Genomic DNA, 57,671 nt, shown 5'->3' with positions numbered 1-57,671 from the left:
TGCCTTATCGTACATTATTTTTTTGGTGCTGTTGGTTTACCATCTCCTATTTTATCTATTCTTATTTCTTGCAAATACACCGCTTCTGACGTTTCGAAAGAAATAACTACTTTATCATTTATGCCAATAGGATGTTTTTCATTATCATAAAATATTACTTTGCCGCCTGTTTTAATAAATACATTATTTGCATAATTCTCTCCCCAAGGCATGTCTAGGGTAGCAATTTCAGTTGAATGATCATTGGGATCTGCATACACATATACTGTTTGTGGACGATTAGTGTAAATGGTAGGAGGCGGAGAATAGTACAAATAACCGGTTATTGAGTATCTTTTGCCAATATTATCTTTATTGGCCATGATTGAATCTACAGCCGCCGCCGTTGATGAAATAGGAGTTCCTTTTTCCAGAGCGATGTTACCGCAAGAACTCATTAAAAGTAAAAGGAAGAAAGCCGAAGCCAATTTTAGATTATTCATAATAGTTAAATTTATTGTTATAGTTTCATTACTCTTTTGTCCCGTTATTTATTTCTGACATTCTGTAAACAGACATAATTTTAAAGTTTCAAAAGGAACAATTGTTTTACTGTTTGCTCAGTCAAAGCACTTTTTATATATTCGATTTAGGTTAACCCTTTAAATAAAAATCATCCTTTTTTTTATCGTATACGACTTTATATTTCTTACCAGGTTCTGTCACAAACACCTTACACACTTTGCCCTCAAAAGTGAAGGTCGTTCTCTTTAACAAAGGGTTATAACTCATCGTAATGTGTTCTAACTCCATTTCTACATTGCCTGCATTTACAGAGAAAGTACCTGCATGAGGATATTTTCGGGAAAATTCATTAGTCATACTTTGACTTAGCACCTGATGTACATGAACGCCGGCAGCCCCTTCCCCGCCTGAATACGAAATCATTGCTTTATTTGGATGTTGCTTTAAAAATTCTGTTACTTTTTGAGTGTGCAAAAAATAATATGCCAAAGGGACAACTATAGACACAATTCCTATTAGGATTAAAATGTTTGTATTCTCCATATTCAAATGCAGATTAAAAGGATGTTCTTATTTCAAATTTTACTTTTTTACCATATTCAGTCAGAGAGTCGGCAAGATTAGCATAGTCATCAGAATACAATTTTATGTATCTATCATCATTTGTTATAAATGTGATAATAAAATCACCAGAGATGCTTCTTGCTTTGGTTACAGTATTATACGATTTAATTTCGGCTAGCAAAAGCTTGGTTGTTGTACCTCCATCTTTTATAATCAACCCTTTTTCATAAAAAGAAAGTTTATTGTTTTTTGCAGCAGAAATTCTATCAAACGAATACCATACGCAAAGCAGTGTTATAATAACCAATGTTACAGCCAACCAAGTTACCAGTGTATTCCAACAACTTATACAATAAAACCCGAAAGCAACTCCCACGACAATGCCTATAATAGCGTTCATTACTGCCCGCCATTTATTACATCTTATTTCAAATAATAAATCTCCCACATAATTATAATTTAGTGATAACAACATCTTTTATTAAATAAGAATAATCGTTTTTGCCTTCAGCTTCTTTAGCCGCTTTTCTTTGCCTTTCTTTCATTATTTCGGGCATCCTCTCATTTATTGTTACTTTAATTGGCCCTTTTGCTGTATAAACAAGTGTACCCGAAATTTTGACTTTATCCAGACAACTCAATTTTTTTCCATTTTTGTCATAGAGCTCTACGTTTTCCATTTTGAATTTGTCTGGAAAAAACATACTATTCGCAGACTTGCCAAAAAGAAGCTGCACATTATCTACCATTTTATCCCTGCTAAAAGAATAATCAGCTGTAGCACATAAATCTACCGTCACATAGTCACCAATCATATTAAACGAACCCGGTAACAAATAGCCCTCCATATCAATTTGTTTTCCATCCCACAAATAATTTTGGCTAAATTCAGATGCCATCTTTTTGTATTTATTCTCTTCATTTTTTTTATTTTCACAAGAGGCGGACATTAATAGAAGTGTCGCAGATAAGACACCCAAAAACAACTCTTTCATTCGATATTTATTTAAAAATTTAGTTATACTACTTTGCATATATTTTTGAAACTGTCATTACTACATTTTATAAGAGAATATTTCCTTTCCCGATTTATCGAGCAGCAATACATCATCACTTTGCACCAACAAAAAACCTTTTTTATAAGCACATACATTATCAAAAGAAATATTTTCTTTAAGCGGATAAGTCCAGTTGATGGCTCCCGTAGTACTGTTAAGGCTTTGAATGCTTGGCAAAGCATTAGGAGCTGCATTGGGATTAATTTCAACCAGTAAGGCCCCAGTATCATCATGATACAATACACTCGGTTTAAAATAAGAACGTTGGAATGTAAGATCTCTGAAAGAGACAATACGGGCATCTTTTAATTGCTTATCAAAAAAACGTTTCTCCCAATAATCTCCTGACCCTTCACCAAACGACCAAGAATAGGACGTAACCATATTTTTAGGTCCACCAATATTATCCTTAAAGAGGATTTTTAAAAGCTGTATTTTCTTATTGGGCTGATCGTCTTTTTTTGATGTAAATATATAAGTGTAACGCTCTTTAGCCCCAGACAATAAGGTCATGTTCCCTCCTACTGCATGTTCAAAATTTTCTTTTGTATATAACTTATGTATCACCGGATAATAGTAATAATTCGTTCCATCATTTGCCATTATGTTTAACCCATCTCCATAATTATCATAAACAAACTCCATTGTAGCAACTCCTGACGATAATGCCGACTGTCCCTTGAATAAATCTACTGACACATCTTTTATTTCCTGCGAATTAGGATCAATCTGAAAAATTTTGGTTTGATTTACTGTGCAATAAACTTTTCCGTCAGAAAATTTACGCAGTTGTATACCTACAGAAGAGGTTGAGCCTTCACTATTTAAGATTTTCTCCGCTTTGATTTCCTCTTTCGTTTCAGGATTGTAAAACAGAATATAAATGCCGTTTCGCGCATCTTCACTTGCAAATCCCCACTCCTTTTTCCCAACTTTTATTATGATAGGAGATTCCTTTTGCGTAACACAGCAGGTTATTTGCTCATTACTCCATCTGATGTCTTCATCTTGTTTAGAAATAGATTTATCTACTTCGCCAACAGTGTAAGCATTCGTAGTTGCATGCCCTATTAAAGAACTGATGATATTGCTTATAATAACAAAACCAAACACTACTCCAAAGAAAATTAAGGTCTTCCTTTTCATCTTTGCATAATCCTGCCGAGGCTGTTGCGGAAAAGAACGTTGATTAATATTGACATTAATGTCATCATTATCAAGAAAATATTCCGTCTGACAACTATCGCATCGATAGAAATCTGTTCGCATTTCTGTTTTTTGAGTACTTCCGCATTTTGGGCACTGAATTACCTTAATTTCTTTTGCCATATTAAATTACCACCCTTGATATTTTTTGTTTAGAAAGGTTATAAAAACGACCAATGCCTCCACCCCTGATTTCTTTGATTGAATTAGAAGAAATGCTTTTCGGAGACAGTTATCCGAAAAGTAGTTGCGTTATTCGTATTACAGTAAAATCTTCTTTTGTTTTAATTAAACCCCTGTTATTGATACTGAGATGAACCTATATTTTGATTGTTATTATATAAATGAATGATGTTTTTAGTTTCATCCAATAATTGGTCTATTTTGGTTGTTTTTTTGACACTACATAGGTATAAATCTTTAAAATTTTCATTAATTAAAAATTTGATTCGGATGTCTGTGCCGTTATACATACCATTGTATGTTTTTCTAACAATTGAAAATTGATAAAAATCTTTTAATTGGTACTGCTGCTTGAAAAGACCTCCATAAGAAAAAATGTATGTCCCTTTTTTTACATCAAAGATTTTCTTTTGGATTATTTGCCCAACAGCTATAGTAATTGGTATAAAACCTAAAAAAAGGAAATAACGATTGGCATTGCTTTGCACACCTATAGACGCTGTATACAAACCAACTAACATAAGGAGTATTGAGAAAGGTATGTTGTTTTGCTTTAAATGAAACTCATTTCCTTGTTTGCTATAAAATTGATAAGTAGATAATACTTTGGGGATAGTTTCTGATGCCTGTTTTGCAATGATGGCTTTTTTCTCATTTAAACCTGTCATTTCATAAAGAAGCGGTAAAATTTCCTGATTAAAAGTTTGATATTGGGAAGTGGTAACGCCCATAAGTAAAATACCTTTTCCAAATTTATTTGCATCAGAATACAGTCTAAAAGCTCTACCAGTACCTGTTACATAATTTATGGAAGAAATAGATGAAAAAGGCATTAAACATTTTTTTATAAAAAGACCGTCACGAATTACACTTTTGCTTTCTTTGTCAAAAACGATTTCTATCTCCCCAAACAGATAAAAAGGCAGGCAGAATATACACACAACTAAAACATAAACAACTTGACTTACAATAGAAACACTGCCTGTTTCATTAACCGCAAATGACAATAGTAAAACCATGTCAAAAACTAGAAAAATTGCCATCATAACAATAGCCACTACCTTAAATACGCCATAAGGATAGAAAGTAATTTTACAAGGATCTACTTGATATTTTTTCAACTTCATATATTTTATAAATTATCAGCTTTAAGATTTGGTACCGGAAAGAGCTACTCAAATTATTTGCTGAGTACTGCTGTTTATAGTCACTAATCTTGTTTAAAACAATTATCTTTTATCTTTTCTAACTTCTATCAATAATTGCACTAAATTGACATTGAGGGCAATTATTGAAGAAGCACACATTTAGTTATCCACCACTCAAAATTGTTGTTCCTGAAAAAATTCGCAATACAACTAAAGTTGAAAAATATTTTATACTATAAATCTTGCTTAACAGGTAAAGTATTATCCATAAGTCTTAAAAAGATCTGTCATAATAGACATTACTTTTCAAACCTATTGGCATTGCGAAAAAAGCAAGCAAAAAATATTGAGAAAGACATGCTATTCTACTTTATTATATAACAATACTAATAAGCAAGCAATAGAGTCTAGATAACTACTGAAGTTTGTTTTTTTAACACGTTTAAACCATCCATTTCATAAACAAAAAACAATATTTTTTTAACTGAATGGGGTTGAAAAGCAATAATATCTTTGAGTAATGTTTATTTCCAAATTTGTCAACATTCTTTCTTGTATTTCAAACAATACCTCTTCATATTTCTAAAATGAATGTCCCTTATTCTCAATTGCAATATTTTTTTCAAACTTATAGGAAAAAAACACCCCCTAAAGTCAGCTAAAGCCTAATTTATAACACAATAAGACTTTTTTTAAAAATCTACTTTATAGCATAAAAACGAACTTTTTAATAGTTTTTTAGAGAAGAATTCAATAGCTAATTTATTTTTAAATTTTATGCTTACACTTTATACAATTAAAAATAAAACTCATAATTGCTTTGCAAAAAAACATCTTGCATATAGTCTTTTTTTGTCTCTGCATTTGATCTTTCAAAAATCTATTTTTCTTTTTGAATGAAAACAAAACCACAATCGAAAGAACTGATATTATTCATATTTGAAAAATTTAATCATTCTAAAGAAAGTTTTTTAATATAGATCGACTATTCACCTCTTGTCATTACTTAAACTTTAAATTTAGTAGATTGAGATATTTTACTAATTTTTGGAAAACAAAAAAGGACAAATCAGAAAATTTCTAATTTATCCTAAGTGACTTTGGCAGCACAATGTAAACAGTATATTAGAAGATCTTAGGATTCTAAATAATGTTTAATCTAATCTCTATATCATATTTCAATATAATACCTTAGTTTAAATATTTATTCTAAAATTAAATCGCAGAGCAATCCCTGTAACGGAAAATGAGACATTAAATGACAATTTCATAATCATCACAATAATTTTATTGGTACGTAGATATCAATAATGTGATGATTTTCAGGATGCAATTTAGGATCATTTAAATGACTTAAAAAGAAATTTCTATTATCTGGCTGATAGCCATTTTCTTCAAACCATACCTCGTAAATGTAATTCCATGTTTTAAAGCATTCAGACATTGGCGCTTCTTTATGGAAAATAGCATACAATCCGCCACTTATAGTAGTATTGCCAATTATTCCTTCTCCTACTATTTTTTCAGGAACAGACAAACAAACATCTGCCTGAAGCATTCCTGATAAGTTGGCATTACTTCTATAGACGGTTAATGCTTTTGTTTCAGGAAAATTTACCAAATTTCTTGGAAAAGCCCAGCTAAAAAGCTGTTTAAACATATCTTCAAATGTTTCACTATCATGTTTGTGAATATTCAGATTTCGAACATAAATAACATTAAATGCCTCCAGCTTTTTGACTTCAAAATCAAGTTTTATAGTTTCACTCATTTCATTATTTTTTAAATTATTTAATTTGAGTGCAAGGTAGTTTTCGATTTCGGACTGCATTTTTCCAATATTGCTATCTATTATACCAATATTGCTATTTCTATATAACTTTCGCCATTCAGAAGGTGTTTGCTCTTTAACTTCACGAAAAGCTCTTGAGAAAGACGAAATACTTAAAAAACCACATTCCATAGCTATTTCACTAATCGTTTTGGAAGGATTGTTCATTAAGAAGAATAAGGCTCTTTCAATTTTTGCATTTTTAATAAAATCATTAATTGTTGTTCCTGTAACTGATTTGAAAATTCTATGAAAATGAAATTTTGAAAAATTTGAAAGGACAGCCAATTTCTCTAAAGAAAGTTCTTCATGAAGGTTTTCTTTAATATAATCTATACTCTTATTAATTCTAAAATAATACTCTTTAATAGACTCTTCTTTTGTCATGCTTTTGGATCTATGATATTGTTTCAACTAAAGATTCCTTGATTTGTAAAATAATATTGAAACCAAAGTTAAGAATGTATTTTTGAACCATAAAAAAAGCCTGAGAATATACATTCTTAGGCTTTCAAATTTTATGGTGACCTTGACGGTACATAATTCGAACCAGCTAATGCAAGATTTGAAGATTTTAAATGACATGTAATTGCGGATTTGATTGCTTATACAATAAAAATCCTATTTTTGATAACAAAAGAATAATATTGTACATAGCACAATCCTATTTTATCTTATTTGTACATCTGACAACGTCAGACTATATACAGGTTAAAGACAATCTTAAAAGAAACTGAAATTGACTGAAAATTATCTTATCACTAAAAAGAAAAAATACTATTGGAAAGACCATTTTTTTGGTTTGCTATTATTTATATTAATTGCAATCCTAACTTTTGTTAATTATACTCCTAAAAACAATGCAAAAAACCTTTGTTTGATTTTGTTCATATTGTCTCTCATAGTCATAGTTTTAATTTTACTCAATCTATTTTCAATTAAAAATTATTGCCTTACAAAAAATGAAATAATTGAATCATCATCCTTCATGAAAAATAAAGTATATAATCTGGATGAAATTGATGGATGGACAGAAAAACAGTATAAAGGAAAATTTGAAAATTGGGAAGAAATAATAGTATATTTTAAGAATGGAGAAAAAATAAAAATATCAAGCGACTATTTTGAAAATTATTTTGAAATAAAACACAAAATTGCGCTAATCAAAAATAGAGATACGCAAAAAGAGGAGTTAATTGAAAAAAGAATAAATAAAAAACTAGCAATTGCTTTTTTTATTCTTTCCCTTTTATTGTTTTATTGGGCTTACAATGCATTGCACGTTGAAGATATAAAAAGTAATGATATTTTTGTCTTAAAAGATAGAACATCAGAGAGAATAAAATTAACTAGGGGTAAGCATAAATCTATTGAAATAAAATTAGAAATGTATCCTGATTTAATTTTTAGAATAAGTGGAAATGATGCTATGAAAGCAACTTATGTCAAAAAATTAATAGAAGAAATAAAAATAGGAGATTCAATTTTTGTGGGAATAAATAAATCAGACTACAGACAAAAGTTAATTAAAGTTGATTCTTTGACATTTGGCGACAAGTATTTTTTTAATGAAAATATTAGCGTAGAAAGTGTGAGATCTGTAAATTCTGATTATCTAAGTTTATCCGATAATAATTTGAATAAATCCGAAAATAAATCTTGGAATTTTGGATGGTTTTTTGCGTTTGGTATATTTTTTCTTTTGATGTCTATATTTGGTTGGAACAAGGAATAGAAAAAACACTATCTTCAACAGCTACTACAACGAATTCATGCAACAGCTTAAAGAATGATGACTTTGTATTGAATGATTTAGATCCAAAGAATGGGACTGATTTAAGAATGATATCAACCATAAAACTGATGTGAAAAAGCCTGAAGGGATTCGAACCAAAATTACTTGCAAAAAGTGAGAATCTGTAAAAACACAAAATATAAAAAGGATTCCAAACCATAAAAAAAGCCTACAAAATATACACTTTGTAGGCTTTGATTTTTTAGTGACCCCGGAGGGGTTCGAACCCCCAACCCTCAGAGCCGAAATCTGATATTCTATCCAGTTGAACTACGAGGTCAGTTTTATTTATGATTTTAGATTATAGATTTTAGAATTCAGATTCAATCTATAATCTAAAATCTACAGTCTAAAATTATTATTTACGAAAGTAATTTTTTCACAATTGTAGAAATGGTTTTTCCTTCAGCAGTTCCTCCTAATTGAGCAGATGCTAATCCCATTACTTTACCCATTGAAGCAATTCCAGAAGCTCCTGTTTCAGCAATGATTTTTGCTACTACAGCTTCTACTTCTTCTTCGCTCAATTGAGCAGGCAAAAACTTCTCGATCACTGCTACTTGAGCCAATTCTGGTTCTGCTAAATCTGGACGGTTTTGCTCTGTAAAAATTCTTGCGCTTTCTTTACGAGTTTTTACCAATCTCTGAAGCAATTTAATTTCTTCGTCTTCAGATAAATCTTCTTTAGATCCTGAAGCTGTTGAAGCTAATAACAATTCAGATTTTACAGCTCTTAAAGCTTCTAAAGCTACTGTGTCTTTTGCTTTCATGGCCGTTTTGATTTCGTCCATGATTTGTGTTTGTAAACTCATGTTTATATTTTATTTGAATAAGCTAGTGCTTATTAATTGATATATTAATTTGGCCCTTCGACTTCGCTCAGGGTGATAATAAGATTCACTTTAAAAACCTATTTAGGAAGTCAAATTTTGAAATTCTGTGCGAAGATAAAAAAAATAACCCGAAAATTAAATCCAATTTTCGGGTTACCCAATATTATGATTCTAAAAATTAATCTACATTATCGTGCAAAAATGAATTGTTTGAACGTAATTGTAAATCATTATTACTGTCTGTTCCAACAGATATTCTAGAATTTGTATTATTAGACTGAGAGTTAGACAAATCTATTCCTAATCTTTTGTAAGCTGGTTCTTTCTCCAACTCATCGATTCTAGAAACATTGTTATGGAATTTATAGTTAAACTCTTTTAGTTTCTTTCTTCTTTCTTCTGCTCTTAAACGCAATGTTTCTTCAATAGTTAATTCTAAAGGAGAAACTTCAGAAGTTGTTGAAATATCAGGCTGACTTGCAAAATCAACTCTTGGTTTCAATGTAATATTTAATTCCTCTGGAATTGTAGGCTCAACTACTTTTTCAACTGGTTTAGAAGCCAATAAATCGTTTTCAACTTCCATATATTCTTCTAGAGAATATTTAATAATTCCGTTGTCTGAAACTTCAGTTACAGGAACAAATTGCACTGGATCGTTTACTTTAATTTCACGAGTTTCATTTGTCAATTCAAACAGAACTCTGTTATCCTCAATAACTGGCTCTCTTCTTACAGGCTCTTGCTTAAACAAAGGAAGATCAAAAGAAAAAGCAGTTTGTTCTTCTTTTTCAAAAACTCTTTGTTGCTGCACTGGTTGAATCGGCTGTTGTTGCTGTACTTGCTGAACAGCTGGCACCTCAGGAGATGAAATTGTAAAATCGATATCTGTAATTGGCGAAACAATTTCGAAAGTTACATCTAGATTTTTGATAAACTCAGACATCACCACTAACTCTTCCTGATTAATTGCTGGAGCAACAGCTTGTGCAGTTGGAGTAAATGTTTCATCATCGTCAACTAAATCAAAAACAACTTTATCTTCTGCTTTTGCTGTCGGTGTATCAACAGTTAGGTCAAAAGAAGCAAGCGGTTTATTGGTTAGATTATGAACGCTTCTTTGCTCATCTTCTAACGTATGAATGATTTTCTTTGGTTCTGTATTTACAATTTCATTTTGTTGTTCCACATCAAAACCTGTAGCAATAATAGTTACTGCAATAGCTTCACCAAGAGTTTCGTCTTCACCAACCCCCATAATGATATTTGCATTGTAACCAGCTTCATCTTGAATGTGATCGTTGATTTCTCCAATTTCGTCAAGAGTAATCTCATTAGTTCCAGAAACGATAAGCAACAATACGTTTTTGGCACCTGTAATTTTATTATCGTTCAACAATGGAGAATCCAAAGCAGAAACAATAGCATCTTTAGCTCTGTTGTCGCCTTCAGCCACAGAAGATCCCATGATCGCAGTTCCACTGTTAGCCAAAACAGTTTTCGCGTCACGTAAATCGATATTCTGAGTATAGTGGTGCGTAATTACTTCGGCAATACCTCTAGAGGCTGTTGCCAAAACTTCATCCGCTTTAGAAAATCCTGCTTTAAATCCAAGATTTCCATATACTTCTCTTAATTTATTGTTGTTGATTACAATTAAAGAATCGACCTGCTTACGCAATTTCTCGATTCCAATAATCGCCTGCTCTTGACGTACTTTCCCTTCAAATTGAAACGGAATTGTCACGATACCAACAGTTAATATTTCTCTTTCTTTTGCTAATTGAGCAATTACTGGAGCTGCACCAGTTCCTGTTCCTCCACCCATACCAGCAGTAATAAATACCATCTTAGTATTTTTATCAAGCATTTTCTCAATATCCGAAATACTTTCGATTGCCGACTGCTGTCCAACGTCTGGATTTGCTCCTGCTCCTAATCCTTCAGTTAAATTAACTCCTAACTGAATCTTATTGGGTACTGAACTATTTTGAAGCGCTTGCGAATCGGTATTACAAACGATAAAATCTACGCCTTTAATACCTTGTTTGAACATGTGGTTAATTGCGTTACTTCCGCCTCCACCTACACCTATTACTTTGATTACATTTGATTGATTTTTTGGTAAATCAAATGAAATACTTCCAAATTCTGAGTTGCTCATCATCTTTTTGGTTTTTTGAAATTCTTATTAAGTACATTTTTTACTTCTTGACTTGGGGCAAGAAATAATCCTTCTCTTTTTATTATTCTGCGTTGTCTAAAAATTCTTTGATTTTGTCGACATATCGATCAAAAAATGATCTTCTTATTTTGGTCTCAGTAGATTCATTTTTAGGAATCCTTTGACTTACGGTTTCTCTAGATTCTTCAATGGTTTCTACTTTCTCAACGTAGTTTTCTTCAACTTCGTATCGCTGCACTGGCGGAGCAGTTCTGTAAACAACTTTTGGCTGTTCTTGAACCATTTCCAATCTAACAGCGCTTTGCGAACTGTTTTCGATACTATTCATTACTAATCCTACTGCGGTTGCATATAGCGGGCTAGAGATTTCTTCACTAGAGTTTCCAGCCAAATGCTCGTTCGGATAACCAATTCTAGTATCCATTCCTGTAATGTATTCTACCAGTTGCTTAATGTGCTTTAATTGTGCACCTCCACCTGTTAAAACAATTCCAGCGATTAACTTTTTACGAGGATCTTCGTGCCCATAAGCTTTAATTTCTGCAAAAACCTGCTCTACAATTTCCACAACTCTCGCATGGATAATTTTTGATAGGTTTTTAAGCGAAATCTCTTTTGGCTCTCTTCCTCTTAAACCTGGAATTGAAACAATCTCGTTGTCTTTGTTTTCTCCTGGCCAAGCAGATCCGAATTTAATTTTTAAAAGTTCAGCTTGTTTTTCAATAATAGAACATCCTTCTTTGATATCATCTGTAATGACATTTCCTCCAAAAGGAATTACAGCTGTATGACGAATGATACCATCTTTGAAAATAGCCAAATCTGTTGTTCCGCCTCCAATATCGATAAGCGCAACACCAGCTTCTTTTTCTTCCTGACTTAAAACAGCATCTGCCGAAGCTAATGGTTCTAATGTTAAACCAGATAATTCTATTCCTGAACTCTGAATACATCTTCCAACGTTTCTGATTGAAGATGCCTGTCCAACTACAACGTGAAAACTAGATTCTAATCTTCCGCCGTACATTCCGATTGGCTCTTTAATTTCAGATTGCCCGTCGATTTTAAATTCTTGTGGTAAAACGTGAATAATTTCCTCTCCCGGTAACATCGCCAGTTTGTTTACCTGATCGATTAGAAGTTGAATATCTTTTTCGCCAATTACTTCTTCTGGATTATTTCTGCTGATATAATCTGTATGCTGAATACTTCTGATGTGCTGTCCGGCAATACCCACAACTACATCTTTAATTTTATAACCTGAATTATTTTCTGCTTCGAGTATCGCTTGTTGTATCGATTGTATCGTCTGCGTAATGTTGTTTACTACTCCTCTGGCAACACCCAAACTTTTGGATTTACCAATGCCCAAAATCTCCAACTTACCATATTCATTTTTTTTGCCAATCATGGCAACGATTTTGGTTGTTCCAATATCTAGACCTACTGCAATGTTATCTTTTTCCATTTTCTATTATTTAGTGCAAACTACTTGTTCCGTAAACCTAAGGTCAATTTTTTTGTATTTGTATAACGAACTATCTAAAACCGCTTTTTGAAAAAACGCTTTATAGTTTCTAAATTTCTTATCAACATTCATCGTTCTGCCAAAATCTATGAAGTAATCATAGTTGCGATTAAACATTTTTAAGCTTCCATTCGGCATAATCTCTATAGCAATGATGTTTTTTTTCAAAAACGCATCGTCATAAATTGTGCGAAATAAAGCTGCTAAATCTTCGTTATTTTTTTCATTTATTGCCCCTGAAACAAGAGGAACTCGCGCAGTGAAATTGTCTGATAAGGGCATTTTATTTCCCTCATAGTCAATATAAAAAGAAGCAGCGCCATCATAAACTCTTGCTATGGGCGTCTTCTGTTTTACTACTGCTTTTAGAACTCCATCGATACTTACAAAAACGTTTGACTTCTCAATCATCTCTTGCGTATCGAGGGTTTTCTCTATCTTATTCAAATCTAGTTCATCTTTTCTAATACTGGAAGCGTCTCTTTTATTTTCTATCAACAATTTATTAACCGTTTCTGGCTTCACAAAAAGCGTATTTTCTCCTACAAAAACAACCATAGATTTTTTCAATTTTCGATCGCCATTTCGATGCTGTGCGAAAGAATATAGAAAAAGAACTAGTCCGAAAATAAGTACTAATCTAATATTTGCCCAATTAAATATTTTCATTTAAAACCTTTTTAATTGACGGAACCATTTCTCCCAGATCACCAGCTCCAATTGTTACAATAATAGGTGCATCACTGGCTTTGATTTCACCTAATAAATCTTCTTTTGCAACAATTTTTTTGTTCGAATTTGTCATTTTACCCAAAAGCCACTCAGAAGTCACTCCTTCCATCGGAAGCTCTCTTGCAGGGTAAATATCCATCAAAAACACTTCATCAAACTGCGATAAGCTTGCTGCAAATCCGTCAACGAAATCTCTTGTTCTACTAAATAAATGTGGTTGGAAAATTGCCAGCACTTTACGCCCTGGATACAATTCTCTAACTGCTTGATGAACAGCATTTATTTCTGTTGGATGATGTGCATAATCATCGATATAAACTAAATTTTCACTCTTAATCTGGTACGAAAAACGTCTTCTTATCCCGTTGAATGAAGCAATGGCTTTTGCAATAGAATCGGTCGGGGTGCCGAAAGTCTTAGCCATCGCAATAGCCATTAATCCATTCATTAAATTATGTTTTCCAGGCAATCCGAAACGTAAATCTTTCATAATTTCTGAAGGCGTCTGCACATCAAAAACGTAAGCTCCATCTTCTATTCGAACATTATAAGCCTTATATACAGCATCTTCATTTATAGCACATTGAACGCCGTCTAAAGGCAATTCTTTGGTTATAAAAAGATTGTTTTTATCTTCAACTTTTGAAGCAAATTCTCTAAAAGAAGCCTCAATTGCATCACTTGTACCATAAATATCCAAATGATCTGCATCCATAGAAGTTACACAAGCAATATCTGGACGCAAATGCAAAAATGATCTGTCAAATTCGTCTGCTTCTACAACTGTTACTGTTTTTCCGCTTCCTATTAAATTAGAATTATAATTCTCAACAATTCCTCCAATAAAAGCCGTTACATCGGCACCGCTTTGAAACAAAATATGCCCCAAAATACTAGACGTAGTAGTTTTTCCGTGTGTTCCTGCAACTGCAAAACAAAAAGTATCTCTACTTATAATTCCAAGAACTTCGGCACGTTTTTTAACCTCAAAATGTCTTTCAACAAAATAATTCCATTCTGAATGTGTTTTTGGAACCGCTGGCGTATAAATTACTAGCGTATTTTCAACATAATAATCTGTTGGAATCAAATTTATATTGTCTTCAAAATGAATATCTATACCACTTTCAATCAACTCATTAGTTAGCATGGAAGGAGTTTTGTCGTAACCTGAAACTTGTTTTCCAATAAACTTGAAATAACGAGCCAGGGCACTCATTCCGATGCCTCCGATACCAATAAAATAAACGTTTTGTATTTGATTTAAATTCATTTCTTTTTTTGCTTTAAGCATTAAGCCTTAAGCTTTAAGCTTCCGACTTTTGTCTATACATTATTTGATTCTCTTATATTCTTTTAATCAGCATAAAGCTTACTGCCTATAGCCTAAAGCTTATAGCTTAATAAGCTTCACAATCTCTGCTACAATATCTTGAGTAGCTTTTGGTTTTGCCAGTTTTTTAATATTATCACTTAGTTGTTTCTGTTTTCCTGAATCTTTCAGCAGCGCTTCAAAAACAATGCTAAACTGACTGTCAAGCTCAGATTCTTTCAACAAAATCGCACCTTTTTCGTCTACAATTGCTTGCGCATTTTTAGTTTGGTGATCCTCAGCTACATTCGGCGATGGAATAAAAATGACTGGTTTTCCCACAATACACAATTCTGACACCGACGAAGCTCCAGCACGTGAAATTATGACATCTGATGCCGCGTAGACAAAATCCATTCTTTCAATAAAATCAACCACTTTTACATTTTGCTGATTGTATTTTTTATATTCTTCAAAATATAATTTTCCGCATTGCCAGATTACCTGTACATCTTGAGAAAGAAAATTTTGCAATTCTTTTTCAATTAACTGATTGATTCTTCTTGCTCCTAAACTTCCTCCTAAAACCAGCAACGTTTTCTTGTTCGGATCTAAATCATAAAAAGCAATTGCTTCATCACGTTTGCTTTCAATATCGATTAAATCCTGACGAACTGGATTTCCAGTTAAAACAATTTTCTCTTTTGGAAAAAAACGTTCTAAATTTTGATACGCCACACAAATTGCATTTGCTTTTTTACTTAACAATTTGTTTGTTATTCCTGGATAAGAATTCTGCTCTTGAACCACTGTTGGAATTCCAGCCGAACCTGCCGCTTGCAATAAGGGTCCGCTAGCAAAACCGCCTGTTCCAATTACCACATTTGGCTTGAACTTTTTAATTATTCTTTTTGATTCCAATAAACTGCTTGCTAGTTTAAGTGGAAACATGAAATTTTGTAATGTCAATTTTCGCTGCAGACCAGCAATCCAAAGACCTTTTATTTCGTAACCTGCCTGAGGCACTTTCTGCATTTCCATTTTATCTTTGGCACCTACAAAAAGAAATTCTGCATCAGGAAATTGTAATTTTAATTCGTTTGCAATTGCAATTGCAGGATAGATATGCCCTCCTGTTCCTCCTCCGCTAAGTATGAATTTATACTTTGTCATCGTTCTAAAAATTACAACTTTTTAAAAAATTTTTATATTCTAATCCTATTTGTTTAAAACCGCATTCATAGGGTTTCTTGAACTATCTTCGATGGAATACATTGGCTCTTCTTCGTATATTTCATCTGCAGGCAAATCCTCTTCTGCCATTTCTTTATCTATTAATCGCTGTAAGGCTTCTTTTCGTTTTTCTCTCTCAAGCTTATCCTCAGCAATTTCTTCTTCTTTTCTTGTCACACTAATGATAATTCCGAGTCCAAGACAAGTCATCCAAATCGAACTTCCCCCACTACTTATCAACGGAAGCGTTTGTCCTGTAACTGGCAATAACTCAACAGCAACCGCCATATTGATCATAGCCTGAAATATCATAGGAAAACCGACACCAACGACGACTAATTTTCCAAATATAGTTGGTGCTTTATGGGAAGCTATTACAAAACGGAACAATAACAATAAGTATAAAATTACTATCGAAACTCCACCAACTAAACCGTATTCCTCTACAATAATAGCGTAGATAAAATCGGAAGAAGATTGTGGCAAAAAGTTTTTCTGAACACTTTTTCCAGGACCTAATCCTCCTAATTTCCCAGATGCAATTGCAATTTTTGCTTTCTCAATCTGATAATCATCTTCATCAGGTTTGTCTGTTGTAAAATTCGTAATACGGCTTTCCCAAGTTGAAACCCTGCTAAAGAACCTTGAATCTGGAAAAGCTTTTGCAACTAATAAGAAGAATGCCAACATTGCAACTCCTGAACCAATGATAAAAGCAATATATTTTAATGGATACTTTCCAATAAATGTCAACATTAAAACCATTGAAAAGATTAACGCTGTAGTTGAAAAGTTCGCTGGTAAAATCAATATTAACGTAATGAACACTGGAATCCAAAGCTGAATCAATGAGGTCTGAAAAGGCTCATTTTCTTCTTTGGTTTTAGATAAATAACGTGCCACATAAATAAACAAAACGATTGCTGCTAATGTTGAAGTCTGAAATGTGATTCCGATAAAAGGAACCTGAATCCAACGACTTGCATTTGCTCCTGCAATTACAGTTCCTTTTAAAAGCGTATAGATCAATAAAATCCAAACGACTGGAAGCGCAATTTTTGATATCGCTCTAAAATAATGATATGGAACTCTATGCACCCAGTAAATGATTAAAAAACCAATACAGATATGCGCCAGATGTTTTACCAAATATCCTAATGTATTTCCTGTTCCATGCCCAATATAGGCCAAATTACTACTAGCGCTAAAAACAGGCATAAACGAAAACAACGCCAATAAGGCCACGAATGACCATATTACCCTATCTCCTTTTAGTTTGTTTACCAGCTCCTTCATAATCTTTTTGTTTCAGGTTTTCTTTTTTTTCATGTTTCAAGTTTCAGGTGTCTAACTTGAAACCTGAAACTTGAAACTATTTTCTACAAGTTGTGCACAGCTTGTTTAAATTGTTTTCCACGGTCTTCGTAGTTTTCGAATAAATCGAAACTTGCGCAGGCTGGAGACAATAAAACCACATCGCCTTTTTCTGTTAATCTTTGAGCAGTTTTTACTGCATCATTCATATTATTTACTTCAACCATAATATCAACAACGTTTCCAAAAGCATCGATAATTTTACGGTTATCGATTCCAAGACAGATAATTGCTTTCACTTTTTCGCGTACCAACGACATTAATTCGTTGTAATCGTTTCCTTTGTCAACACCTCCAACAATCCATACTGTTGGAGCATTCATACTATCCAAAGCAAAGAAAGTAGCATTTACATTTGTTGCTTTTGAATCGTTGATATATTGAACGTTTTGTATTTTTAGTACTTTTTCTAAACGGTGCTCAACACCTTGGAAATTAGATAGACTTTCACGAATCGTTGCATTTCTAATTTGCATCAATTTAGCTACAGAGCTTGCTGCCATGGCGTTTTTCATATTATGTTTTCCTTCTAACGCAATGTGTTCTGTATCCATTGTAAACTCTTCTTGGTTGATCTTTATTTCCATTTTGTTGTTATTTATAGAAGCCCCTTCATCAAATTTTTTCGTCAATGAAAAAGGAATTAGTTTTGCTTTTGTTTTGTTCTTCTTTAACCATTCTGTACTTGCCTCATCGTCTGCATCGTAAATGAGATAATCGTTCTCAGTCTGGTTCATCGTTATTCGGAACTTCGAATTGATATAATTTTCATATTTATATTCGTATCGATCTAAATGGTCCGGACTTATATTGGTTATTATGGCAATATCTGGTCTGTAATTTATTATTCCATCTAACTGAAAACTGCTTAATTCAAGAACGTAGGCATCAAATTTATTTTCCGCCACCTGCCAGGCGAAGCTTTTTCCAATATTTCCACCCAATCCAACATTTAATCCTGCATATTTCAACAAGTGATGTGTCAACATTGTGGTAGTAGTTTTACCATTGCTTCCGGTAATCCCAATGGTCATTGCATCTGTGTAAGGAATCGCAAATTCAATTTCCGAAATCACCTTTACTCCTGCTGCGATGAGTTTTTTAACTATCGGGGATTTATCAGGAATTCCAGGGCTTTTCATCACCACATCAGCATTTAGAATTAAATCTTCCGTATGCCGCTCTTCTTCCCAAGCAATTTTATTAATGATAAGAACTTCTTTATAGCTTTCCTTTATTTTTCCAAAGTCCGATACAAAAACATCGTAACCCTGTTTCTTACCGAGGATCGCGGTTCCTACTCCGCTTTCTCCTCCACCTAAAACTACTAATCTCATTTATCTTAATTTTAGGGTAATGATTGATAAAATGGCCAGCATCACAGCTACAATCCAGAAACGGGTTACAATTTTACTTTCGTGATATCCCTTTTTCTGATAATGATGATGAAGCGGTGACATCAAGAAAATTCTTCGTCCTTCTCCGAAACGCTTTTTCGTATATTTAAAATAACTTACCTGAATAATTACTGAAGCACTTTCTGCTAAGAAAATTCCGCAGAACAAAACAATCAATATTTCTTTACGAACTGCAATTGCTAAAACCGCGATGATTCCACCAATTGTCAAACTTCCCGTATCTCCCATAAACACCGATGCCGGAAATGAGTTATACCAAAGAAATCCGATAAGTGCACCCACAAAGGCAGAAATAAAAACCGTCATTTCTCCCGAATTGGGGATATACATAATGTTTAGATAATTCGAAAAAATAATATTACCTGAAACGAATGTAAAAATCCCGAGCGCGAGGACAGATATTGCGGAAGTTCCTGCTGCGAGTCCGTCAATTCCATCCGTTAAATTAGCACCATTTGAAACTGCTGTTATAATAAAAATTACTACTGGAATAAATACAAGCCAAGCCCATTTCTCATATCCATCTCCCATAAAAGACAATACTTCAGCATAGTCAAATTCGTTGTTTTTTACAAAAGGAATTGTAGTAGCTGTAGATTTTTCTTCAACTCCTGCTGGTACAATAACAGTCGAATTTGCTGCTGTCTTAAAAATATCTGCACGCCCTGTGTCTGTTCTTACTGTAACTGCAGCATTAAAATAAAGAACTGCACCAACGATGATTCCAAGACCAACTTGACCAATTACTTTAAAAATACCTTTTAAACCTTGTTTATCTTTTTTGAATATTTTGATATAATCATCAACAAAACCAATTGTTCCCATCCATAATGTAGTTACAATTAGCAAAACAATATAAATGTTATGCAATCTTGCAAACAATAGAACAGGAATAAGAGTGGCAAAAATGATAATTAATCCACCCATTGTAGGTGTACCAGCTTTTTCATTCTGACCTGCAAGACCAAGTTCTCGCACAGTTTCTCCTACTTGCTGACGACGCAAAAAGTTAATCACTCTTTTACCATAAATAGTCGATAGAAGCAACGAAAGCATAAATGCCAAAGCTGACCTAAATGTGATGTACTGGAAAACTCCTGTTCCTGGAAGATCCAACGTTTTATCAAAATATTCAAATAAATAGTACAGCATATTTTTTTATTTTTTAAATTCCAATTGTGAAATCCCAAATTCCAATTGTGTGATGGTATTTGAACTTAATTTTTTTTATTTATTCAGTTGTTCTAAAATTTCTCTTACCGTTTCCATATCATCAAAATGATGGCGAACACCATTTATTTCTTGATACGTTTCGTGCCCTTTTCCTGCGATTAGAATGATATCTTTAGGCTGAGCAAATTGACAAGCTGTTTTAATTGCTTGTTTTCTATCTGTAATTCGAAGCATTTTTTTATAATTGTGTGGCTCAACTCCTTGCTCCATTTCATCCAAAATAACTTCTGGATCTTCATTTCTCGGATTATCCGAAGTCAAAATCGCTTTATCGCTTAAATCTGAAGCAATCTTTGCCATAATCGGGCGTTTTGTTTTGTCTCGATTTCCTCCACATCCAACAACAGTAATCAACTGCTCATTTTTAGTACGGATATCATTTATTGTTTTCAAAACATTTTCCAATGCATCTGGCGTATGTGCATAATCTACAACAGCTGTAATACCTCCATCTGATACGATATATTGAAAACGACCCGAAACACTTTCTAAATCAGACAGTAAACGCAACGCTTCAAGACTATCAATTCCTAGCTCTACTGCAGTTCCATAAATTGCTAAAACGTTGTATGCGTTGAATGTACCAATCAGTTTTACCCAAACTTCATTGTCGTTAACTTTCAACAATAATCCTGATAATTGGCTTTCTAAAATCTGCGCTCTATAATCAGCATATGACTTTAAAGCGTAGGTTAGTTTTTTAGCAACAGTATTCTGCAACATTACAGAACCATTTTTATCATCAATATTAGATAAAACAAAAGCTGATTTTGGAAGTGAGTCAAAAAATGATTTTTTAACATCTCTATATTCAGCAAATGTTGGATGATAATCTAAATGATCGTGAGAAAGGTTCGTAAAAATTCCGCCTACAAAATGTAGAGCTTCCGTACGTTTTTGATGAATTCCATGCGAGCTTACTTCCATAAAACAATGCGTAACTCCAGCCTCAACCATTTCATTCAAATAATGATTTATAGTCAAAGAATCTGGCGTTGTATGCGTTGCAGGATATTCCGTTTTGTCTACTACGATTTTTACAGTTGACAGTAATCCCACTTTAAAACCAGCTTTTTCAAACAACTGAAACAATAATGACGCAATTGTCGTTTTTCCATTTGTTCCTGTTACTCCAACTAATTTTAATTTTGCAGATGGATCTTCAAAATAATTAGCTGCCATAAAAGCTAAAGCGGTATTGGTATCTTTTACTTGAATATAGGTAACATCGTTTACAACAGTTGCAGGAAGTGTATCGCAAATAATTGCTTTTGCTCCAAGTTCAATTGCTTTCTCTATGTAATCATGCCCATCTGAAAGTGAACCGCGAATTGCCACAAAAATGTCATTTGCTTCTACTTTGCGCGAATCAAATTCAATTTTATGAATAGCAATATCTGTTGAACCTTTTACAGATTCAATAGCCACTTTATATAATATGTCTTTTAATACTTTCACGATAATTCTAATACAATTGTTGTGTTTTTGCTAATACTGGTTCCCGCTTGAATTGATTGATTCTTCACTTTCCCCATTCCATTTACTTTTACTTTCAAACCTAAATTTTCCAATAAAGCAATCGCATCCATTCCTGGCATTCCTTTTAAATTCGGAATCTCGTTCAGCTTTTTATTAGCTTCAGCCGTATATCTATCATAACTAGCATCCTGTTTTGGAATTCTAGAATCTAATTTTTTAATCTTATTTGTTGAAGGCGCATCTGTAAAAATCTTTTGGGCAATTCTTTTAAAAACTGGCCCAGCAACATCTGCTCCGTAATAGTTATTTCTAGATGTATTTGGCTTATGAACCACTACAATACAAGAATATTTAGGATGATCGGCTGGGAAATAACCTGCGAAAGAAGATGCATAATACATTCCTTCTCTTCCTGCATTACCATAATTCACCATAGCTGTTCCTGTTTTTCCTGCCATTGAGAAATCTTTTGAATACAACTTAGAACCCGTTCCTTTTTTTACCACATTCGCCAAAACTGCTTTTACTTTTTTTAGCGTTTCAGGCGAACAAACCTTTGGATTCATTACTTCTGTATCAAACTTTTTAATGGTTTTGTTCCACTCTTTAATTTCTGATACAAATTGCGGTTTTACCATTACCCCATTATTCGCAACCGCATTATATAAAGTTAAAGTCTGCATTGGCGTAACCGAAACGTTATATCCAAAAGCCATCCACGGAAGCGTAGTTCCAGACCAATGTTTATCACCAGGTTGCGGAATATAAGGTCTTCCTTCTCCTTTAAAATGCAATCCTAATGGTTTATTTAAACCTAATTCATTAATATGATTTACAAACTTAGACGGGTTACTTTTGTAATTGTCATAAACTGCCTGAACCATTACTGTATTAGACGAAAGTTCAAATCCGCGTGCTAAAGTAACTTTTCCGTAACCACCTCTATGCGAATCACGAACGGCTCTTCCATAATATCTGATTTCCCCACCATGGCTATCGTAAACCGTACTTGTGTCAGCTACTTTATCTTCTAAAATCGCCATTAGATCAACCAATTTAAAAGTCGATCCTGGCTCGTGAGATTCAGCAACCGCATAATTTGTTGTTTCGTAATAAGAACCATCTTCTGCTCTTCCTAAATTTGAAATCGCTTTTATGTATCCTGTTTCCGTTTCCATAACAACCACACAACCGTGATCTGCTTCGTAATCTTCCAATTGTTTCAACAAAGCGTGGTGCGCAATATCTTGTATAAAAACATCTATAGTCGAAATCACATCGTAACCATCAATTGGATCCACCTCGTTTACATCTCGAATTGGTTTCCATTGCCCTTTTGCAATTTTTTGCTTTAAAATTTTACCATCTTTTCCGTTCAGATAATTTTTAAAAGCCCATTCAATTCCTTTTCCTACCTCTATTCCAGTTGCAGGATCAATGCGGTCATAACCAATTGTTCTTTCTGCAATTTTTCCGATCGGATGTTTTCTAACCGTTTCTTGTTCCACGATGATTCCGCCTTTGAAAGCTCCTAGACTGAACAACGGAAAACCTTTAATTTTCACATACTCAGTGTAACTCAAATTGCGAGCAATCAAGTAATAACGGTTTTTATTTTCACGTGCTTTTCGCAATTCTTTCTGAAAATAACTACTTGGTTTATCTAAAACTGTTGCCAATGAATCTGATAATGGTTTCACATATTTTTCGAAAGTTTCTGTTTTTGGCGCTTTAGCATCAAAACGAATTTCATAATTTGGGATCGATGTTGCCAATAAACTTCCGTCAGCAGAATAAATATTCCCTTTGTTTGCCGGAATCACAAAGTTTCTCACAGTACGCTGTTTAGCCAGTTTTCTATAATAATCTCCTTCAACCCACTGAATATTGGTTAATTTAACGACAATAGCAATTGCCATCAAAAAGATGAAAACTGCTACGAGGTAAATTCTGTAGGATATATGTTTATCGTCTACTGCCATATTCTTTTAAAGAAACTTTTTTCTTCTTCTTTTGTAACTTCTATTTTAACTGGAGGAACTGTCGACGGAAAAATTTGTTTTTCTAACATTTTATCCGAAATAGTTGACTCCATTTTTAATTTCATCAATTCTGAACGTCGATCCACAAATTCAGATCTCAATTCTTTTACTTCATTATTTAATTTCGCGATTTCAAAAACCTTTTGTTCGTATCGCTGTGTATTGGCAATCATCAAAATGGCCAGCAGAATTATAAAAACAATAAATCGCCAATTTTTTACAGCATCTTCATGAATCAGGAATCTTGCTTTTAATATGCTAAATACGCCACTTTTCATTATTTCCTACCTTAATATATATTATAGCTTTTCTGCAACTCTTAATTTGGCACTTCTTGCTCTATTATTAATCTTGATCTCCTCATCATCTGGAACAATCAATTTCCCTATTGTTTTGTATGGAACTGAAAAATTTCCGTAAAAATCTCTTTCTGGCTCACCTTCAAACATTCCGTTTTTAATGAATCTTTTCACCAAACGATCTTCTAAAGAATGGTATGAGATTACAGAAAATCTTCCTCCTGGTTTTAAAATCTCCAATGACTGCTCAATAAATTCTTTTAAAACATCCATTTCCTGATTCACCTCGATTCTGATTGCCTGATAAATCTGAGCCAAGACTTTGTTTCGAACTTTCTCTGGCAAAAACTTTTTCAAAACTTCTTTCAATTCTTCACTCGTTTTGATTGGGTAATCTTTTCTAGCCTCAACAATTGTTCTTGCCAAAACGGGTGCGTTTTTCAACTCCCCATAATCAAAAAAAACACGACGTAAATCCTGTTCTTCATATTCGTTAACCACTCGATAAGCATTTAAATCATTTCTTTGACTCATCCGCATATCTAACTCGGCATCAAATCTTGTTGAGAAACCTCTTTCAGGAACATCAAACTGATGTGATGAAACTCCTAAATCTGCCAGGATTCCATCAACCGACTTTACTCCATGAAAGCGTAAAAATCTTTTTATGAACCTAAAATTCTCATTTATCAGAGTAAACCTTTCGTCTGGCAATGCATTAGCAAGCGCATCTTCATCTTGATCAAATGCAAACAGCCTTCCGTTTGGCCCTAATCTTTTTAAAATCTCTTTTGAATGACCACCGCCTCCAAACGTAACATCTACATACACACCATCAGGCTTAATATTTAAACCATCTACTGTTGGATGAAGCAAAACCGGATTATGATATTCCATCTTCGTCGTCATTAATATTTCCCATTACTTCTTCGGCTAAATCTGCAAAATCCATATCTTCGCCGCTAATTGATTTCTCGTATAAATCTTTGTCCCAAATCTCAACAATATTAACCGCAGATGAAAAAACGACATCTTTAGAAATACTTGCAAACATTACCAAATCTTTTGGAACAAGCAATCGCCCTAATGCATCAACCTCAACCACTTTAACACCAGCAGTAAACCTTCTAATGAAATCGTTGTTCTTTTTTACAAAGCGATTAAGCTTGTTGATTTTTTTCATCATCGCATCCCATTCTACCATAGGATACAACTCTAAACACGGCTGAAAAACAGAACGCTTCAAAACAAATCCGTCTTGAAGAGAAGCCGTCAACTGCTTTTTTAAAGGTGCAGGCATCATTAGCCTTCCTTTAGCATCGACTTTACATTCATATGTTCCAACAATTGTGTTCAAAAAAACTAGTTAACATGTTATACAGCAAAAATATAAAAAAAATTACCACATTTTACCACTTTATACCACTTTGTTAATAAGTTTAACCACTTTACTCCCACACTCCATAATCTACAATCAATCAATACTTTAACTATTAATTAACAGATTCTTAAATACGTTATTCATTCAAAAAAATAATGCGCTAATTTTCTTAAAAAATTGATTATAATGCACATTTCTTAACATTTGCATATTTTAACAAATAGTGGTTTAATCACTGATTTTTAATCATTTATAAATTCTACTCAAATTATCTAGTTAAAAAATGACATCAAAAATTCATTTTTGTTGAATTAACCCTATATTTGTCGAAATTGAAATTGGCATTAGATTAGATGGACAAACACTATAAAAAAGAAGGCAAATACAGCTATTTTGAAGCTGGAGAAGGAACTCCGATCGTTATTCTGCATGGATTAATGGGAGGTCTAAGTAACTTTGATGGTGTAGCACAATATTTCCCAAACAAAGGATATAAAGTTGTTATCCCAGATTTGCCAATATACACCCAAAGCATTTTAAAAACGAACGTAAAAAGTTTTGCGAAATACGTAAAAGACTTTATCACTTTTAAAGGTTTTGACAAAGTAATTCTTTTAGGAAATTCTCTTGGAGGACATATCGCTTTGTACCATACAAAACTTTATCCTGAAAAAGTTGCTGGACTTGTAATCACAGGAAGCTCTGGACTTTACGAAAGCGCAATGGGAGACAGTTACCCAAGAAGAGGCGATTACGAATACATTAAAAAGAAAGCCGAAGATGTATTTTACGACCCGAAAATAGCAACTCCCGAATTGATTGATGAAGTATACGCTACGGCTAATGACCGAATCAAATTAATCAAAACCTTAACTATTGCAAAGAGCGCGATACGTCACAATATGGCTAAAGATTTGCCTAAAATGACTGTTGAAACTTGCATTATTTGGGGTAAAAATGACTCTGTAACACCTCCAAATGTAGCAGAAGAATTCCATAAATTACTACCAAATTCTGATTTGTACTGGATAGACAAATGTGGACACGCAGCAATGATGGAACACCCTCAAGAATTTAACGAAGTTCTTGAAAAATGGCTTACTGAAAAGAATTTATAGCCGTTAAAATTTATTTTTTAGGAGGTTTTAAAACGAAGGAATATGAAAATTAACACCGCCGAATTTATTGTCAGCAATTCTGACGCATCAAAATGTCCAAAGGACTTTTTACCAGAATATGCCTTTATAGGAAGATCAAACGTAGGTAAGTCGTCTTTGATTAATATGCTTACCAACAATAAAAATTTAGCAAAAACATCTGGAAAACCAGGAAAAACACAATTAATAAACCACTTTAAAATCAACAACAATTGGTTTTTGGTCGATTTACCTGGTTACGGTTACGCTAAAGTTTCAAAGAAAACAAAGTCAACTTTTCAGAAGTTCATCACCGATTATTTCGAAACTAGAGAGCAGCTTGTTTGCGCTTTTGTTTTGATTGACATTCGCCACGAAGCGCAAAATATCGACATCGAATTTATGTCTTATATGGGCGAAAGCGAGATTCCGTTTTGTATTATTTTTACTAAAGCGGATAAAATTGGTAAAACTAAAATAGATTCGCATATCGCAGCTTACAAAAAACAGATGTTTGCCAATAACTGGGCCGAAATGCCTCAGTATTTTGTAACCTCATCTACAGAATCTATCGGAAAAGAAGAACTTTTGTCTTATATCGATCAAGTAAATCAAGAAGTTTTTAAAAACAACTCGGAATTTTAAAATTAAATTCCAAATTTTTAAAAATATACAATAATAAAAATTCCAAACTCCAATCTTACACTTGGAATTTGGGATTTTTTATATTTATTAGTTTAGTTTTTGCTTCGTTTTTCTTCTGAAATTTAAAGACTTCCATTCTTTATAAATCAAAAACTGATACAGAATATAAAATAAAGAATTGAAAAACCAGAAATCGAGCACAAATGGTTCTGTAAAAAATACAGAATCGGTATTTCCTGAGAGAAAAATCCCCGCACTACTTGTTACATAAATAATGAGTCCGTTACAGAAATAGAAATAATTATGCTTATGCTTTTTTAAATTGGAGACAATAAAATAGATCGCATAAAACAGCAATGGAATAGATGTTATTGTTATTTCTATTAGATTAAACTCCCAATAAAGCGAAGGTTTATTATAATATTGCCATCCTAAAAAAAGAAGCACGGCCCAAAAGACAATTACCATAATCTGCTTTAATACTCTACTTGAAAAACTTTTATAAAAAAAGAGGTTAAGCGTGATAAACTGGAAAATAAAATAATAATGCGAAAGGAAGAAATTAGAATTAGGATAAAGAAACCCGATTATATTACAAAGCAATTCTACACAAAACAATAAAACCAAATAAGCTGTTATAATACGATACAATATATCTCTGTTTTTGCAGGTCATATAAAAGCGTATCGCATTAGCTAGCAAAAAAAACAAACCGATAAGACTTACAAGAAAAGCAAACAGCATATAATTTGATTTATCTAGACAATTTACAATAAAAAAACAAAAAATCCCAAACCCAATCTCTAAGATTGAATTTGGAATTTTACTTATTTGGAATTTAACTATTTTGTCAGCTCAAGTTTTTCCGCAAAGTAGTCACAGAAATCTTTCATTGTGTCTGACATTTTTTCGTCATCTGTTGCACGTTTAAATGTGTCCGACATAGCTACTAAAGTCTGGTGGAAGAAAATTTTCATTTCGTCTACTGGCATGTCTTTTGTCCATAAATCAATACGCATGGTTTCTTTTGCTTTGCTGTCCCAAATAGACAACATAATTGCTTTTGCTTCTTCTGCTTGAACTCCACCGTCTTGCGCACTCCATGTTAGTTTTTCAGGAACACGGTTTTCATCCAATTCTATATTAAATTTAATCTCTGAGTTTATATTTGCCATTATTTCTTAGGTTTATATTTTGATTTTTCGAAGATTTCTTTTGGCTCAATTTTAAATAAATCAGCCAAAGAAACATCACTATTATTTTTCATGTAAGAACGTACCATCTGCCAGCCAATCCAAGCCCCCACTCGCCCTGGAGAATCGTTATCTATTTCTAAAAAGAATTTAGAAAAAGGTGCTGGAGCTATAAATCGCGCTCTCAACTTTGGATCTTCACTATAAAGCATTTCATTTTCTATGAAATAACGCCACATATAGGCCTCGTTTTCTTCACACCATTTTATCTGCTCTGGAGTATATCCCATTTTTTCTGCATCTGTATATTCAGGAATCAGCAAATCTTTTGCATAAAGCTGTTTCCCTTCAAAAACCATTTGTGCAACCAAACTCTTATCTATAGAATTTGGAATATTTCGATACGAAAAACTAGAAACTACGTCTGGCATAATTTGTCTTTCTTCAAAGTTCTCTTTTAAGTAATTTGGAAACTCATAAAACTTATGATTTTTACCTAAATACAATTCTAAAGCTACAACCACTAGACTATCTGCATAAATTGATTTTGCATTATAATCCATTTCTCCAATAACCGTAATTACTTTAGGAATTTTAGTTTTAGGAAAATAATATTTTACGTGCTGAAATAGCTCATTAAACTCTTTGCGAACGGGTTCAAAATTGCTGTATTTTTTCTGAACTTCCTCGTAAACTTCTCTCCAGATCGGATCATTCATTTTCTGAATCCAGACATTATCATCGTTGCCAGGAAAGAAAAACGGGTATTGTTTTTTTATTTTCGGAAGATCTTGCGGTTTAGTCTCAAAAAACACCTTATCAAATCTTTCCACTTTAATATCAACAGGAATTTCTTCTACTTCTTTTTCAACCTTACTTTTTTGATTGCAAGACAAAAAAAACAGGCATAGAACCACTGCAAAGCGATATATTTTCATTTTATTTTAATTAGATTTGTGTTATCAGAATTTTAAGCAGTTGCATACTCAAAATAATTCTGCAAATATACATCCCTGTATCTTAAAACTTAAACTATTATGGCTAAAAAAAGCACAATTCAGACGGAAAAAGTAAATACGCACATTGTAGAGTGGTTAAAAAATTACGCTACTAATGCAAAAGTAAATGGTTTTGTAATTGGAATCTCTGGTGGTGTAGATTCTGCAGTAACTTCAACTTTATGCGCACAGACCGGACTGAACGTTTTATGTGTAGAAATGCCAATTCATCAGGCAGAAAGCCAAGTGACAAGAGGAAGAGAGCATATTGATCAGTTAAAAAAACGTTTCCCAAATGTTTCTGATGTTAAGACTGATTTGACAGAAACTTTTGAATCGTTTAAAAGTGCTGTTCCTTCAACTGAGGATACAGCAAAAGTAAATTTAGCTTTAGCAAACACACGTGCACGTATTAGAATGACTTCTTTATATTATTTAGCAGGAATTCATGGTTTGCTTGTTGCAGGAACTGGAAACAAGGTTGAAGATTTTGGTGTAGGCTTTTATACTAAATATGGAGATGGCGGTGTAGATTTAAGTCCGATTGCTGATTTAATGAAATCTGACGTATACGCTTTAGGAGAATTTTTGCAAATTCCGCAATCCATTTTAACAGCCGCTCCTACTGATGGATTATTTGGAGACAATCGTACAGATGAGGATCAATTAGGCGCTAGTTATGACGAGTTAGAATGGGCGATGTTGGCCGCGGAGTCAGGAAAGACGGCATCTGACTTTGAGGGGAGAGAAAAATCTGTCTTTGAAATTTATAAACGATTAAACACCAGCAACAAGCACAAAATGGATGCAATTCCGGTTTGTTTAATACCAAAAACGTTAAAATAATACATTTTAACATTCTCTGCGAGTTATTACAGAATTTATTTATTAATTTTACCGTTCCAAAAACATGAACAATTCTAAAAAAGGTAAAAATTATGATTAAAGTATGTCTAGCAGACAATCATCCTGTGACGCACTTTGGCGTTAAGTCTTATTTTAAAGACCACGATCAAATTTCAATTGTTGCCAACGTAGGCAATTTTTCAATGGTTAGAGATATCCTTCAAACTAAGGAAATCGATATTCTAATCTTAGACTTAGAGTTAGAAGGTCTTTCTAGTATCTTCGAAATCAAATCAATCCTGAAAAATTTCCCAAAAACAAAAATTGTTATTTTCAGTGATCTTGCTGAGCAAATGTACGCTCCAAACGCAATTAAAGCAGGAGTTTCTGGGTATGTACACAAAACAGAAAAACTTGAAACATTAGGTCATTCTATTATTAAAGTACACGAAGGAAAAATCATCATCAACGAAACAGTACGTAAAAACATGGCACTTATTGCTAAACAAAGCAAAAGTGAGCGTTTGTACAGAAAACTTTCTAACCGCGAAATCGAGGTTTTACGCTACTTAAGTGATGGTAAGAAAAACAATGAAATCTCTAAAATCTTAAATCTGAACGAAAAAACGATCAGTACCTACAAACTGAGATTATTAACTAAATTGAATGTTACTAATTTAGTTGACTTAGTAAACAAAGCGAAGACTTTAGAAATTATTTAATTCAAATCGACTAACTTAAATATTTAAGTAATCGAAAATTTATAAAAACTCTATCTTTTTTGATTTATCAAATTAGATAGAGTTTTTCTCTTTTTAGTGATAAGGTACGACTACACGTCCAAGTTTCTTCGAAAAATTATTCAGCAGTTTAGAATAATCTATTACCATACTTAAAACTTCTGAATTGTCTTCTTGCGGATTCGTTAGAAGAGAATTCTTTAATTCTGCAATGATTGCAGACACCAAATACCATCGCATAGCAAATATGGTCTCAGAAACATTCTGCTCAATCGTTTCACTTTTTTGTTTTGGAAAAATATTCTGCCCTTCCCAATTATGAATGGTTAACCTTTCGTCTTCCATTAAAATATTGGTAACTTCTTGAGCAAATTCAGGCTCTAAATGCATCAAATATTTATCTAAACTAAAAGTTTCATTCTGATTATAAAAATCAATAATATTAGTATAAATATTTTTAAATAAAACATTCGATAGCTCTATCTCATCTTCCTGCAGACTTAGATATATTTTTTCGAATACTTTATATTGTCTTTTTTCAGAAACCTCTTTTACATTTCCTTCTTCATCTGCTTTCAAGAAAACATCTTCAAAATCTTCTACTACGCTTCCATACAAAAGCAAAACCTCAATGACTTTCCTTTCAAAACCATATAAAATATCTACTTTTTGAGTTTGTTGTGGCGGATAATATCCGGGATCTCCAGGATAATCGTAACCTTCTGGCGGCCCTGTTCTTGGATCTTCTGGATCTCCTCCTGAAAACGTACCTGCTTGTGGAGGCTGGTTTCTAACTACTTCAAAAGGCTTTTGTTCCTGCTTTTGCTTTTTATTCGCTTCGGCAATATCTTTCTGGATAAGTTGCGCTAAAGTACTTGTCAGAACCTGCTCAGAAATATCCATAATTCGAGCACATTCCTGAATATATACTTCTCGCTGAATACGATCTGGTATTTTAGAGATACTCGCTACCATATCACGAATCAGATCGGCTTTTTTTATCGGGTCGTTTTTAGCTTCGCCCATTAAGATCGAAGCTTTAAACTGTATAAAATCTTTACTGTTATTTTCTAAATAAGCAACTAAATCATCATGCGAATTTTTACGGGCAAAACTATCGGGATCTTCCCCATCAGGAAACGAACAAACTCTGACATTCATTCCTTCTTCAAGAATTAAATCGATTCCTCGAATAGAAGCACGCAAACCTGCAGCATCTCCATCAAAAAGAACGGTGATATTTCGCGTTAGACGATTGATCAAACGAATCTGATCTGGCGTTAAAGCTGTTCCAGACGAAGCCACAACATTTTCTATTCCGGCTTGACTGAACTGAATCACATCCGTATAACCTTCAACCAAATAACAGTTATTTTGTTTGGCTATAGATTGTTTTGCGTGATAAATTCCGTAAAGAACTTTACTTTTATGGTAAATATCACTTTCTGGTGAATTCAGGTATTTTGCAGCTTTTTTATCATTGGTTAAAATACGTCCTCCAAAACCTAAAACACGCCCCGACATACTTTGAATTGGAAACATTACGCGTCCTTTAAATCGGTCAAAGGGGCGATCTTCTCTTGGAATTGTTAAACCTGTACTTTCTAAAAATTCTAATTTGTATCCTTTTCCTAAGGCTTCTTTAGTCAAAGCATCCCAAGTTTCTGGAGAATATCCTAGGTTGAATTTTTTAATGGTTTCATTGGTAAATCCTCTTTCTTTAAAATAAGATAAACCAATTGCTTTTCCTTCTTCAGAATTAACCAAAACATCTTGAAAATATTTGGCTGCAAATTCAGAAACGAGATACATACTTTCTCTAATATCTGTATTTGCTTTTTCTGCTTCAGTCTGTTCGGTTTCTTCGATTTCGATATTGTATTTTTTAGCCAAATATCGAATGGCTTCCGGATAGGTAAACTGCGAATGCTCCATTAAAAATTTAACCGAGTTTCCTCCTTTTCCTGTACTAAAATCTTTCCAGATCCCTTTTGCCGGTGAAACCATGAACGAAGGCGAACGCTCATCTGAGAATGGACTCAAACCTTTAAAATTACTTCCTGCGCGTTTTAAATTGACAAAATCGCCAATAACCTCCTCTACTCGAGCAGTTTCAAAAACAGCGTCAATGGTGGTTTGTGAAATCAAAGTATATTAAATTTTTAAAAGTTGAGAGCTAGCAAAAATACGCAATTCTTGCTGGAATTTTTATCATTTTAAATCAAAAAAAGCATCTCTCTCAAGATGCCCTTTTACTAACTAAACGACCAGTAATTTTAGTTTAAATCTACGCGAAGTCCTAACGATATGTTATTCTCTTTTACTAGATTATTCTGAAATAATGGATTTAAATCATACTTAAAATACAAACTCAATTCTCTATAACCGATGTACGAACTCAGACCATAAATAAAATTATTTACGTTGTAATCGCCTTTTATAGTGGTTTTATATTTTAAATCTTCTTCTTCAAACTTTAAAATCTGCTTTGATTTTACGTTGATTCCTGCATAACCTCCAACACCAAAACGGAAACTTTTATGAGTTTTAAAATACGTTTTCCCATCGCGCTCTATTGGTCTTGTAAAATCAAATTCTAAATGTACAGGTGCTACCAAATACACATTTCTAAAACGAGATTCGGTTAAATGAACTGGATTTTCAACTAGATTTGTCTGTTCGCCATCTACTACAAAACTTCTGTTATTTGTTGGACGTATATTATTGTACATTAATGAAAGTCCGTATTTGGCATGAAGCAGATTATCGTTTTTCATCAGTCTTGAATTATATGTAAATCCCCATTCGTAAAAATGCGATCCCATAAATTTATAATTTGAATCCTGAAGTTTTCCGTCGACCATCATATTATTTAATCCCATTGCAAATACAAATTGGGATGTTGTTCTTTTTTCACTACGAATAGAATCTTTATGGTGACTATATGACTTCCAACGAATCATATACACTTTTGCAGAATCTTCTTTTATTTTTCCGTCTACTTTTTTCTGAACAAGATCATTTAATTCATTTTGAGCGAGAGTTACTTTTTCTTCAATAATTACAGCTCTCGCTTCTGCTAATTCCTTTTTACGTTTGTCTGCCTGTTCTTGTGTAATTTTCCCTTCAGACAACTGAACATTTACAGCTTCAACTTCTTCCTTTAAAGTTTCTTTTTCTTCTTTGGTAATTTTCTCGATTTTATTAGCAATTCTTTTTGCTTCAGACTCAAAAGTTTCTTGGCCTACTACTTTACTTATTACTAAAAAGAAGAAAAGTATAAGATAAATGGTAAAATTTCTCATGATTGATTGTTTTAAAATGATTGAATATTTGATTGATGATGATTCTTTTAATTATTAATTATAAAATGTGAATTGTAAATTCTATTCCTGCTGATTTCTATTGGATATCGCAACTTTAACTTCTTGAAGATTCTTATTGACTTTTGTAATTACTTTTTCTCTAAAAGAAAGCTCTAGTTCGCCATCTACTTGATTAAGCAAATCGGTAGCATTGATTTTCACTTTTGCTTTTTTTGTCTGACTTTGAGCCAAAACTTTATTTTCAGCTGTCTCTAATAACTGATCTACATTTTCTTTTTTTGAAGTTTCAGCAATTTGAGTTTGATTATGTACTGATTCTTTTTCTTGATTGTTTTTGATGATGATTGAAGACTCCGCTACTTGATTTGATACATTTTTAATGGTTTTATTTGAGATTTGATTATTGATTCTTTCGTTTTTCCTAATTCTTTCTTCTTCAGTTTTTTCTGCGATTACAGTTTCTGTTTTTAGGGAATTAGCACTATCTAAAACAGGTGCTGTAACCGAGTCTTTTGGGGTTTTCGTTTCTTTTTCAACAATTACCGTTTCTGGCGTTGCAACTGATTTATTATTTTGATTGAAAAACAAAGTCCCAATCAATAAAAATCCGATGAAACTGGCAGCGATATACAACCATTTTCTATTTCTCTTTGGCTTCTTTTCTTCGGCCACACTCAACATCGCATCCAATCGATCCCAAGCTTTGTTGCTTGGCTCAATTTCTCGTTGATTTAGCTTTTCACGGAAATCCTTTTCAAAATTATTCGGTTCCATTATCTTGTTTTTTTAAAATAGTAATTTGTGTTTGCAGCATTTTTCTAGCGTGCGATAATTGCGATTTTGATGTTCCTTCATTTATTCCCAACATCTTCGCAATTTCATTGTGTTTATAGCCTTCAATCGCATATAAATTGAAAACCATTTTGTAGCCGTCTGGCAAAGCATCAATTAAATACTGAATCTGTTCTACAGTAAATTGACTGTCTATTTCGTTAAAGCTTTCTTCTACAAAAAATTCATCTTCGGCAAATTTTACTTTTTTCTGAACTCTTAAATAGGAAATGCATTCGTTAACCATAATTCGGCGGATCCAGCCTTCAAAACTTCCTTTGCGTTCAAAGTTTTTTAGATTCGTAAACACTTTCATGAAAGCCGTGATCATTACATCTTCTGCCAGCTGAATGTCTTTTATATATTGTCGACATACACTTAACATTTTTGAAGAATATTTACCGTAAATCTGCTGTTGTGCCTGACGATTGTTCTCGACAGCCAACTTTATGATTTTGGTTTCTTCTGGATGTAACGAAATAATTTTCATTAATAAGCTTTTCGGTTTGGTTTTAGAAATAGACTTCTATTAGCATAGACGATTGTCGATTTGAAATGGTTGCATGAGGATAAAAAAAAAATCAAAAAAAAATCAAAATTCCAAATTCCAAAATCAGGAGGATTTTGATTTTATTAGTGTAAACTTAAGCAAACTTCTCGCATAAGACACGCTGCAATATCTAAGCATTCTTAAATACCTTGAGAATTTCCTTAAACGTTACTAAAACAAGTTTTTTTAATTAATACTCATTTACGTATTAAAATTATTATATTTACTCCGAAAAATTTACCAAAAACAAACCTAAACCTAATTAAATGAAAGACAAGTTCTCCTCAATTCTCGTTCTTTTTGTTGCCATTTTTTGCTGTAAAAACTGCTCAACCGAATATATTAAAGGCGGAGACAACAAAGCAATCTCCAATTATGAAAAAATGCTTTTCGACAATTCAACAATCCAAGCGGAATTATATGATGAATATAAAGAAACTACGATTAAAATTGCTGGCATACCAATGAAGACTTATAAATTTAGGTATCATTTTGATTTGGATGGAAACACTTATGAAGGAGAACATACTTTTGATGTTGATCTTCCAAAATCAAATAAATTGACTGTTTACTATCTTAAAAGTGATCCGAATTTTAACCTTGCAAATCCAAAATCAGAATTAGCTAAGGAAAAAGAAAAAAACTCTTCTAATAGTAGCTTATATTGGGCAATTGGCTGGGGAATATTTAGCTTGATGGCATTATTTGGTGTTATCAATGAATTTAAGAAAAAACCGGAAGCCGAAACAGAAATTGAAACAGCAGAATAAAATTTACTTCATTATAAGCAAAAACCTCTTTTAAAAATTTTAAAAGAGGTTTTTTTTATATCTTAAAGTCAATTTTCTAATTAAAAAATTATTTCTTTCTCTCAATAACATAATTCACCATCAAAGTCAGAGCGTCTTTGTACTCAGAATCTTCAAAGTTTTGAAGTAATGCAAGTGCTTCCTGCTGGAATTGCACCATTTTGTTTTCGGCGTAAGCCAAACCATTGTTATTTTTCACAAATGCAATCACTTCTTTTACGCGTTTTTTGTCTTTGTTATGGTTTTTGATGGAGTTTATCAGCCACTTTTTTTCTTGTTGAGTACATGTATTTAAAACGTGAATTAAAGGCAAAGTCATTTTTTGCTCCTTAATATCTATTCCAGTTGGTTTTCCGATGGCCTCTTCGCTGTAATCAAATAAATCATCTTTGATTTGAAATGCCATTCCTATCAGTTCACCGAATTTACGCATGTTTTCTACCTGAATATCATCTTCTATTACGGCTTTCGCGCCAAGCGCACAACAAGCGGCAATAAGCGTTGCAGTTTTCTTTCTGATGATTTCGTAATAAACATCTTCGGTAATATCAAGTCGACGTGCTTTTTCGATTTGAAGCAATTCTCCTTCGCTCATTTCACGAACGGCTACAGAAATGATTCTTAACAAATCAAAATCACCATTATCGATAGAAAGTAGTAGGCCTTTAGACAATAAATAATCTCCGACCAAAACAGCAATTTTATTTTTCCAAAGCGCATTGATTGAGAAAAATCCGCGACGGCGATTACTGTCATCAACAACATCGTCGTGTACTAAAGTTGCGGTATGAATAAGCTCAATTACAGAAGCTCCACGATACGTTCTTTCGTTTACTGTACCGCCTGAAACCATTTTTGCAGTCAAAAAAACAAACATCGGACGCATTTGTTTTCCTTTACGGTTTACGATATAATAAGTGATTCTGTTTAACAACGCAACCTTTGAAGTCATCGATTCATGGAACTTTTTTTCGAAAAGTTCCATCTCGTTAAAAATAGGCTGCTTTATTTGAGACGTAATATTCATTTAGACTCCAAATATACTATTTTAAATAAAAATACGTTGTTTATTTTAGGTTAGGATTTAAATAATTTATGTTTTAACCTGAAAAAAAACACCAAAAATAGCTCTAACTAATACTGATTTGAATTCATTAACTTAAAAGAAAACCCAAAACTATTTATTTATGAAAACAAAATTTTTATTAATTGGAACATGTATAATTACATTGTCTTTTTTCATTAGCTGTAATTCTGATGAAAAAACAAATGACGGATCATCAGCTACGATTACGAATGACGAAATTATAGCTAATTCTAAAATCGATGCCTCTGTAGAGGATGTTACTAATATTGCCGAAGATCAATTTAGCTCTCAGCTCAATGTAAATTCAAAACCAGGCGGACCTATAAAAAATTATCTTCCGAGTTGTGCCACAATTACAACTGTTTTAACCAATAATACTTGGACAAAAACAGTAGATTTTGGCGCTGAAGGATGTACTTTGAATAACGGTAATACAGTAAAAGGAAAAATGGTCGTTTCTTTTTCGAATGATTTTACTTCTTCTACACAAACGATCAGTTACACTTTTGAAGGATTTTATCATAATGGTAAAAAAATTCAGGGAAATAAAAGTATTGTTAGAACAATTAAAGAAACCAATTTATTGGTGACTCCTCACCCAGTATCAACAGCGGCAATCGATTTAACGATTACTTTTGATGATGGAAAGGTTTATGCTAGAAAAGGAACTCTGATAAAAGAAATGACTTCTGGCTATGATACATGGTTTGATTGGGATGATAATGTATTTGTTGTTACCGGAAGCGGCTCTACCACTTTCCCTAACGGCGATACTTTTTCGGCAGAAATCACAACTCCTTTAGAGTTTAATGCTTCTTGCAGAAAATCTTTTGCTGTAAAAGGAATTGCTTCTATTACTAAAAATGGCGCTTCGGCAACTATAGATTATGGAAACGGAGAATGCGATACTCTTGCCAAAGTAACAAAAGATGGTGTTACTGAAGAAGTTGATTTGAAAAAATAAGTATCCTTTTTGCCCAAGAAAAAAGCATTAAAAACAAGAATTATTTCTCGTTTTTAATGCTTTTTTTTATCATATAAAACCTATCAAATGTCCCTATGGGACATAATTATCATTATGAATATTTTTTTTCTACCAACGAGATATTCCTATCGGAATATTTTTTAGCAAATATTATTCTGCTTCTTTATTCGCTAATTGTCCACAAGCAGCGTCGATGTCTTTTCCTCGGCTTCTTCTCACTTTTACAACTACCCCTATGTTTTCTAAAGCTTTTATATAAGCCATAATTGATTCTTCAGAAGCTTGTTGGAATTCGCCATCATCAATCGGATTATATTCAATCAAATTGACTTTACATGGCACGTATTTACAGAATTTAACCAAAGCATCAACCGAAGCTTTATCATCATTAATTCCTTTCCAAACTACATACTCGTAAGATATTTTACTTTTTGTTTTTCTGTACCAATATTCTAATGCTTCTCGTAGATCTTTTAAAGGAAAGTTTTTACTGAAAGGCATAATGCGTGCACGTGTCTCATCTATCGCCGAGTGTAAAGAAACTGCCAATTTAAACTTCACATCGTCATCTGCCATTTTTTTGATCATTTTCGGAATTCCTGATGTCGAAACCATAATTCGTTTTGGAGACATTCCTAATCCCTCTTCTGAAGTAATCATGTCAATTGCTTTAATGACATTGTTGTAGTTCATTAAAGGTTCTCCCATTCCCATGAAAACGATATTTGAAAGCGGATGATTATAATACAGACGGCTTTCTTTATCTATAGCCAGAACCTGATCATAAATTTCTCCAGGTTCAAGATTACGCATTCTTTTTAATCTTGCTGTTGCGCAGAAATTACAGTCTAAACTACAGCCAACCTGACTAGATACACAGGCAGTTGTTCTAGTTTCAGTCGGGATTAAAACAGATTCAACGACAAGTCCATCATGAAGTCTAACAGCATTTTTTACAGTTCCATCACTGCTTTTCTGCATCGTATCAACCTTAATATGATTGATTACAAAATTGTTCTCAAGCATAGACCTTGTAGCTTTGGCTACATTTGTCATGTCTTCAAAACTGTGTGCGCCTTTGCTCCACAACCATTCATAAACCTGATTTCCACGAAAAGCTTTATCTCCATTTCCAACAAAAAAATCGCGAAGCTGTTCTTTTGATAAGGCTCGTATGTCTTTTTTCTCCATTTGCATGCTGCAAAGTTAATCACTTTTGTCATTTTTTTTTTGTTTTTGCATTCATTCTTGGTTAAACCTCAAAAAAACAGTTTCAAAACCAGTTTTATTTCTAGTATTTTCTAATAGTTATATTCTTTTCCTTCTTTTTTCTTGTCTTTTTTTCTTGATTTCTTTCAAAAAGATAAATCTGAAAAACGAATCTGAAATTCCAACATAAAAACACAACAAACTAAAAAACAATCATTTACGATTTTATTTTATTTACAAAACGTATAATCCCAACTACAATAAGGCTTCCCAGTCTTTACTATACCATTTTAATAAAGATTTTGCCATGATTTTTATCATTTCGTCTTCTTCTCGCGCGCGATAATTTTGGTCTAAGAAATAAGGATAGCTTTTTATTCATGAACCACTAACTGAATTTTTAAGACTTCCTTGTTTAAATGATTAACCTATACTTTATCAACATGAAAACAATTCAATCCATTTTACTGACAGTAATTTTTACAACATTTTCATTGCATTCAAATGCACAAAGAATATATAATGTAAATGCAAATTCCACTTTTGAAGTAGCAGGAACATCTACAGTACACGATTGGGTAATGAAATCTACCGAAGGAACAGGAAGTGCCAGCTTAATAATTAAAGATTCTAAACTTGCTGGCATAAACAGTCTAACTGTTTCCTTATTGGCAGAAAGTTTAAAAAGCTACAAAGCGAGCATGGACAAAGTTGCTTACGAAGCCATGGATACTGAAACACACAAAAACATTGAATATGTTTTAAAATCTGCCGAAAAAATTGATGATACAACTTGGAACCTAACAGGAGTTTATACTATTGCCGGCGTAAGCAAAGAATATAAAACTCAGGTAAAAGTAACCGTGAGTAAAGGAAGTTTCATTCTGCAAGGTTCTAATCAGATAACTTTTGGCGATTTTGAAATGACACCTCCGAAAGCGGCTCTTGGAGTTGTAAAAGCAGGAAAAGATCTGACTGTAATCTTCAATATTATTCTGAGCTAAATCTTATTGCTAATGTTAAAGAATGCTTCTTTTTTAACTTTTTACTAATTCAAAGTAAATGTTAAAAAATATCAATTTAATAAAATCAAAACCCATTTTTTGCTTTAGTAATCGATTCTCTTAAAAATGAAAACGTTGTAGTTATTAAATACCTATTTAATAAAATTTTAACAATGATTTTTATCATATCCAAAGCTGATTTATAGAAAGATCTTTGATACAAGTTAAAACAACATTCTTAGTACTAAATAGAAACTGGCCGACTATTAACTTATTTTTTCACAATATAAACATGACAAAATGAAAACAAATACATTAAAACTTTTCGTCGCTATAACAGCATTTTTAGGAATCACCTCATTAGCAACAGCGCAAAAATCATACACTTTAGATAGTAAATCAACTTTTTCTGTTGCTGGCACTTCTACCCTTCATGATTGGGAAATGAAATCGGCTTCTGGAACTGGAACGGCAACTTTAAACATTGCTAACGGAAAATTAGCTGATATCGAAACTTTGAACGTAACTCTTTTAGCAGAAAGCGTTAAAAGTGAGAAAAAAAGCATGGATAAGGTGGCTTACGAAACTTTAAAAACAGACAAAAACAAAAACATTAAATATGTTCTTAAATCTGCTGAAAAAGTAAATGAAACAACTTGGGAATTAACTGGAACTTACACCATCGCAGGAGTTAGCAAAGTTTACAAAACTTCTGTAAAAACAACTGTTACAAAAGATGGATTAAATCTTCAGGGAAGCAACAAAATCACCTTTACAGATTTCGGAATGAAGTCTCCAACAGCAATGCTTGGAACAATAAAAACAGGTCAAGACCTTACTATAAAATTCAATTTAAACTTTAATTTATAAACGCCATGAAGAAAATTTATATTCTATTCGTCACATTAATCAGCACATTTGCTGTTCAGGCACAAGTCAGTTTTGGAAACATGCAAAATCAAATCTCTAGAGGAAAAGACGGTATCAACGTTTTCGACGTACAAAAAGATACTAGAGAATTTAAAGGCCTTAGTATTGATCTTGGTGGTGCTTTCAACATGGATTTTCAAGCAACAAATTCATTCAACAACCAACCTGCTAATATTACGACTACAACTACTACTGCTACTGGAACTACCACCAGAACAATTTCAGGATATCGTTTAATGAATACTGAGAACAATTTTACTCTTCCTGCTGCTGATATGTATATTGGTGCTCAATTGTTTGATGGAGTAAGAGTAAATTTAGATGTTTATTTAGCTTCAAGACATCACAATGATTCTTATGTAAAAGGTGGATACTTACAAATTGACAAGTTAGACTTCATTAAAAAAGACTTCTTGGCTGATGTAATGAAATATGCTACCATTAAAATTGGACAAATGGAGAACAATTTTGGTGATGCCCACTTCAGAGGTTCTGATAATGGTAATACAATCAGAAATGCATTTGTTGGAAACAACATTATGTATTCTTTCACGACAGAAATGGGTATGGAAGTTTACTACAACAGAAATGGATTGGTAAGCATGTTAGGTGTTACAAATGGTAACTTAAATCAAAGTAATGAAGAAGTTTTTTACCCTACTGGACCTAATGCTAATACAACACATAGCCCTTCAATCTTAGCGAAACTTGGTTATGATAAACAGCTTAATGAAGATTTAAGAGTAAGATTAACAGGTTCTTATTACCATAATGCTAATCTTGGTAACGCAAACATATATTCTGCAAATAGATCAGGATTTGGTTATTGGGGCATATTGAATAATAATCCTTATAAAAATACTATTACTAAGACCGATGCTAGTGGTACTGTTATTTCTACAACTACTACTGATGTTCCTACTAGTTTCAGCAAAACATCTACTCCAGAGGCAACGTTCAATCCTAATTTCAAAAATTGGGCAACTACATACATGATTAACCCTTTTGTAAAATATAAAGGACTTGAATTCTTTGGAACAATCGAATTAGCTTCAGGAGGAGATAAAGCTGGTACTGACGATAAACGTACTGCCAATCAATATGCTTCAGAACTTATTTACAGATTTGGAGGAACTGAACAATTCTATATCGGAGGGAAATACAATACAGTATCTGGAAAATTATCTAATGCCGATGCTAAAAAGGTGACCGTAGATAAATTTGAAGCTAGTGCTGGTTGGTTTATGACTAAAAACATTTTAGCTAAACTAAACTACGTGAATCAAAAATATAAAGATTACTCACAATTTACAGGAGATCCTGCTACTGGAAATCTAAACAACTTTTATGGTGGTAAGTTTGAAGGTATAGTATTCGAAGCAACAATTGCGTTCTAATATAAAAAAAATGAAAACGAGATTTCAAATATTAATAATGGGTTTAGCAATGTTCTTTTTTCTAGGAAGTGCTAAACCCACTTTTTTCGCAGAAGATAACACTGTGGTAATTAATAAAATTAAAATAGAAATCACAGGAATATCTACAGTTGGCAAATATAATTGCTCTAATACCTTTGCTACAAAGGATACTGTTTATGTAAACTCCGTTAAAAAAAACACTTTTAATACCGACATTAAAATGTCAAACTTTGATTGTGGCAATAAGATAATGACGAAAGATTTGCAAGGAACGGTAAAAGTCAAACAATTCCCAAATAGTACTGTCTCTATCAGCGACATAAAACCAATGGGGAAAAATTACAAATGCAGACTAAACTTTTTCATAACCGATAAAACTCTTAAATACAAAGATTTCATATTATACAATACTGATGACAAAATTCAAGGAACACTTAGTTTAAAATTCTCTGATATTGAAATGGAACCGCCAGTAAAAATGGCCGGATTGATCAAAGTAAAAGATGATATTGTAATTAATTTCAGTTTGTATAAAAACTAATTTTTTTTTCATCTAAAAAAAATTAATGCCCAACAGCATAATTTCAAAATTTTGACACAAGAATTGTCTAGCTCTTAAAAGAAAAATAATCTTACAAAGAGCTCAATCATTTTAAAATTTGTAATTTTATTTTCAGCCATTTAACCTTTAAGTTTTATCAACCTAAAAAAATGTAATTATGAAAAAACAAATTTTAAGTTTAGCTATTGTTGCCTTATTAGCATTTGCTGTTCAGTCATGTGAGAAAAAAGAAAACAAACCTGCAGAAGATGAATTAACACTAGGCAACAAAGTTGATTCTCTAACAACAGATATCAAAGAAGTAAAAGACAGCGCTGTAAGCAAAGCAGAAAGTGCCGCTACAAAAGCTAAAGATGCTACAGAAAATGCTGCAAATGATGTAAAAGACGCTACCAAAAAAGCCGCTAATGATGTTGAAAACACTGCAAAAAAAACAGCAACGGATGTAAAAGACGCTACTAAAAAAGGAGCTGAAAAAGTAGAAAATGCTGCAAAAGCTGCAAAAGACGGAACTGTAAAAACAGCAAAAGATGTAGATGCGGCTTTGAAAAAATAAACTTCATCTAAATCCTAACAGAAACCATTCGCAAAACGAATGGTTTTTTTTTATGCCCAATCCCAAGCAGATATTTTTGTATTTTTGTTTTCAAATTACAAGATACTTCAACATGCATTTTATATCTCAAGAACTAGAAGATTACATCGAACAGCATTCTGAAAACGAACCAGAATTGTTAGCAAAACTTAATAAAGAAACGTATCAAAAAATACTTTTACCAAGAATGCTCAGCGGTCATTTTCAAGGCCGTGTTTTAAGCATGCTTTCAAAATTGATTCGTCCAGTTAATATTCTAGAAATTGGAACGTATACAGGTTACGCAGCTTTATGCTTATGCGAAGGAATGCAAGAAAACGGGCAACTACATACTATTGACATCAAAGAAGAATTGATCGATTTTCAGCGAAAATATTTTGATGCGTCACCTTGGGGAGCACAAATTTTTCAGCATTTAGGTGAAGCAGTAAACATTATTCCAGATTTAGACTTAAAATTTGATTTGGTTTTTATTGATGCTGATAAGGAAAACTATTTGAATTACTGGGAAATGATTGTACCTAAAATGAATAAGGGCGGAATCATTTTATCGGATAATGTTCTATGGAGCGGAAAAATCCTGGAACCTGTTCATCCAAATGATGTTAGCACCAAAGTACTTTTAGAATACAATCAGCTTTTAAAAGATGATCCGAGAGTAGAGACGGTTTTATTACCAATTCGCGATGGATTGACGGTTTCGAGAGTATTGTAAGCTTTAGCTTCTAAGATGCTGAGGAGCTAAGGTTCTAAGTTCTTTTTAAAGATGCTAAGTTTCTAAGATTCTGAGATTCTAAGCTTTTAAACTAAAAATATACTATTGGGTTGCCTCCGCTTTAGCTGGAGGAACATAATCTAAAATAAAGGGCTTTAGCCAAATTAAGTAATCTTAATTTGGCTAAAGCCTTTCATTTGTCCAAAAAAAAAAAACCTCCAGCTAAAGCTGGAGGCAATTAATATATAAACCTTAGTATCTTAGTATCTCAGAACCTTAGCACCTTAAAAAAATCTATCCCGGAAAGTACTGTGGTTTTAGCTTTCTATAAACTAAATAAAGTAAAAATCCGAAAAGTGCCCCAAAGAAATATCCTGTAAGGATATCACCCGGAAAATGCAATCCTAAATAAATTCGGCTGTAAGCAAAGATTAAAGGCCATAGAAATATAAACCCGAAATATTTGAAATAGCGCTTTAAAATAAGAAATAAGAAAGTTGCAACTGCCATAGTATTAGCAGCATGTCCTGAGAAAAAACTATATGATTTTCTAACCTGAACCACTCTAATTATTGAATTTATCTCTGGATCGTTACATGGGCGCAAACGCTGAAAAGTGTGTTTGAATAAATTACAGGTCTGATCTGTAAAAGCAATAAGAATTGCAATAAAAAGCAATAAATACAGAGTTTGTTTTCCTCCTATTTTTTTATAAATAAGATAGAATAGAAATAAGAAAAATGGCGTCCAATACAATTGATTGGTAATAATAAGCCATAATCTATCGTATGTTTCAGAACCTAATCCGTTAAGAAAGATTAAAAGATCCTTATCTAATTCCTGTATTTTTTCAAGCATTACATTTGACGTTTAATAGGTCCTGAAAGAGTGTCAATATCTTCTTTTACTTTTTCGATTTCAGTAGCGGTATCTCCTAAAAGATTCCCTGTATCTCCAAGTAAATTCGATTTTGCGTTATTAATTTCTGCATTGATATTACCCGTAATATCAGTTAGAGATTTTGCATCAAGACCATTTGCTTCTGCTCCTTTCTGAATTTCACTTTTAATATCATTAGTTGCATTTTTTAATTGAGCCATAGCTTTTCCCATTGTACGTGCAATTTCTGGCACTTTATCAGAACCAAAAAGCATAAGCACTATAAACAATATAAAAACTAATTCTCCTCCTCCTATACCAAACATAACTTTTAATTTTGTAGTCGCAAAGATATTAAATTTTGCAGCTTAGAGTTTTAAAATTAACTTAAAAAGTCCTTGAAAATGCATTTAATTAAAAGAAAAAAGTTCATCAAGCTTTTACAAACCCGATGAACTTTTTATTCATTTTTTATTTTCTTAGTCAAATTTTGACTTTGTTTCTACTTTTGGCCAAGAGTTATTGGTTACATCAATATCTGCCGTCATCAATTGAGGATCAATTTGAATACTCTTAATTGCTTTTGTTGTAGCATAAACTTTTCTCGCTGTATCATTACTTTTTCTCCAGATTTGAGCTGGGTATTTGTAATTGTCTTTAGAGCCATCTTCGTAAGTAATCTCAACTAAAATCGGCATAATCATTCCGCCTGGTTTATTAAATTCTACTTCGTAGAAATATTTTGGAGATTTAATACTAGCTTTTTCTTCAGCTGTAAAAGTCTGATCTACGTAATCAGCCAAAGGTTTAAAATCTTCTACTTTTAAAGCTTTTTTCTTAGAATCGCTTACTTCTGCATTATCTCCAGACACTAAATAAACAAAAGGCCCTTTTTCGAATCCAAAACGTCCTTTTCTAACTTTTACATCTTTAATATCTGCAGTTGGAGTATCAGAAACATAATATTGTTTTACATCTTTAATTCCAATATCTACAAAATCTGTTGAGTAGAACCAACCTCTCCAGAACCAGTCTAAATCTACCGCAGAAGCATCTTCCATTGTTCTAAAGAAATCTTCTGGGGTTGGGTGCTTAAACTTCCATCTGTTTGCATACGTTCTGAATGCGTGATCGAATAATTCTCTTCCCATAACTACTTCTCTCAAAATATTAAGACCTGTAGCTGGTTTTCCGTAAGCATTATTTCCAAATTGGTGAATTGTTTCTGAATTCGACATAATTGGCTCTAAAAACTTTTGGTCCCCACTCATGTAAGGAACAATATTTTTTGCAGGCCCTCTTCTTGAAGGGAAATTTGAATCTAATTCCTGTTCTGCCAAATACTCTAAAAATGAGTTCAAACCTTCATCCATCCAAGTCCATTGACGCTCATCTGAATTAACAATCATCGGGAAGAAAGTGTGCCCCACTTCGTGAATAATAACACCAATCATTCCGTTTTTAACTTCTCTGCTAGTTACACCATTTTCATCAGGACGACCATAGTTCCAACAAATCATTGGATATTCCATACCTTGATCTTCTGCAGAAACAGAAACTGCTTTTGGATAAGGATAATCAAAAGTATGAGAAGAATAGCTTTTTAAAGTATGAGCTACAACCATTGTAGAAGTTTCTCCCCAAAGCGGATTTGCTTCTTTTGGATAGACAGATTCTGCCATTACAGTTCTGTTTCCAATTTTCACAGCCATTGCATCGTAAATGAATTTTCTTGAAGAAGCAATTCCGAAATCACGAACATTTTTAGCACTGAATTTCCAAGTTTTTTTCTTTTCAGAAAAACCTTTTTCAGCCGCTTCTGCTTCTGCCTGTGTTACAATAACAACAGGTTTGTCAAATGATTTTTGTGCTTGCTCGTATCTTTTTACTTGTTCGGCAGTAAACACTTCGCTTCTGTTCATTAATTCACCTGTTGCATCAATTACGTGATCTGCAGGCACTGTAATATTTACGTCAAAGTTTCCGAAAGGAAGAGCAAACTCTCCGCTTCCCCAGAACTGCATATTCTGCCACCCTTCAACATCATTATAAACTGCCATTCTTGGATAGAATTGTGCAATTACATATAATTTATTGCCGTCTTTTTCGAATAATTCGTATCCTGAACGACCGCCTTCTTTTCTATAATTATTAATGTTATACCACCATTTAATAGAGAATGAAATTTTTTCTCCTGGTTTTAAAGGTGAAGTCAAATTAATGCGCATCATGGTTTCGTTGATCGTATAAGACATTGCGCTTCCTTTAGCATCTTTAACTTGCTCAATATTAAAACCACGCTCTAAATCTTTTTTCAAATATTTAGAAGAAAAACCATCAAGTGGCAAAACTTGACTAATCTTGTCACTTTCTGCTAATGAAGTCTGCGTATTTGCTTTTGCTTGATTTTGATCTAACTGAACCCATAAATACTCCAAACTATCTGGTGAATTATTAGTGTAGGTAATGGTTTCAGACCCGCTTAATTTTGAATTTTTATCATCTAATTCAACATCAATTTTGTAATCTGCTTGCTGTTGGTAGTAAGCTGGCCCAGGTGCTCCAGAAGCCGTACGAAACATATTTGGAGTTGCCAACAAATCGTACATCTGGCTAAACTTGTTCGTATCGTACTTTCCCTGTTGTTTAGCAGGTGTGGTTGTTGCTTTATCCTGCGCTACTAATATTGCAGGAAAAAGTAATAATAATGAAAGTTTTTTCATAAAAATTTAATGGTAATTTCTTTAGGCTGTGAAAATAGTAATTAAAACATTAATTTTATCAATACATTAATATTTTAACAATTCTTTCCTTGAAGATTCTGTAAAAAGAACACTTCTTTTAGTATCAAATGCTGAAATATGTGTAATGTTTTGCTGCTCTGAATTCCAATCGACTAAAATAGTATTTGAAATCTCAAGCGTTTTAAATTTATCGATATCCTTAATTCTGGAATAACAAACCAAAACATCATCTGCTTCAACTTCTTTAGATAAAAAAGTTATCGCTTTTGACTGCCCATTAACTTTAATTAAAAAATGTTCGGAAAGATATTTTTTCAATAATTCAACATCTGCCGGAGTTTCCTTGCTTGTACCAACAAATGTCTTTTTGTGATACTTTTTCTCCATTGCATTATTCAAATCATCAATAAAAATGCGGGATGTAATTTGCAGCATTTTTTTTTCTGCCGCATAATTTACCTGAAAAACACCAACATAAAATTTATGAAAAGCAAATGCTGAAGACAGTACAAATAAAACTCCCAGCAAAGGGAAAACTAACTTTTTTTTCATTTTTGATTAGCCTCGGCTTTCTTAAACTCTTTATTCTTATTAATCATAAAATCCATTAACTGAAACTTCTGATCTGGATCTACCATTTCTTTAGAATGCGGATCGTTTGAGCAATACATCAAGAAAAGTTCTACTTCGTCATCTTTAAGATTAAGTGTTTTAGAATAAAAATCTTTTGTGAAATTATCTTTAGCATATTCAACAAAAGCAATATCTGTAATTTCTTCTTCTCTTACTTCGTCTTTTTTACTTAAAAGCTTTTTGACGTCTTTAAAGATTCGAACAAAATCGGTTCCATATTTTATGGTCTGATCAGAAAGCATGGCATTATTTTTTGCAACAGACTGATTGTCGTCTTCAAACTGCATGTCCACATACTTCTGAGAACCGCCCTGTAGCGCTTTTACCTTTAATTCTTTGTGAACTACAACTTCTTTAAGCTGATTGTTAACCAAATCCAGCTTTACTTTTAAAAGAACCTCATCACAATCTTTTTCTGTTAAAACGACTTTTTTTGATTGAAATGTCAAGCCAGAGAATAGCAAAGTATCTTTTGGCTGTGCAACAATATCAAACAAACCACCAGAACCAATAAATGTCCTAGTATTAGCATTAATATTCATTACATAACCACTTTCTATGGCTAAAAAATCATTGATAACCTGACCATGCAATGGTTTCCTAAAACCGTTTTGTCCTACTACAAATTGACAAAATAAGCAGACAACGAGCACTCCTAATTTATTTTTCATTTTCGAGAATTGTTAGATATTTTCTTGCTAGTTCTGTGATTAAAAACATACTCATTGTTTTGTTTTTAGTATTCAAAGATACAGCAAAATCGGCATCATCTACACAAAATAATTGAAATCCTTTTATATAATCTACAGGAATTTTCAATCGATCTGTATAATAATTCTCTTCAAAAAGATACTCAAGCTTTCTAAAAAGCATTTCTTTTTTCTCTACATTCACTTCTTTTTTCAGCATTGCAGTTCGTCCCGAAATTGCATTTAAAAGCTTATCTACTGATGTTGAAGTTGCAGTATAAACCTTTCGTTCTGCTGGTGTGTATTTTTTTTGTCCATATGGAATAATTCCTAAATTCTCGGCAGTTATATTCGCATTTTCATTCACAACAACCTCTTTCAGCTCAACCTCTTTAACTTCCATTTTTACGACTAATGTATTCGGATATAAGTCTTCTGCTGTAATTCTACGCTTTTGCGGTTCTAGATTTACTGCAGAAAAAACCAAAACATCACCTTCTTTAGCCATCAGTAAAAAATTACCTTCAGAATCAGAAACTGTTGTCGCTTGAGTTGTATTATTTATAACATTAACCCCTTCAATCGGAGTAGATTGTTCTACCACTTTTCCAACCAATTGTTTGAGATCATTTTTTTGTCCAAACGTAAATTGAACAAAAAACAAAAGAATATTTATTGATATGATTTTATTTATTTTCACTAGCAATCATTTCTTTATATTTCACAGCCAATTCTCCTAAAAGGAATTCCGTCGAAGTTTTATTTTTAGAATTTAAAATAACCGTAAACTTCTCATTTTCGATAGCATAATATTCAAACCCTTTGACATAATCTGCTGGAATCTTTAATCGGTCAACAAAGTGCTCCAAACTAAACATATTCTCTAAAAGCCTCATAAAAAACTCCTTTTTCTCTACCGCAACTTCTTTCTTAAGCATAGCCGTTCTACCTGAAAAAAAATTCAGCAATGGATCTGCAGAAATAGAGCCTCCAGCCATAAGAGAACCTTCGGCCGTTGACCCGCTATTTGCCGTCGGATTTAATGCCGTTGCGGTCTGCAATTTACGCTCTGCCGCAGTATATTTCTTTTGTCCAGAAGGAATTATACCTAAATTTTCAGCATTAATATTACCATATCGCTTAACCACAACTTCTTGCAATTGATACATAATCATACTAAGATTGACAGAAAAATTCAGATTTGAAAAATCCTCTTGTTTCAGTAAAACTCTTTTTTCTTTAAAACTTATCGAAGAAAAAACCAGAACATCATCTGGTTTTGCAGAAATCGAAAAAGCCCCCAAAGCATTTGTTGTCACAGTTTCTTCTGTTTGCGCATTAATTACATGAATCCCTTCTAAATCTGAAGTATTTGAAACCACTTTACCGTTAAAAATAGAGCGATCCTGACTTTGTGACCAGCAAGCCTGCCCTACTACAATAATTAAAAAACAAGTAATTTTCTGAAACAAAATAAAATAATTTAAAAATATTCTTAAAACGGTAAAAATATCCTAAGTCGTTCCAAATTTAATATTAATGACTTGGTAAAAATTTGTTAATTAAAACATTAAAAATTCACACAAAAACAGAGATTTTAATATCTTTAACAAACAAATTTTGAGTCTAAAAATCATGAAAAGCATTATCATTGCAAGCACTTCTACTTTACACGGAGGCAACTATTTAGAATATATTTTACCCACTTTAAAAACACATTTTAAAAATTGTAAAACAATCTTATTTATTCCCTATGCGCGTCCTGGCGGTATTTCGCATGATGAGTACACAAAAAAAGTAGCAGAAGCTTTTAATACAATCAATATCAATGTTAAAGGAATTCATGAATTTGAAAATCCACAAGACGCTGTAAAAAATGCGGAAGGAATCTTCACGGGCGGAGGAAACACTTTTTTATTAGTTACTCAACTTTATAAAAACAACATTATGCAGCTACTATCTGAAACTGTAAAAAGTGGCACTCCTTACCTAGGTTCCAGCGCAGGAAGCAATATCTGCGGCTTATCAATGCAGACTACTAATGATATGCCTATTATTTACCCTCCAAGTTTTCAGACATTGGGATTAATTCCGTTTAACTTAAATCCACATTATCTTGATGCCGATTTACAATCTAAACACATGGGAGAGACTCGCGAAACAAGAATTAAAGAATTTCATGCATTTAATTCGATTCCTGTTTTAGGTTTAAGAGAAGGAAGCTGGCTAGAAGTAAAAGGTGAAAAAATCACTTTAAAAGGAGATTTGTCTGCCCGTTTGTTTAAACAAAACCAAGAAGCGCAAGAATTAGAACCAGAAAGCGACTTAAGCAATCTGAAATAATTTTAAAACCATATAAGTCATATAAGTTTATTAAAACCTAAGCTCAAAAACTTACCTCAAGTTAAATCACTTATATGGTTTTAAAAAGAATAGAAAACAAAAAAGCCTCAAACAATGTTTGAGGCTTTTGAAGAGCGAAAGACGAGGCTCGAACTCGCGACAACCAGCTTGGAAGGCTGGAGCTCTACCAACTGAGCTACTTTCGCATTAATCGGGTGCAAACTTAAAAAATTTAATTTTTAAAACAAAATAAAAATCAAAAAATTTATTTTCACATAAGTAAAACGTGTTTACTTTTAGAGCGAAAGACGAGGCTCGAACTCGCGACAACCAGCTTGGAAGGCTGGAGCTCTACCAACTGAGCTACTTTCGCATTGGTTGTGCAAATATAGAAAGAAAGTTCAGTTCAAAACAAGCTTTTGATCAAAAAAAATCAATAAAAATCACAATTTTTTTATAACTTATTTAAAATTAAAAAGTTATAAATTCAATATTTTTTCAAAAAATCATGATTACAATCAGAGAAATTCCATCAAATGAAACTTATACCGTTCGTCAACCTGTTTTAAGAAAAGGAAAACCCATAGAAAGTTGCGTCTTTGAAGGCGATGATTTAGAATCAACACATCATTTTGGTCTATTTGAAGATAAAAATTTAACAGGAATTATTTCGTTATTTGAAAAAATCAATCCTATATTTGCCGCTCAAAATCAAGCTCAAATTCGAGGGATGGCTGTTTTAGAAACGCATCAGAAAAAAGGATTCGGAGAGGCTTTGGTAAGACATTGTGAAGCTTATTGCACCGAAAGCCAAGTAGAATTAATTTGGTTCAATGCCAGAACTGCCGCTGTCGGATTTTATCAAAAAATGCACTATCAACCACTAGGCGAAGCATTTGACATAAAAGATGTTGGCGAACATTATTTGATGTTTAAAAAATTATAAAATGAAAATATTTTACTCTTTAGTAGTAATCTGCCTTTTAGTGGGCTGCAAAAAAGAAAGCCCAGAACCCGCTCCTATTATCAAAAAAAAGGCGCCGGCAATTATACTTACTGATGAGAGAACTGTCTTAATAGACACCGCATTAATAGGAACTTTTAAAAACGAAACCTTAAAGCAATTTTACATTGCATCTGAAAATCAAACTGTATGGGGGAATCTTCAAAAAAGGACTTTTGTTTTGGCTCAATTAGAAAAATCAGAAGAATTAGGTTTAGAACCAGAAGATTACAAAATATCTCAGCTGAAAAAATTCGAAAGTAAAATCACTTCGCTAAATGATAAAGATTTAGCTACGTATGATATTTTGCTGACTTTTAATTTCGAAAAATATCTTAATCATATATATAAAGGAAAACTAGATCCTAAAAAACTTTATACTAATTGGGATTTGGACGAGAAGGAATTTGACGTAAATTCTATTTTAATTAAAGGTTTCAACAAAAACAAATTAGATAGCATTGTTGAAAATATTCAGCCTAAAACACAAACATATAAAGAGCTATTAAAAGCATTGGAAATCATCAATACTTTTCCAGATGATAATGTAAAAACTATTGAGTCTGTTGATAAAATTGTTTTAAATGATACTAATCCTGCTTTAATAAATATTAAAAAAAGACTTTTGTATTGGAATGATATGTCTGGAAAAGATAGTCTGACACAGATTTACAATCAGAAAACTTTTGAAGCCGTTAAAAGATTTCAGGAAAGACACGGTTTGGCTTCGGATGGAGTTATTGGAGTAGGAACCATTCGTGCCTTAAACTATTCAAAAGAAAGCAGAAAAAAACAGATAATTGCTAATTTGGAGCGTTGGAGATGGTATCCGTCAGAATTGACTGAAAACTATTTCATAATTAACATTCCTGATTATAGCCTGAATGTTGTCGAAAATCAAGACACAACTTTAGTTAGAAATGTTGTTGTTGGAACCAGTAAAAGAAGAACACCTATAATTACTTCTTTCTTGAAAACTGTTGTTTTTAATCCGACTTGGACTGTTCCTCCGACAATCTTGAAAGAAGATGTAGTTCCAGCAATGAAAAGAAACAGAAATTATCTCGCTAATAAAAATATTACGATTTATGATACTTCTGGAAATGTAGTAAATCCGATGTCATGGAATGAAAACAAGCCAAACAATTATCGTTATGTACAAAGTCCTGGCTATGATAATTCATTAGGATTGATGAAAATTTTATTTCCAAATCACCATAGCGTTTATCTGCACGACACGAATCATCGCAATATTTTTGGACGAAACAACCGCTCTATGAGTTCTGGATGCGTACGCGTTGAAAATCCGATAGAACTTGCACAACACATTTTAGATGTTGACGGAAACTGGCCTCAAGACAGAATTGACACCATTATTGCCAGCAAAAAAACCATGAGCTTCAAAATCACTAAAAAATACGCTCTTTACCAATGGTATTGGACAGCATGGAGCAAAAAAAATCAGCTCCTTTTTAGAGCTGATATTTATGATTTAGATTCGGATTTATATGCGCAATTAAGAAATTAGCCTCTCCTCCATCGCGAAACTTCTCGATGGATGATAGATATATAAACACGATTTGTCTTTTATTAATTGAATAATTTCGTTTGTCAATTCAACTGGAACCGCTGGACAGCCTTGGCTTCTACCTAATCTTTTATGGTTTCTAATAAAAGATTCAGATACATAGTCTGCACCGTGCATTACAACGCCTCTCTCGCGAGCATTGTCATTGACACCATCTTCTAAACCATCTAAACGCAAAGAAGCGCCATGTTTTCCTTGGTAAATTTCACCAGTTGCATAAAAGCCTAAACTGCTTTTAAATGATGAATTTAGATTTGAAAATGTAGAAGCGAATTCTTCTCCAGTATTTCTTCCGTGAGCTACAAGCGAATTGAATAAAATAGTATTTGTTGTCAAATCTATCACCCACAAACGTTTAGCGTTTGACGACAAACTGAAATCAATTAGGGTTAAGATATCTTTCTTAATTACTCCTCTTTCTTTCAACAAATAAAATCCTTTTAAAGCTTCCGAGAAAGTTTTAAGTTCAGGCATTTTAAAGTTGTTGGAGTTTAACGAATTATAAACGCTCAAGATTTTAGAATCTACTGTGACTTTTTCGACTTTAGCAATCGCTTTTACAGTGGCATTTTTTTTTAGGTCGGGTGTGCTTTTTGAATCTTTTCCAAAAGACAATAGCAAAAACACAAATAACGGATAAATTTTGTAAATCATTGAATTTCTTTAGGTTAAACAAAAATTTGGGTATCGCAAAAGTATAAAAAAATCATACCGCGCAAAATACAAGCCTGATTTTCAGGTATTTTTTGTTTAAATTTTAACATTAAACCGTATTTCTGTAAGATTTTATCTTACGCTAAAAAAGGCAACATTTCATCCATTTTCTTAAAAAAAATAAAACAAAAAATGAAAGCTTTGAATTCAAAACATATAATCCTACTAATTTTGAAGAAGTTATTGAGAAGATTTCAAGCATAATTTTCAGATTATTAAACAATGATGCTTTAAAACAAGCCTTTTCTACTAGCATAAAATACTTTATTGACTATAATGCTGTCAAAAATAAAGTCCGAAAAAGAGCTTAGCGTGAATTAATTTTAAAAAATAAAGGCTTCTTCAATTAAATCAGTATTTTTTTTTATTGTTCATTTTATTAAATATAAATGTAACATAACTCAGTTTTCAAACTTTAGAAATGCCTTATATTTGTAGAAAACAAAAATGCAATGAACAAAAAAGTTATCCTTATGATTTTAGATGGTTGGGGAAAATCTCCTGACCCTAAAGTATCTGCAATAGACAATGCAAATGTTCCTTTTATAAACAGTCTATACAAAAATTACCCAAGTGCACAACTTAGAACTGACGGATTAAATGTTGGTCTTCCAGAAGGACAAATGGGAAATAGTGAGGTTGGACACATGAATCTAGGTGCAGGAAGAATTGTATACCAAGATTTAGCCAAAATAAATTTAGCTGTAGAGCACAAAACTTTAGCAAAAGAGCAAGTTTTAATTGATGCTTTTAATTATGCTAAAGACAATAATAAAAAAGTACACTTTTTAGGATTAGTTTCAGATGGTGGTGTTCACTCACATACTTCACACCTTCGCGGATTAATCGATGCGTCTCAAGAATATGGTTTAGATCAGGTATATGTTCACGCTTTTACAGACGGACGTGACGTTGACCCAAAATCTGGTGCAAAATACATTCACGATCTTGAAGATTATATTAAAGATACTCCTGTAAAAATTGCTTCGATTGTTGGCCGTTATTATGCAATGGATCGTGACAAACGTTGGGAGCGCGTAAAATTGGCTTACGATCTTCTTGTTAATGGCGTTGGAACTCCTTCAACAAATGCTGTTGCAAGTGTTCTTGCAAGCTACGAAAAAGACGTAACAGACGAATTTATCGAACCTGTTGTTATTGTTGATGATAACGCAAAACCTCTTGCTACAATTGTTGAAGGTGATGTTGTAATCTTCTTTAACTTTAGAACAGACAGAGGACGTGAACTTACTGAAGCGCTTTCTCAGCAAGATTTCCACGAGCAAAACATGCACAAACTAAACCTATATTATGTAACATTGACAAACTACGATGAAACGTACCAAAACGTAAAAGTAGTTTACAATAAAGATAATATCACTGAAACACTTGGTGAGGTTTTAGAAAAAGCGGGCAAAAAACAAATCAGAATTGCTGAAACTGAGAAATATCCTCACGTAACTTTCTTCTTCTCTGGTGGTAGAGAAACTCCTTTTGAAGGTGAAGAGAGAATCTTAAGAAACTCCCCAAAAGTGGCTACTTACGATTTGAAACCAGAAATGAGCGCTTACGAGTTGGCAGATGCTCTTGTTCCTGAATTGAACAAAGGTGAAGTTGATTTTGTTTGCTTGAACTTCGCAAACGGAGATATGGTTGGGCACACTGGAATTATGGAAGCTGCAATTAAAGCTTGTGAAGCTGTTGATGCTTGCGCGAAAAAAGTAATCGAAGCTGCTCTTGCAAATGATTATACTACAATCGTAATTGCCGATCACGGAAACTGCGAAACTATGATTAATCCTGATGGATCTCCAAATACAGCTCATACTACAAATCCAGTGCCGATTATTTTAGTAGACAAAGAATTGAAAAATATCCAAAATGGTGTTTTAGGCGACATCGCTCCAACTATTTTAGAATTAATGGGAATTCAGCAGCCAAATGCAATGACTTGTCATTCGCTTTTGTAGAAAAATATTTTCTCCTATATAAAAAGAGGCTAATTTTTTAATTAGCCTCTTTTTATTTTTGCGTATTTTTTGTCATTTCTGTAAAAGTCACTTATTTCGGTAACGGATTTATCATTTCAATTGGCTTTTTTCCATCAATTCCCTGATGTGGTCTTTCGTGATTATAGTAATATAAATATTGTAATAATTCT

At 32.9% G+C, this 57,671-nt stretch carries 54 protein-coding genes and 3 tRNA genes; 17 read left to right on the top strand and 40 right to left on the bottom strand.

Annotation, left to right across the window (positions count from 1 at the left end; all coding sequences use genetic code 11):
* Positions 1-14: 14 nt before the first annotated feature.
* The 7 genes from AC5ZCW_RS14720 to AC5ZCW_RS14690 form a co-directional block, all read right to left on the bottom strand.
* Positions 15-482: a hypothetical protein gene (locus AC5ZCW_RS14720; RefSeq protein ID WP_496120664.1), complete on the bottom strand. Its 468-nt coding sequence runs from the start codon at positions 480-482 to the stop codon at positions 15-17.
* 151 nt (positions 483-633) lie between these two features.
* Positions 634-1,047, bottom strand: coding sequence for a hypothetical protein (locus AC5ZCW_RS14715; RefSeq protein WP_496120663.1), 414 nt, complete (start codon positions 1,045-1,047; stop codon positions 634-636).
* A gap of 13 nt (positions 1,048-1,060) precedes the next feature.
* Positions 1,061-1,468, bottom strand: a complete 408-nt coding sequence (locus tag AC5ZCW_RS14710; protein WP_496120662.1) for a hypothetical protein — start codon at positions 1,466-1,468, stop codon at positions 1,061-1,063.
* 52 nt (positions 1,469-1,520) lie between these two features.
* A complete protein-coding gene (locus AC5ZCW_RS14705) occupies positions 1,521-2,102 on the bottom strand; it encodes a hypothetical protein (RefSeq protein ID WP_496120661.1) in 582 nt (193 codons plus the stop codon).
* A 21-nt stretch (positions 2,103-2,123) separates the two neighbouring features.
* The gene (locus AC5ZCW_RS14700) at positions 2,124-3,272 is read right to left on the bottom strand and encodes a hypothetical protein (protein ID WP_496120660.1); all 1,149 of its coding nucleotides are present in this window, start codon (positions 3,270-3,272) and stop codon (positions 2,124-2,126) included.
* 359 nt (positions 3,273-3,631) lie between these two features.
* Positions 3,632-4,636, bottom strand: coding sequence for a hypothetical protein (locus AC5ZCW_RS14695; RefSeq protein WP_496120659.1), 1,005 nt, complete (start codon positions 4,634-4,636; stop codon positions 3,632-3,634).
* Positions 4,637-5,939: 1,303 nt separating this feature from the next.
* Positions 5,940-6,881, bottom strand: a complete 942-nt coding sequence (locus tag AC5ZCW_RS14690; protein ID WP_496120658.1) for an AraC family transcriptional regulator — start codon at positions 6,879-6,881, stop codon at positions 5,940-5,942.
* A 601-nt stretch (positions 6,882-7,482) separates the two neighbouring features.
* Here AC5ZCW_RS14690 and AC5ZCW_RS14685 point away from each other — a divergent pair.
* Entirely contained in the window at positions 7,483-8,229 is a 747-nt protein-coding gene (locus tag AC5ZCW_RS14685; protein WP_496120657.1) for a hypothetical protein, read from the top strand.
* 266 nt (positions 8,230-8,495) lie between these two features.
* On the opposite strand, the gene AC5ZCW_RS14680 is transcribed toward AC5ZCW_RS14685, so the two are convergent.
* The 15 genes from AC5ZCW_RS14680 to AC5ZCW_RS14610 form a co-directional block, all read right to left on the bottom strand.
* Positions 8,496-8,569, bottom strand: a tRNA-Arg gene (locus AC5ZCW_RS14680).
* 82 nt (positions 8,570-8,651) lie between these two features.
* Complete coding sequence (locus tag AC5ZCW_RS14675) at positions 8,652-9,101, bottom strand: GatB/YqeY domain-containing protein (RefSeq protein WP_008467137.1); 450 nt, start codon at positions 9,099-9,101, stop codon at positions 8,652-8,654.
* A 199-nt stretch (positions 9,102-9,300) separates the two neighbouring features.
* The gene (gene ftsZ, locus AC5ZCW_RS14670; protein ID WP_496120656.1) at positions 9,301-11,289 is read right to left on the bottom strand and encodes a cell division protein FtsZ; all 1,989 of its coding nucleotides are present in this window, start codon (positions 11,287-11,289) and stop codon (positions 9,301-9,303) included.
* 79 nt (positions 11,290-11,368) lie between these two features.
* The gene (ftsA, locus tag AC5ZCW_RS14665; RefSeq protein WP_496120655.1) at positions 11,369-12,775 is read right to left on the bottom strand and encodes a cell division protein FtsA; all 1,407 of its coding nucleotides are present in this window, start codon (positions 12,773-12,775) and stop codon (positions 11,369-11,371) included.
* A gap of 6 nt (positions 12,776-12,781) precedes the next feature.
* Positions 12,782-13,504 carry a cell division protein FtsQ/DivIB gene (locus tag AC5ZCW_RS14660; RefSeq protein ID WP_281631262.1) on the bottom strand — a complete coding sequence of 241 codons (723 nt, stop codon included), beginning with the start codon at positions 13,502-13,504 and terminating at the stop codon, positions 12,782-12,784.
* Positions 13,491-14,840 (bottom strand): UDP-N-acetylmuramate--L-alanine ligase, encoded by a 1,350-nt coding sequence (murC, locus tag AC5ZCW_RS14655; protein WP_496120654.1) that lies wholly within the window; start codon positions 14,838-14,840, stop codon positions 13,491-13,493. The genes AC5ZCW_RS14660 and murC overlap by 14 nt, the downstream gene beginning before the upstream one ends.
* Before the next feature lie 120 nt (positions 14,841-14,960).
* Complete coding sequence (gene murG / locus AC5ZCW_RS14650; protein WP_496120653.1) at positions 14,961-16,052, bottom strand: undecaprenyldiphospho-muramoylpentapeptide beta-N-acetylglucosaminyltransferase; 1,092 nt, start codon at positions 16,050-16,052, stop codon at positions 14,961-14,963.
* Between the two features lie 45 nt (positions 16,053-16,097).
* Positions 16,098-17,408, bottom strand: a complete 1,311-nt coding sequence (locus tag AC5ZCW_RS14645) for an FtsW/RodA/SpoVE family cell cycle protein (RefSeq protein ID WP_343542949.1) — start codon at positions 17,406-17,408, stop codon at positions 16,098-16,100.
* An 83-nt stretch (positions 17,409-17,491) separates the two neighbouring features.
* Positions 17,492-18,823: a UDP-N-acetylmuramoyl-L-alanine--D-glutamate ligase gene (murD, locus tag AC5ZCW_RS14640; protein ID WP_343542951.1), complete on the bottom strand. Its 1,332-nt coding sequence runs from the start codon at positions 18,821-18,823 to the stop codon at positions 17,492-17,494.
* On the bottom strand, positions 18,824-20,056 hold the full coding sequence (mraY, locus tag AC5ZCW_RS14635; protein WP_496120652.1) for a phospho-N-acetylmuramoyl-pentapeptide-transferase: 1,233 nt from the start codon (positions 20,054-20,056) through the stop codon (positions 18,824-18,826). It lies immediately after the preceding gene.
* 75 nt (positions 20,057-20,131) lie between these two features.
* Positions 20,132-21,595 (bottom strand): UDP-N-acetylmuramoyl-L-alanyl-D-glutamate--2,6-diaminopimelate ligase, encoded by a 1,464-nt coding sequence (locus AC5ZCW_RS14630; RefSeq protein ID WP_496120651.1) that lies wholly within the window; start codon positions 21,593-21,595, stop codon positions 20,132-20,134.
* Complete coding sequence (locus AC5ZCW_RS14625; protein WP_496120650.1) at positions 21,592-23,598, bottom strand: penicillin-binding protein; 2,007 nt, start codon at positions 23,596-23,598, stop codon at positions 21,592-21,594. Before AC5ZCW_RS14625 ends, AC5ZCW_RS14630 begins: the two co-directional genes overlap by 4 nt.
* Entirely contained in the window at positions 23,589-23,936 is a 348-nt protein-coding gene (locus AC5ZCW_RS14620) for an FtsL-like putative cell division protein (protein WP_066032697.1), read from the bottom strand. The genes AC5ZCW_RS14625 and AC5ZCW_RS14620 overlap by 10 nt, the downstream gene beginning before the upstream one ends.
* Before the next feature lie 21 nt (positions 23,937-23,957).
* Positions 23,958-24,866, bottom strand: coding sequence for a 16S rRNA (cytosine(1402)-N(4))-methyltransferase RsmH (gene rsmH, locus AC5ZCW_RS14615; RefSeq protein ID WP_496120649.1), 909 nt, complete (start codon positions 24,864-24,866; stop codon positions 23,958-23,960).
* Positions 24,841-25,314 (bottom strand): division/cell wall cluster transcriptional repressor MraZ, encoded by a 474-nt coding sequence (locus tag AC5ZCW_RS14610; RefSeq protein ID WP_496120648.1) that lies wholly within the window; start codon positions 25,312-25,314, stop codon positions 24,841-24,843. The genes rsmH and AC5ZCW_RS14610 overlap by 26 nt, the downstream gene beginning before the upstream one ends.
* 377 nt (positions 25,315-25,691) lie before the next feature.
* Here AC5ZCW_RS14610 and AC5ZCW_RS14605 point away from each other — a divergent pair, with 377 nt between their 5' ends.
* On the top strand, positions 25,692-26,456 hold the full coding sequence (locus tag AC5ZCW_RS14605; RefSeq protein ID WP_177210812.1) for an alpha/beta fold hydrolase: 765 nt from the start codon (positions 25,692-25,694) through the stop codon (positions 26,454-26,456).
* Positions 26,457-26,498: 42 nt separating this feature from the next.
* Positions 26,499-27,119: a ribosome biogenesis GTP-binding protein YihA/YsxC gene (gene yihA / locus AC5ZCW_RS14600; RefSeq protein WP_343542963.1), complete on the top strand. Its 621-nt coding sequence runs from the start codon at positions 26,499-26,501 to the stop codon at positions 27,117-27,119.
* Between the two features lie 842 nt (positions 27,120-27,961).
* On the opposite strand, the gene gldC is transcribed toward yihA, so the two are convergent.
* Together gldC and gldB are read right to left on the bottom strand one after the other, a co-directional pair.
* Positions 27,962-28,294, bottom strand: coding sequence for a gliding motility protein GldC (gene gldC / locus AC5ZCW_RS14595; RefSeq protein WP_008467164.1), 333 nt, complete (start codon positions 28,292-28,294; stop codon positions 27,962-27,964).
* Positions 28,294-29,250 carry a gliding motility lipoprotein GldB gene (gene gldB, locus AC5ZCW_RS14590; protein WP_496120647.1) on the bottom strand — a complete coding sequence of 319 codons (957 nt, stop codon included), beginning with the start codon at positions 29,248-29,250 and terminating at the stop codon, positions 28,294-28,296. Before gldB ends, gldC begins: the two co-directional genes overlap by 1 nt.
* A gap of 99 nt (positions 29,251-29,349) precedes the next feature.
* Between gldB and nadE the strand changes: the two genes are divergently transcribed.
* Positions 29,350-30,156: an NAD(+) synthase gene (gene nadE / locus AC5ZCW_RS14585; protein ID WP_496120646.1), complete on the top strand. Its 807-nt coding sequence runs from the start codon at positions 29,350-29,352 to the stop codon at positions 30,154-30,156.
* Between the two features lie 92 nt (positions 30,157-30,248).
* Positions 30,249-30,878, top strand: a complete 630-nt coding sequence (locus AC5ZCW_RS14580; RefSeq protein WP_008467169.1) for a response regulator transcription factor — start codon at positions 30,249-30,251, stop codon at positions 30,876-30,878.
* Between the two features lie 93 nt (positions 30,879-30,971).
* Here AC5ZCW_RS14580 and dnaG read toward each other — a convergent pair whose 3' ends face one another.
* From dnaG to AC5ZCW_RS14560, 4 genes are all read right to left on the bottom strand, one after another.
* Positions 30,972-33,044, bottom strand: coding sequence for a DNA primase (dnaG, locus tag AC5ZCW_RS14575; protein WP_496120645.1), 2,073 nt, complete (start codon positions 33,042-33,044; stop codon positions 30,972-30,974).
* 128 nt (positions 33,045-33,172) lie between these two features.
* A complete protein-coding gene (locus AC5ZCW_RS14570) occupies positions 33,173-34,201 on the bottom strand; it encodes a hypothetical protein (protein ID WP_496120644.1) in 1,029 nt (342 codons plus the stop codon).
* 81 nt (positions 34,202-34,282) lie between these two features.
* The gene (locus AC5ZCW_RS14565; protein WP_496120643.1) at positions 34,283-34,996 is read right to left on the bottom strand and encodes a hypothetical protein; all 714 of its coding nucleotides are present in this window, start codon (positions 34,994-34,996) and stop codon (positions 34,283-34,285) included.
* The gene (locus AC5ZCW_RS14560) at positions 34,983-35,543 is read right to left on the bottom strand and encodes an RNA polymerase sigma factor (protein WP_496120642.1); all 561 of its coding nucleotides are present in this window, start codon (positions 35,541-35,543) and stop codon (positions 34,983-34,985) included. Before AC5ZCW_RS14560 ends, AC5ZCW_RS14565 begins: the two co-directional genes overlap by 14 nt.
* Positions 35,544-35,869: 326 nt before the next feature.
* Here AC5ZCW_RS14560 and AC5ZCW_RS14555 point away from each other — a divergent pair, with 326 nt between their 5' ends.
* Positions 35,870-36,373: a hypothetical protein gene (locus AC5ZCW_RS14555; protein WP_496120641.1), complete on the top strand. Its 504-nt coding sequence runs from the start codon at positions 35,870-35,872 to the stop codon at positions 36,371-36,373.
* Between the two features lie 88 nt (positions 36,374-36,461).
* Here AC5ZCW_RS14555 and AC5ZCW_RS14550 read toward each other — a convergent pair whose 3' ends face one another.
* Positions 36,462-37,439, bottom strand: coding sequence for a polyprenyl synthetase family protein (locus tag AC5ZCW_RS14550; RefSeq protein ID WP_496120640.1), 978 nt, complete (start codon positions 37,437-37,439; stop codon positions 36,462-36,464).
* 160 nt (positions 37,440-37,599) lie between these two features.
* Here AC5ZCW_RS14550 and AC5ZCW_RS14545 point away from each other — a divergent pair, with 160 nt between their 5' ends.
* Positions 37,600-38,463 (top strand): hypothetical protein, encoded by an 864-nt coding sequence (locus AC5ZCW_RS14545; RefSeq protein WP_496120639.1) that lies wholly within the window; start codon positions 37,600-37,602, stop codon positions 38,461-38,463.
* A gap of 171 nt (positions 38,464-38,634) precedes the next feature.
* Here the strand turns inward: AC5ZCW_RS14545 and rlmN are convergent, their stop codons facing one another.
* Positions 38,635-39,681: a dual-specificity RNA methyltransferase RlmN gene (gene rlmN, locus AC5ZCW_RS14540; RefSeq protein WP_496120638.1), complete on the bottom strand. Its 1,047-nt coding sequence runs from the start codon at positions 39,679-39,681 to the stop codon at positions 38,635-38,637.
* Positions 39,682-40,136: 455 nt separating this feature from the next.
* On the opposite strand from rlmN, the gene AC5ZCW_RS14535 reads away from it, so the two are divergent.
* The 6 genes from AC5ZCW_RS14535 (at position 40,137) to AC5ZCW_RS14510 (ending at position 44,917) form a co-directional block, all read left to right on the top strand.
* The gene (locus tag AC5ZCW_RS14535) at positions 40,137-40,697 is read left to right on the top strand and encodes a YceI family protein (RefSeq protein WP_496120637.1); all 561 of its coding nucleotides are present in this window, start codon (positions 40,137-40,139) and stop codon (positions 40,695-40,697) included.
* Between the two features lie 300 nt (positions 40,698-40,997).
* On the top strand, positions 40,998-41,567 hold the full coding sequence (locus AC5ZCW_RS14530; RefSeq protein ID WP_343542983.1) for a YceI family protein: 570 nt from the start codon (positions 40,998-41,000) through the stop codon (positions 41,565-41,567).
* Between the two features lie 5 nt (positions 41,568-41,572).
* Positions 41,573-43,024 carry a hypothetical protein gene (locus tag AC5ZCW_RS14525; RefSeq protein WP_343542985.1) on the top strand — a complete coding sequence of 484 codons (1,452 nt, stop codon included), beginning with the start codon at positions 41,573-41,575 and terminating at the stop codon, positions 43,022-43,024.
* Between the two features lie 10 nt (positions 43,025-43,034).
* Positions 43,035-43,586, top strand: coding sequence for a hypothetical protein (locus tag AC5ZCW_RS14520; RefSeq protein WP_281631245.1), 552 nt, complete (start codon positions 43,035-43,037; stop codon positions 43,584-43,586).
* Between the two features lie 178 nt (positions 43,587-43,764).
* Positions 43,765-44,163 carry a hypothetical protein gene (locus tag AC5ZCW_RS14515; RefSeq protein WP_496120636.1) on the top strand — a complete coding sequence of 133 codons (399 nt, stop codon included), beginning with the start codon at positions 43,765-43,767 and terminating at the stop codon, positions 44,161-44,163.
* A 112-nt stretch (positions 44,164-44,275) separates the two neighbouring features.
* Complete coding sequence (locus AC5ZCW_RS14510; RefSeq protein WP_343542990.1) at positions 44,276-44,917, top strand: O-methyltransferase; 642 nt, start codon at positions 44,276-44,278, stop codon at positions 44,915-44,917.
* A gap of 294 nt (positions 44,918-45,211) precedes the next feature.
* On the opposite strand, the gene AC5ZCW_RS14505 is transcribed toward AC5ZCW_RS14510, so the two are convergent.
* From AC5ZCW_RS14505 to AC5ZCW_RS14475, 7 genes are all read right to left on the bottom strand, one after another.
* Complete coding sequence (locus AC5ZCW_RS14505; RefSeq protein ID WP_343542991.1) at positions 45,212-45,775, bottom strand: phosphatase PAP2 family protein; 564 nt, start codon at positions 45,773-45,775, stop codon at positions 45,212-45,214.
* The gene (locus tag AC5ZCW_RS14500; protein WP_281631241.1) at positions 45,775-46,122 is read right to left on the bottom strand and encodes a Sec-independent protein translocase subunit TatA/TatB; all 348 of its coding nucleotides are present in this window, start codon (positions 46,120-46,122) and stop codon (positions 45,775-45,777) included. The genes AC5ZCW_RS14505 and AC5ZCW_RS14500 overlap by 1 nt, the downstream gene beginning before the upstream one ends.
* A 153-nt stretch (positions 46,123-46,275) precedes the next feature.
* Positions 46,276-48,519: a M1 family metallopeptidase gene (locus AC5ZCW_RS14495; protein ID WP_496120635.1), complete on the bottom strand. Its 2,244-nt coding sequence runs from the start codon at positions 48,517-48,519 to the stop codon at positions 46,276-46,278.
* A gap of 66 nt (positions 48,520-48,585) precedes the next feature.
* Complete coding sequence (locus AC5ZCW_RS14490) at positions 48,586-49,092, bottom strand: DUF6702 family protein (protein WP_343542996.1); 507 nt, start codon at positions 49,090-49,092, stop codon at positions 48,586-48,588.
* On the bottom strand, positions 49,089-49,844 hold the full coding sequence (gene bamP / locus AC5ZCW_RS14485) for a BamP family beta-barrel-assembly machinery protein (protein ID WP_281631239.1): 756 nt from the start codon (positions 49,842-49,844) through the stop codon (positions 49,089-49,091). Before bamP ends, AC5ZCW_RS14490 begins: the two co-directional genes overlap by 4 nt.
* A complete protein-coding gene (locus AC5ZCW_RS14480; protein WP_496120634.1) occupies positions 49,834-50,562 on the bottom strand; it encodes a carboxypeptidase-like regulatory domain-containing protein in 729 nt (242 codons plus the stop codon). The genes bamP and AC5ZCW_RS14480 overlap by 11 nt, the downstream gene beginning before the upstream one ends.
* Positions 50,549-51,334 carry a carboxypeptidase-like regulatory domain-containing protein gene (locus AC5ZCW_RS14475; RefSeq protein WP_496120633.1) on the bottom strand — a complete coding sequence of 262 codons (786 nt, stop codon included), beginning with the start codon at positions 51,332-51,334 and terminating at the stop codon, positions 50,549-50,551. Before AC5ZCW_RS14475 ends, AC5ZCW_RS14480 begins: the two co-directional genes overlap by 14 nt.
* A gap of 163 nt (positions 51,335-51,497) precedes the next feature.
* Between AC5ZCW_RS14475 and pepE the strand changes: the two genes are divergently transcribed.
* The gene (gene pepE / locus AC5ZCW_RS14470; RefSeq protein WP_496120632.1) at positions 51,498-52,205 is read left to right on the top strand and encodes a dipeptidase PepE; all 708 of its coding nucleotides are present in this window, start codon (positions 51,498-51,500) and stop codon (positions 52,203-52,205) included.
* 133 nt (positions 52,206-52,338) lie between these two features.
* On the opposite strand, the gene AC5ZCW_RS14465 is transcribed toward pepE, so the two are convergent.
* Together AC5ZCW_RS14465 and AC5ZCW_RS14460 are read right to left on the bottom strand one after the other, a co-directional pair.
* Positions 52,339-52,411 (bottom strand) — tRNA-Gly (locus tag AC5ZCW_RS14465).
* A gap of 94 nt (positions 52,412-52,505) precedes the next feature.
* A tRNA-Gly gene (locus AC5ZCW_RS14460) sits at positions 52,506-52,578 on the bottom strand.
* A gap of 135 nt (positions 52,579-52,713) precedes the next feature.
* Here AC5ZCW_RS14460 and AC5ZCW_RS14455 point away from each other — a divergent pair.
* Both AC5ZCW_RS14455 and AC5ZCW_RS14450 read left to right on the top strand, forming a co-directional pair.
* Positions 52,714-53,151 carry a GNAT family N-acetyltransferase gene (locus AC5ZCW_RS14455; RefSeq protein WP_496120631.1) on the top strand — a complete coding sequence of 146 codons (438 nt, stop codon included), beginning with the start codon at positions 52,714-52,716 and terminating at the stop codon, positions 53,149-53,151.
* 1 nt (position 53,152) lies between these two features.
* On the top strand, positions 53,153-54,736 hold the full coding sequence (locus AC5ZCW_RS14450; RefSeq protein ID WP_496120630.1) for a L,D-transpeptidase family protein: 1,584 nt from the start codon (positions 53,153-53,155) through the stop codon (positions 54,734-54,736).
* Here AC5ZCW_RS14450 and AC5ZCW_RS14445 read toward each other — a convergent pair.
* Positions 54,725-55,450 carry a murein L,D-transpeptidase catalytic domain family protein gene (locus tag AC5ZCW_RS14445; RefSeq protein ID WP_496120629.1) on the bottom strand — a complete coding sequence of 242 codons (726 nt, stop codon included), beginning with the start codon at positions 55,448-55,450 and terminating at the stop codon, positions 54,725-54,727. The two genes, AC5ZCW_RS14450 and AC5ZCW_RS14445, sit on opposite strands and share 12 nt — an antisense overlap.
* A 512-nt stretch (positions 55,451-55,962) precedes the next feature.
* Here AC5ZCW_RS14445 and gpmI point away from each other — a divergent pair.
* Positions 55,963-57,480 (top strand): 2,3-bisphosphoglycerate-independent phosphoglycerate mutase, encoded by a 1,518-nt coding sequence (gene gpmI / locus AC5ZCW_RS14440; protein WP_177210842.1) that lies wholly within the window; start codon positions 55,963-55,965, stop codon positions 57,478-57,480.
* Positions 57,481-57,671 lie beyond the last annotated feature (191 nt).

This window comes from Flavobacterium sp. PLA-DH12, from assembly GCF_059511845.1.
Note: the sequence above shows the minus strand (reverse complement) of the source record. Positions and strands in the feature narration are given on the sequence as shown.

Bases quoted from the DNA above. Each gene is read 5' to 3' on its own strand.
- AC5ZCW_RS14555 (WP_496120641.1), top strand. From the start codon at position 35,870: ATGAAAGACAAGTTCTCCTCAATTCTCGTTCTTTTTGTTGCCATTTTT.
- AC5ZCW_RS14715 (WP_496120663.1), bottom strand. From the start codon at position 1,047: ATGGAGAATACAAACATTTTAATCCTAATAGGAATTGTGTCTATAGTT.
- AC5ZCW_RS14455 (WP_496120631.1), top strand. From the start codon at position 52,714: ATGATTACAATCAGAGAAATTCCATCAAATGAAACTTATACCGTTCGT.
- AC5ZCW_RS14625 (WP_496120650.1), bottom strand. From the start codon at position 23,598: ATGGCAGTAGACGATAAACATATATCCTACAGAATTTACCTCGTAGCA.
- AC5ZCW_RS14500 (WP_281631241.1), bottom strand. From the start codon at position 46,122: ATGTTTGGTATAGGAGGAGGAGAATTAGTTTTTATATTGTTTATAGTG.
- rlmN (WP_496120638.1), bottom strand. From the start codon at position 39,681: ATGCAAATGGAGAAAAAAGACATACGAGCCTTATCAAAAGAACAGCTT.
- AC5ZCW_RS14525 (WP_343542985.1), top strand. From the start codon at position 41,573: ATGAAGAAAATTTATATTCTATTCGTCACATTAATCAGCACATTTGCT.
- gldB (WP_496120647.1), bottom strand. From the start codon at position 29,250: ATGAAAATATATCGCTTTGCAGTGGTTCTATGCCTGTTTTTTTTGTCT.
- AC5ZCW_RS14520 (WP_281631245.1), top strand. From the start codon at position 43,035: ATGAAAACGAGATTTCAAATATTAATAATGGGTTTAGCAATGTTCTTT.
- AC5ZCW_RS14495 (WP_496120635.1), bottom strand. From the start codon at position 48,519: ATGAAAAAACTTTCATTATTATTACTTTTTCCTGCAATATTAGTAGCG.
- AC5ZCW_RS14550 (WP_496120640.1), bottom strand. From the start codon at position 37,439: ATGAATATTACGTCTCAAATAAAGCAGCCTATTTTTAACGAGATGGAA.
- ftsZ (WP_496120656.1), bottom strand. From the start codon at position 11,289: ATGATGAGCAACTCAGAATTTGGAAGTATTTCATTTGATTTACCAAAA.
- AC5ZCW_RS14445 (WP_496120629.1), bottom strand. From the start codon at position 55,450: ATGATTTACAAAATTTATCCGTTATTTGTGTTTTTGCTATTGTCTTTT.
- AC5ZCW_RS14710 (WP_496120662.1), bottom strand. From the start codon at position 1,468: ATGAACGCTATTATAGGCATTGTCGTGGGAGTTGCTTTCGGGTTTTAT.
- AC5ZCW_RS14580 (WP_008467169.1), top strand. From the start codon at position 30,249: ATGATTAAAGTATGTCTAGCAGACAATCATCCTGTGACGCACTTTGGC.
- bamP (WP_281631239.1), bottom strand. From the start codon at position 49,844: ATGAAAAATAAATTAGGAGTGCTCGTTGTCTGCTTATTTTGTCAATTT.
- murG (WP_496120653.1), bottom strand. From the start codon at position 16,052: ATGACAAAGTATAAATTCATACTTAGCGGAGGAGGAACAGGAGGGCAT.
- AC5ZCW_RS14605 (WP_177210812.1), top strand. From the start codon at position 25,692: ATGGACAAACACTATAAAAAAGAAGGCAAATACAGCTATTTTGAAGCT.
- AC5ZCW_RS14705 (WP_496120661.1), bottom strand. From the start codon at position 2,102: ATGCAAAGTAGTATAACTAAATTTTTAAATAAATATCGAATGAAAGAG.
- AC5ZCW_RS14685 (WP_496120657.1), top strand. From the start codon at position 7,483: ATGAAAAATAAAGTATATAATCTGGATGAAATTGATGGATGGACAGAA.
- AC5ZCW_RS14490 (WP_343542996.1), bottom strand. From the start codon at position 49,092: ATGAAAAAAAAGTTAGTTTTCCCTTTGCTGGGAGTTTTATTTGTACTG.
- yihA (WP_343542963.1), top strand. From the start codon at position 26,499: ATGAAAATTAACACCGCCGAATTTATTGTCAGCAATTCTGACGCATCA.
- rsmH (WP_496120649.1), bottom strand. From the start codon at position 24,866: ATGACGACGAAGATGGAATATCATAATCCGGTTTTGCTTCATCCAACA.
- murD (WP_343542951.1), bottom strand. From the start codon at position 18,823: ATGAGATTAGTAGTTTTAGGTGGAGGAGAAAGCGGAGTAGGAACCGCG.
- AC5ZCW_RS14565 (WP_496120643.1), bottom strand. From the start codon at position 34,996: ATGGAACCGAATAATTTTGAAAAGGATTTCCGTGAAAAGCTAAATCAA.
- AC5ZCW_RS14560 (WP_496120642.1), bottom strand. From the start codon at position 35,543: ATGAAAATTATTTCGTTACATCCAGAAGAAACCAAAATCATAAAGTTG.
- murC (WP_496120654.1), bottom strand. From the start codon at position 14,840: ATGAATTTAAATCAAATACAAAACGTTTATTTTATTGGTATCGGAGGC.
- AC5ZCW_RS14505 (WP_343542991.1), bottom strand. From the start codon at position 45,775: ATGCTTGAAAAAATACAGGAATTAGATAAGGATCTTTTAATCTTTCTT.
- AC5ZCW_RS14690 (WP_496120658.1), bottom strand. From the start codon at position 6,881: ATGACAAAAGAAGAGTCTATTAAAGAGTATTATTTTAGAATTAATAAG.
- AC5ZCW_RS14645 (WP_343542949.1), bottom strand. From the start codon at position 17,408: ATGAAGGAGCTGGTAAACAAACTAAAAGGAGATAGGGTAATATGGTCA.
- gpmI (WP_177210842.1), top strand. From the start codon at position 55,963: ATGAACAAAAAAGTTATCCTTATGATTTTAGATGGTTGGGGAAAATCT.
- AC5ZCW_RS14570 (WP_496120644.1), bottom strand. From the start codon at position 34,201: ATGAGAAATTTTACCATTTATCTTATACTTTTCTTCTTTTTAGTAATA.
- AC5ZCW_RS14515 (WP_496120636.1), top strand. From the start codon at position 43,765: ATGAAAAAACAAATTTTAAGTTTAGCTATTGTTGCCTTATTAGCATTT.
- mraY (WP_496120652.1), bottom strand. From the start codon at position 20,056: ATGCTGTACTATTTATTTGAATATTTTGATAAAACGTTGGATCTTCCA.
- gldC (WP_008467164.1), bottom strand. From the start codon at position 28,294: ATGGCAAATATAAACTCAGAGATTAAATTTAATATAGAATTGGATGAA.
- AC5ZCW_RS14450 (WP_496120630.1), top strand. From the start codon at position 53,153: ATGAAAATATTTTACTCTTTAGTAGTAATCTGCCTTTTAGTGGGCTGC.
- AC5ZCW_RS14660 (WP_281631262.1), bottom strand. From the start codon at position 13,504: ATGAAAATATTTAATTGGGCAAATATTAGATTAGTACTTATTTTCGGA.
- AC5ZCW_RS14545 (WP_496120639.1), top strand. From the start codon at position 37,600: ATGAAAACAAAATTTTTATTAATTGGAACATGTATAATTACATTGTCT.
- AC5ZCW_RS14530 (WP_343542983.1), top strand. From the start codon at position 40,998: ATGAAAACAAATACATTAAAACTTTTCGTCGCTATAACAGCATTTTTA.
- ftsA (WP_496120655.1), bottom strand. From the start codon at position 12,775: ATGGAAAAAGATAACATTGCAGTAGGTCTAGATATTGGAACAACCAAA.
- AC5ZCW_RS14675 (WP_008467137.1), bottom strand. From the start codon at position 9,101: ATGAGTTTACAAACACAAATCATGGACGAAATCAAAACGGCCATGAAA.
- AC5ZCW_RS14535 (WP_496120637.1), top strand. From the start codon at position 40,137: ATGAAAACAATTCAATCCATTTTACTGACAGTAATTTTTACAACATTT.
- AC5ZCW_RS14720 (WP_496120664.1), bottom strand. From the start codon at position 482: ATGAATAATCTAAAATTGGCTTCGGCTTTCTTCCTTTTACTTTTAATG.
- AC5ZCW_RS14700 (WP_496120660.1), bottom strand. From the start codon at position 3,272: ATGAAAAGGAAGACCTTAATTTTCTTTGGAGTAGTGTTTGGTTTTGTT.
- nadE (WP_496120646.1), top strand. From the start codon at position 29,350: ATGGCTAAAAAAAGCACAATTCAGACGGAAAAAGTAAATACGCACATT.
- AC5ZCW_RS14510 (WP_343542990.1), top strand. From the start codon at position 44,276: ATGCATTTTATATCTCAAGAACTAGAAGATTACATCGAACAGCATTCT.
- AC5ZCW_RS14620 (WP_066032697.1), bottom strand. From the start codon at position 23,936: ATGAAAAGTGGCGTATTTAGCATATTAAAAGCAAGATTCCTGATTCAT.
- pepE (WP_496120632.1), top strand. From the start codon at position 51,498: ATGAAAAGCATTATCATTGCAAGCACTTCTACTTTACACGGAGGCAAC.